45 protein-coding genes and 1 tRNA gene (1 of these 46 running past the window's edge) are annotated in these 57,671 nt (G+C 44.1%); 30 read left to right on the top strand and 16 right to left on the bottom strand.

From position 1 onward, the window contains the following. Positions 1-142: 142 nt before the first annotated feature. From HYN43_RS16670 to HYN43_RS16640, 7 genes are all read left to right on the top strand, one after another. Positions 143-2,005, top strand: coding sequence for a glycoside hydrolase family 13 protein (locus tag HYN43_RS16670; protein WP_119410423.1), 1,863 nt, complete (start codon positions 143-145; stop codon positions 2,003-2,005). Between the two features lie 43 nt (positions 2,006-2,048). Then, the gene (gene pgmB, locus HYN43_RS16665) at positions 2,049-2,699 is read left to right on the top strand and encodes a beta-phosphoglucomutase (protein WP_119410422.1); all 651 of its coding nucleotides are present in this window, start codon (positions 2,049-2,051) and stop codon (positions 2,697-2,699) included. 139 nt (positions 2,700-2,838) lie between these two features. After that, a complete protein-coding gene (locus HYN43_RS16660; RefSeq protein WP_119410421.1) occupies positions 2,839-5,148 on the top strand; it encodes a glycoside hydrolase family 65 protein in 2,310 nt (769 codons plus the stop codon). Between the two features lie 2 nt (positions 5,149-5,150). Further along, entirely contained in the window at positions 5,151-5,522 is a 372-nt protein-coding gene (locus HYN43_RS16655) for a hypothetical protein (protein ID WP_119410420.1), read from the top strand. Continuing rightward, the gene (locus tag HYN43_RS16650; RefSeq protein WP_119410419.1) at positions 5,519-7,321 is read left to right on the top strand and encodes an alpha-amylase family glycosyl hydrolase; all 1,803 of its coding nucleotides are present in this window, start codon (positions 5,519-5,521) and stop codon (positions 7,319-7,321) included. Before HYN43_RS16655 ends, HYN43_RS16650 begins: the two co-directional genes overlap by 4 nt. A gap of 307 nt (positions 7,322-7,628) precedes the next feature. Further along, positions 7,629-9,005: an MFS transporter gene (locus HYN43_RS16645; RefSeq protein ID WP_119410418.1), complete on the top strand. Its 1,377-nt coding sequence runs from the start codon at positions 7,629-7,631 to the stop codon at positions 9,003-9,005. A 112-nt stretch (positions 9,006-9,117) separates the two neighbouring features. Further along, positions 9,118-11,598 (top strand): glycoside hydrolase family 31 protein, encoded by a 2,481-nt coding sequence (locus HYN43_RS16640; RefSeq protein WP_119410417.1) that lies wholly within the window; start codon positions 9,118-9,120, stop codon positions 11,596-11,598. 396 nt (positions 11,599-11,994) lie between these two features. Here HYN43_RS16640 and HYN43_RS16635 read toward each other — a convergent pair whose 3' ends face one another. Beyond that, complete coding sequence (locus tag HYN43_RS16635; RefSeq protein WP_245446932.1) at positions 11,995-12,300, bottom strand: GIY-YIG nuclease family protein; 306 nt, start codon at positions 12,298-12,300, stop codon at positions 11,995-11,997. 289 nt (positions 12,301-12,589) lie between these two features. On the opposite strand from HYN43_RS16635, the gene glgB reads away from it, so the two are divergent. After that, on the top strand, positions 12,590-14,845 hold the full coding sequence (gene glgB / locus HYN43_RS16630; protein ID WP_119410416.1) for a 1,4-alpha-glucan branching protein GlgB: 2,256 nt from the start codon (positions 12,590-12,592) through the stop codon (positions 14,843-14,845). A gap of 211 nt (positions 14,846-15,056) precedes the next feature. After that, positions 15,057-15,248, top strand: a complete 192-nt coding sequence (locus HYN43_RS16625; RefSeq protein ID WP_119410415.1) for a hypothetical protein — start codon at positions 15,057-15,059, stop codon at positions 15,246-15,248. Positions 15,249-15,424: 176 nt separating this feature from the next. On the opposite strand, the gene HYN43_RS16620 is transcribed toward HYN43_RS16625, so the two are convergent. Then, on the bottom strand, positions 15,425-15,970 hold the full coding sequence (locus tag HYN43_RS16620; RefSeq protein ID WP_119410414.1) for an STM3941 family protein: 546 nt from the start codon (positions 15,968-15,970) through the stop codon (positions 15,425-15,427). Positions 15,971-16,057: 87 nt separating this feature from the next. Further along, positions 16,058-16,810, bottom strand: coding sequence for a DUF6348 family protein (locus HYN43_RS16615; protein ID WP_119410413.1), 753 nt, complete (start codon positions 16,808-16,810; stop codon positions 16,058-16,060). Positions 16,811-17,100: 290 nt separating this feature from the next. Here HYN43_RS16615 and HYN43_RS16610 point away from each other — a divergent pair, with 290 nt between their 5' ends. The 4 genes from HYN43_RS16610 (at position 17,101) to HYN43_RS16595 (ending at position 22,285) form a co-directional block, all read left to right on the top strand. Next, the gene (locus HYN43_RS16610) at positions 17,101-19,518 is read left to right on the top strand and encodes an ABC transporter permease (protein ID WP_119410412.1); all 2,418 of its coding nucleotides are present in this window, start codon (positions 17,101-17,103) and stop codon (positions 19,516-19,518) included. Positions 19,519-20,602: 1,084 nt separating this feature from the next. Then, positions 20,603-21,352, top strand: a complete 750-nt coding sequence (locus HYN43_RS16605) for an AraC family ligand binding domain-containing protein (protein WP_119410411.1) — start codon at positions 20,603-20,605, stop codon at positions 21,350-21,352. 12 nt (positions 21,353-21,364) lie between these two features. Beyond that, a complete protein-coding gene (locus HYN43_RS16600; protein WP_119410410.1) occupies positions 21,365-21,508 on the top strand; it encodes a helix-turn-helix domain-containing protein in 144 nt (47 codons plus the stop codon). A 51-nt stretch (positions 21,509-21,559) separates the two neighbouring features. Further along, on the top strand, positions 21,560-22,285 hold the full coding sequence (locus HYN43_RS16595) for an SDR family NAD(P)-dependent oxidoreductase (RefSeq protein WP_119410409.1): 726 nt from the start codon (positions 21,560-21,562) through the stop codon (positions 22,283-22,285). A gap of 141 nt (positions 22,286-22,426) precedes the next feature. On the opposite strand, the gene gap is transcribed toward HYN43_RS16595, so the two are convergent. Genes gap through pfkA form a run of 3 tightly spaced genes read right to left on the bottom strand, consistent with a single transcriptional unit; the run spans position 22,427 to position 25,268 of the window. After that, positions 22,427-23,422 carry a type I glyceraldehyde-3-phosphate dehydrogenase gene (gap, locus tag HYN43_RS16590; RefSeq protein WP_112567527.1) on the bottom strand — a complete coding sequence of 332 codons (996 nt, stop codon included), beginning with the start codon at positions 23,420-23,422 and terminating at the stop codon, positions 22,427-22,429. A gap of 6 nt (positions 23,423-23,428) precedes the next feature. Further along, complete coding sequence (locus HYN43_RS16585) at positions 23,429-24,277, bottom strand: hypothetical protein (protein WP_119410408.1); 849 nt, start codon at positions 24,275-24,277, stop codon at positions 23,429-23,431. A 7-nt stretch (positions 24,278-24,284) separates the two neighbouring features. Continuing rightward, positions 24,285-25,268 carry a 6-phosphofructokinase gene (pfkA, locus tag HYN43_RS16580; protein WP_119410407.1) on the bottom strand — a complete coding sequence of 328 codons (984 nt, stop codon included), beginning with the start codon at positions 25,266-25,268 and terminating at the stop codon, positions 24,285-24,287. A gap of 129 nt (positions 25,269-25,397) precedes the next feature. Here pfkA and HYN43_RS16575 point away from each other — a divergent pair, with 129 nt between their 5' ends. Further along, the gene (locus HYN43_RS16575; protein WP_083879067.1) at positions 25,398-26,090 is read left to right on the top strand and encodes an NUDIX hydrolase; all 693 of its coding nucleotides are present in this window, start codon (positions 25,398-25,400) and stop codon (positions 26,088-26,090) included. A 181-nt stretch (positions 26,091-26,271) separates the two neighbouring features. Here the strand turns inward: HYN43_RS16575 and HYN43_RS16570 are convergent, their stop codons facing one another. Beyond that, complete coding sequence (locus tag HYN43_RS16570) at positions 26,272-27,132, bottom strand: N-acetylglucosamine kinase (RefSeq protein WP_119410406.1); 861 nt, start codon at positions 27,130-27,132, stop codon at positions 26,272-26,274. Positions 27,133-27,697: 565 nt separating this feature from the next. Then, positions 27,698-28,633: a Nif3-like dinuclear metal center hexameric protein gene (locus HYN43_RS16565; RefSeq protein ID WP_119411259.1), complete on the bottom strand. Its 936-nt coding sequence runs from the start codon at positions 28,631-28,633 to the stop codon at positions 27,698-27,700. 155 nt (positions 28,634-28,788) lie between these two features. Between HYN43_RS16565 and HYN43_RS16560 the strand changes: the two genes are divergently transcribed. From HYN43_RS16560 to HYN43_RS16540, 4 genes are all read left to right on the top strand, one after another. Next, on the top strand, positions 28,789-29,967 hold the full coding sequence (locus tag HYN43_RS16560) for a glycosyltransferase family 87 protein (protein WP_119410405.1): 1,179 nt from the start codon (positions 28,789-28,791) through the stop codon (positions 29,965-29,967). Between the two features lie 286 nt (positions 29,968-30,253). Next, positions 30,254-31,222, top strand: a complete 969-nt coding sequence (locus tag HYN43_RS16550; protein ID WP_119410403.1) for a glycosyltransferase family 2 protein — start codon at positions 30,254-30,256, stop codon at positions 31,220-31,222. Further along, on the top strand, positions 31,203-32,024 hold the full coding sequence (locus HYN43_RS16545) for a polysaccharide deacetylase family protein (protein ID WP_119410402.1): 822 nt from the start codon (positions 31,203-31,205) through the stop codon (positions 32,022-32,024). The genes HYN43_RS16550 and HYN43_RS16545 overlap by 20 nt, the downstream gene beginning before the upstream one ends. 127 nt (positions 32,025-32,151) lie before the next feature. After that, a tRNA-Arg gene (locus tag HYN43_RS16540) sits at positions 32,152-32,225 on the top strand. A 148-nt stretch (positions 32,226-32,373) separates the two neighbouring features. Here the strand turns inward: HYN43_RS16540 and HYN43_RS30430 are convergent. Together HYN43_RS30430 and HYN43_RS16535 are read right to left on the bottom strand one after the other, a co-directional pair. Continuing rightward, complete coding sequence (locus HYN43_RS30430) at positions 32,374-32,646, bottom strand: hypothetical protein (RefSeq protein WP_162996525.1); 273 nt, start codon at positions 32,644-32,646, stop codon at positions 32,374-32,376. A 57-nt stretch (positions 32,647-32,703) separates the two neighbouring features. Next, positions 32,704-33,777: a toll/interleukin-1 receptor domain-containing protein gene (locus HYN43_RS16535; protein WP_119410401.1), complete on the bottom strand. Its 1,074-nt coding sequence runs from the start codon at positions 33,775-33,777 to the stop codon at positions 32,704-32,706. A 523-nt stretch (positions 33,778-34,300) separates the two neighbouring features. Between HYN43_RS16535 and HYN43_RS16530 the strand changes: the two genes are divergently transcribed. From HYN43_RS16530 to HYN43_RS16505, 6 genes are all read left to right on the top strand, one after another. After that, positions 34,301-35,428 (top strand): TlpA disulfide reductase family protein, encoded by a 1,128-nt coding sequence (locus HYN43_RS16530; RefSeq protein WP_119410400.1) that lies wholly within the window; start codon positions 34,301-34,303, stop codon positions 35,426-35,428. A 362-nt stretch (positions 35,429-35,790) separates the two neighbouring features. Next, complete coding sequence (locus HYN43_RS16525; protein ID WP_119410399.1) at positions 35,791-38,304, top strand: phosphocholine-specific phospholipase C; 2,514 nt, start codon at positions 35,791-35,793, stop codon at positions 38,302-38,304. Between the two features lie 45 nt (positions 38,305-38,349). Further along, entirely contained in the window at positions 38,350-38,931 is a 582-nt protein-coding gene (locus HYN43_RS16520; protein WP_119410398.1) for an RNA polymerase sigma factor, read from the top strand. Positions 38,932-39,116: 185 nt separating this feature from the next. Then, a complete protein-coding gene (locus HYN43_RS16515) occupies positions 39,117-40,121 on the top strand; it encodes a FecR family protein (protein WP_119410397.1) in 1,005 nt (334 codons plus the stop codon). A 192-nt stretch (positions 40,122-40,313) separates the two neighbouring features. Next, complete coding sequence (locus HYN43_RS16510) at positions 40,314-43,451, top strand: TonB-dependent receptor (RefSeq protein WP_245446931.1); 3,138 nt, start codon at positions 40,314-40,316, stop codon at positions 43,449-43,451. Between the two features lie 159 nt (positions 43,452-43,610). Then, positions 43,611-46,907, top strand: coding sequence for a TonB-dependent receptor (locus tag HYN43_RS16505; RefSeq protein WP_119410395.1), 3,297 nt, complete (start codon positions 43,611-43,613; stop codon positions 46,905-46,907). Positions 46,908-46,973: 66 nt separating this feature from the next. On the opposite strand, the gene HYN43_RS16500 is transcribed toward HYN43_RS16505, so the two are convergent. Next, the gene (locus tag HYN43_RS16500) at positions 46,974-48,461 is read right to left on the bottom strand and encodes a hypothetical protein (protein WP_119410394.1); all 1,488 of its coding nucleotides are present in this window, start codon (positions 48,459-48,461) and stop codon (positions 46,974-46,976) included. 133 nt (positions 48,462-48,594) lie between these two features. Here HYN43_RS16500 and yiaA point away from each other — a divergent pair, with 133 nt between their 5' ends. Together yiaA and HYN43_RS16490 are read left to right on the top strand one after the other, a co-directional pair. Continuing rightward, positions 48,595-49,062, top strand: coding sequence for an inner membrane protein YiaA (gene yiaA, locus HYN43_RS16495; RefSeq protein ID WP_119410393.1), 468 nt, complete (start codon positions 48,595-48,597; stop codon positions 49,060-49,062). Positions 49,063-49,322: 260 nt separating this feature from the next. Next, complete coding sequence (locus tag HYN43_RS16490) at positions 49,323-49,658, top strand: hypothetical protein (RefSeq protein WP_119410392.1); 336 nt, start codon at positions 49,323-49,325, stop codon at positions 49,656-49,658. 48 nt (positions 49,659-49,706) lie between these two features. On the opposite strand, the gene HYN43_RS16485 is transcribed toward HYN43_RS16490, so the two are convergent. The 3 genes from HYN43_RS16485 to HYN43_RS16475 are packed head-to-tail and all read right to left on the bottom strand — an operon-like array spanning position 49,707 to position 51,255. Then, on the bottom strand, positions 49,707-50,084 hold the full coding sequence (locus HYN43_RS16485; RefSeq protein ID WP_119410391.1) for a DoxX family protein: 378 nt from the start codon (positions 50,082-50,084) through the stop codon (positions 49,707-49,709). A 15-nt stretch (positions 50,085-50,099) separates the two neighbouring features. Beyond that, positions 50,100-50,771 (bottom strand): NAD(P)-dependent oxidoreductase, encoded by a 672-nt coding sequence (locus HYN43_RS16480; protein WP_119410390.1) that lies wholly within the window; start codon positions 50,769-50,771, stop codon positions 50,100-50,102. Between the two features lie 7 nt (positions 50,772-50,778). Further along, positions 50,779-51,255 carry a DUF2214 family protein gene (locus tag HYN43_RS16475; protein ID WP_119410389.1) on the bottom strand — a complete coding sequence of 159 codons (477 nt, stop codon included), beginning with the start codon at positions 51,253-51,255 and terminating at the stop codon, positions 50,779-50,781. A 128-nt stretch (positions 51,256-51,383) separates the two neighbouring features. Here HYN43_RS16475 and HYN43_RS16470 point away from each other — a divergent pair, with 128 nt between their 5' ends. Together HYN43_RS16470 and HYN43_RS16465 are read left to right on the top strand one after the other, a co-directional pair. After that, positions 51,384-52,010, top strand: a complete 627-nt coding sequence (locus tag HYN43_RS16470) for a MarR family winged helix-turn-helix transcriptional regulator (RefSeq protein WP_119410388.1) — start codon at positions 51,384-51,386, stop codon at positions 52,008-52,010. Positions 52,011-52,142: 132 nt separating this feature from the next. Further along, entirely contained in the window at positions 52,143-52,928 is a 786-nt protein-coding gene (locus HYN43_RS16465; RefSeq protein ID WP_119410387.1) for a carboxypeptidase-like regulatory domain-containing protein, read from the top strand. 123 nt (positions 52,929-53,051) lie between these two features. On the opposite strand, the gene HYN43_RS16460 is transcribed toward HYN43_RS16465, so the two are convergent. Further along, the gene (locus HYN43_RS16460) at positions 53,052-53,279 is read right to left on the bottom strand and encodes a hypothetical protein (protein ID WP_119410386.1); all 228 of its coding nucleotides are present in this window, start codon (positions 53,277-53,279) and stop codon (positions 53,052-53,054) included. 279 nt (positions 53,280-53,558) lie between these two features. Between HYN43_RS16460 and HYN43_RS16455 the strand changes: the two genes are divergently transcribed. Beyond that, positions 53,559-55,709: an alpha-L-fucosidase gene (locus tag HYN43_RS16455; RefSeq protein WP_119410385.1), complete on the top strand. Its 2,151-nt coding sequence runs from the start codon at positions 53,559-53,561 to the stop codon at positions 55,707-55,709. Between the two features lie 67 nt (positions 55,710-55,776). Then, positions 55,777-57,441 carry an alpha-L-fucosidase gene (locus HYN43_RS16450; protein WP_119410384.1) on the top strand — a complete coding sequence of 555 codons (1,665 nt, stop codon included), beginning with the start codon at positions 55,777-55,779 and terminating at the stop codon, positions 57,439-57,441. 50 nt (positions 57,442-57,491) lie between these two features. On the opposite strand, the gene HYN43_RS16445 is transcribed toward HYN43_RS16450, so the two are convergent. Next, positions 57,492-57,671: the end of a Smr/MutS family protein gene (locus HYN43_RS16445; protein WP_119410383.1), read on the bottom strand. The gene runs 774 nt beyond the window's last position; 180 of the gene's 954 nt are visible here — the last part of the coding sequence; its start codon lies beyond the right edge, outside the window; its stop codon occupies positions 57,492-57,494.

Raw genomic sequence — 57,671 nt, 5'->3', positions numbered from 1 at the left:
TAAATTCGTGTAATTCGTTTCCATTCGAAAAAATTAGTGTCAATTATTTTTTTTCCATACAAGCAATTAATTTTATTATAAATTTGGAACGTGGTTATAGGCATCCTACAACCCAACCAATTATCCCATTATCATTTTTTATATGAGAAAAACCTTACTATCCGCCTTTTGCTGCTTGCTGGCTGCTTTGGGTGTAAAGGCACAAACGCCTGCTTTGGAGCGCGTTGAGCCTATGTCGTGGTGGGTTGGCATGAGTAACCCTAACCTGCAGTTGGTGGTTCATGGCAGCAATATCGCCTCGCGCAATGTATCTTTAAGCTACCCCGGCGTAAAGCTTAAAGCAGTGCATAAAGTTGAAAATCCGAATTATTTATTCATTGATCTTCAAATTTTTTCATCAGCAGTTCCGGGAACGTTCCCGATAAAGTTTAAAAAAGCAGGCGAAAAAGATCTGAGCTATAGCTACACGCTCAATAAACGCGATAAATCGGCAGGCCGCATCCAGGGCGTAACCAATAAAGATGTGATCTATTTGATTATGCCTGACAGGTTTAGCAATGGCGATGCTTCGAACGACTCGTTCGATAACCTGCGCGAACGCGGCGTTCACCGCGATTCGATGTACAGCCGCCACGGGGGCGATCTGCAAGGCATCATCAACCACCTTGATTACATCAAAAGCTTAGGCGTAACAGCCATCTGGCTCACACCCGAAATTGAGAACGACGAGCCTCACGCTTCATACCACGGCTACGCCGTAACAGACTACTATAAGATAGATCCACGCTACGGCACTAACGATCTGTATAAAAAGTTTGTAGAGAAATGCCACGCTGTGGGTATCAAAGTAATTAAAGACCTGGTACACAACCACGCAGGTACTGAGGGCTACCTGATACAGGATATGCCGATGAAAAGCTGGGTACACCAATGGCCAACCTACACCAAATCAAACTTCCGCGACGCCACGGTGATGGACCCACACGCCTCGCCCATGGATCGTAAGCTGATGCAGGATGGCTGGTTTGACCACCGCATGGCCGATATGAACCAGAACAATGTGTACGTGCAAAACTACCTCACTCAAAACCATATCTGGTGGGTGGAGTATGCCGGTATTGATGGGTTCAGGCTGGATACCTATCCGTATAACGAACCGGTTTACATGGCCAAATGGGCAAAGGATGTAAAGGCCGAATTTCCGAAGCTCTCCATATTTGGCGAAACGCTGGTTTGGTCGGCAGCTAACCAGGCTTATTTTACGCAGGGCAATACCGTTAACCGCGGTTTTGATACCCAATTGCCCGGCGTAACCGATGGTGTTTTAAAAGATGCTATTTACGAAGCCATTAACGGCAAAGATGGATGGACGGATGGTGTAGGCCGTTTATACTCGGTTGTAGCGCAGGACTTTTTATACCAGGATGCCACCCGCAACACCATCTTTATGGATAATCATGATATGAGCCGCCTTTTATCGATGGTGGGTGAGGATGTGGTGAAATACAAATCGGCCATCGCTATGCTGCTCACCATGCGTGGCGTACCGCAGTTATATTATGGCGATGAGATCCTGATGAAAAATTACTCTAACCCGGATGGCCTTGTTCGCGAAGATTTTCCGGGTGGTTGGGCTGGTGATAAGGATAACAAGTTTACCGCCGAAGGCCGCAGCAAAAAAGAGAAAGACGCTTTTAACTATGTAAGCAAGCTGGCCAATTACCGCAAAGGTACAACCGCCCTGCAAACCGGTAAACTGATGCAGTATGTGCCCGAAAACGGTATCTACGTGTATTTCAGGTACGATGCACAGAAAACGGTGATGATCCTGTTCAACAGTAATGAAAAAGATCAGGAAACCACCACATCGCGCTATTTTGAGCGTACCGGCGATGCCAAAAAAGCAAGGAACGTGCTTACAGATGAAGTGATTAGTCTGGATAAAGTAAGCATCCCTGCTAAAACAACATTGGTGTTAGAATTAATACCGGGGGTAACACATTAAGTAATATCTTTAGGGCGTAACAACCAGCCTTTTAACAAATTAAATGAACACGATTAAAGCTTGCATTTTCGATCTCGACGGGGTGATTGTTGACACCGCCATTTACCACTATAAAGCCTGGAAAAGGCTGGCCAACTCGCTTGGTTTTGATTTTACCGAACACCAGAACGAACAACTGAAAGGCGTAAGCCGCGTACGTTCCCTGCAACTGATATTAGGTTGGGGCAACGTAACCAAAACCGAAGCCGAGCAGGAAGTACTCGCCACCCAAAAAAACACCTGGTACATGGAAATGGTAAACCAGATGACACCGGCCGAGATCCTGCCCGGAGCCAAAGAGTTTTTAGAAACCTGTCGTGCCGTAGGCCTTAAAATAGCTTTAGGCTCAGCCAGTAAAAATTCGATGACCATTTTGGATAAGCTGAACCTCACCGATATGTTTGATGCCGTGATAGATGGCAACAAAGTAAGCAAAGCCAAACCCGATCCCGAAGTTTTCCTTGCCGGTGCGCAAGCCTTAGGCATGCAGCCTGATGAGTGCGTGGTATTTGAAGATGCCATTGCAGGCGTTGAAGCCGCCCTTGCCGGAGATATGAAGGTAGTAGGCATCGGCTCGCCGGATGTGCTGGTGGGAGCTAACCTGGTAATAAAAGGTTTGGATGAGATGACCTTGGACAAATTGTATAAATTATAAAAGGCGGAGTATTGAATGTAACGTCATTGCGAGGAACGAAGCAAACGCACGGAAGCCGAGGGGCTATGCAGATTCGCCCTGTACCGTTCGCGCTTGCTTCGTACCTTATAATGACGGCCTAACTAAATAGAACGATTTGATGAAAAACTACATAAAAGCAGATGAGTGGAGGATTATTGAAGAAGGCTTCGATCCTCATTACAATAAAATTTCTGAAAGTATTTTCAGTTTGGGCAATGGCCGGATGGGCCAGCGCGCCAATTTTGAAGAGGCTTACAGTGGCGATACCCTGTTGGGTAACTACGTGGCAGGCGTTTACTACCCGGATAAAACCCGCGTAGGCTGGTGGAAAAACGGCTACCCCGAATACTTTGCCAAAGTACTGAACGCCGCCAACTGGGTAATTATAGATGTACTGTTAGATGGCGAGCAACTCGACCTGGCTAAATGCGAAGTAAGCAGCTTTCGCAGGGAGTTGAATATGCAGGAAGGCTACTTGAAAAGAGATTTCCGTGCTAAAACAGCATCCGGTAAAGAAGTTAAAGTTGAAGCTATCCGCTTTTGCAGCATGGCCGATGATGAAACCGGTGCTATCAAATACACCATCACTCCGCTAAACTTCAGCGGCGAGATCACTTTAACGCCTGCTATTGATGGCGATGTGGTTAACAAAGATTCCAACTACGATGAAAAGTTTTGGGACGAGGTAAGTAAAGCCACCCAACCCAAAGGCGGTTACGTGGTAATGCGTACCAAAAAAACAGGTTTCGAGGTGGCAACAGGCATGCAATACAGCATCCTGCAAAGCGGTAAGGTTATTGAACCGGCTGCTGAAGCCATCGAAAAAGAAAAATACGTAGCCTCAAAAGTTACTTTAAACGCTAAGGAGGGCGAAGCGATCACGGTTATTAAATATGCCGCCAACCTTTCATCTCAAAACTACAAACCCGAAGAACTGGTTGAGCAGCTAAACGCTACTCTATCCCGCATCAGCGCCAAAGGTTTTGATACCATGCTGGCCGAACAAGCCGCTGCCTGGGCCGAAAAATGGAAGCATAACGATATCATTATTGATGGCGATATTTCTGCTCAGCAGGCTATCCGCTTCAATATTTACCAGCTTAACCAAACTTACACCGGCGAGGATGACCGCCTTAATATCGGTCCTAAAGGCTTTACCGGCGAAAAATACGGGGGTTCAACCTATTGGGATACGGAGGCTTATTGCGTGCCGTTTTACCTGTCTACAGCACCGCAAAAAGTTACCCGCAACCTGCTGTTGTATCGCTACAAGCAGTTAGGCAAGGCTATCGAAAACGCGCAACTGCTTGGTTTTAAAAATGGCGCGGCTTTATACCCGATGGTTACTATGGATGGTACTGAATGCCATAACGAGTGGGAGATCACTTTCGAAGAGATTCACCGTAACGGGGCTATCGCTTTTGCTATTTATAATTATGTGCGATATACCGGCGATGAGGCTTACCTGGGCGATTATGGTTTGGAAGTATTGTTGGGGATAGCAAGGTTCTGGTCGCAGAGGGTTACCTGGTCTGAGGATAGGGAGCAGTATGTAATGCTGGGCGTTACCGGGCCTAACGAGTACGAGAATAACGTAAATAACAACTGGTACACCAGCACCATTGCAACCTGGTGTATGCAATATACTGTTGAAGTTGCCGAAAAGGTAAAAGCCGAAAACCCGGAAAAATATGCCGCCTTGGTAAGCAAAACCAATCTCGACGAAGCAACCGAGTTCGGCAGGTTTAAGCACATCATCGAAAAGATGTACTATCCTTATGATGAAAAACGCCAGATCTTTTTACAGCAGGATGGATACCTCGATAAAGAACAGATCCTGGTTAAAGATCTCCCGGCATCCGAGCGCCCTATCAACCAAAAGTGGAGCTGGGACAGGATCCTGCGCTCATGCTACATTAAACAAGCCGACGTACTACAGGGGATTTACTTTTTTGAAGATCAGTACGATATAGATACCATTCGCCGTAACTATGACTTTTATGAGCCCCGTACCGTTCACGAATCGTCGCTTTCGCCATGTGTTCATGCTATTATAGCCGCCAAATTGGGCGACGAGGCCCGTGCTTACGAGTTTTACCTGCGCACAGCCCGTTTGGATCTGGACGATTATAACAACGATACCGAAGATGGCTGCCATATCACCTCGATGGCTGGTACCTGGATGGCTGTTGTTGAAGGTTTTGCCGGTATGCGTGTTCATGATGGTAAGCTGTCGTTCCAGCCGTTTATTCCGGGCAAATGGTCGTCGTTCTCGTTCCATATCGGTTTCCGCGGGGCTTTGCTGAATATTAAAGTAAGCAAGGAAGGTGTGCAGATCAAAAACTCATCGGATGTAGAAACTACCGTATTGGTTTACGGCAAGGAGCAGGTAGTAAAAGCCAACGATGATTTATTAGTTGAAGCATAAATATGAAATGGCTGATCAGTGGAATAATAATAGGCACCGGAATTATGACAGGTGGCTTCTTTTTGCTGATAAATCTGCTTAATACGCCACCGATAACGTTATTTGTAACCTGGCTGTTATTAAGTATTTGGGTAGCCATATTAATAGGATTAGGGTATCTGTTTATTTATCTGCTCGGGCGTAAACGCTTGTATAATATGCATATCGCCATTTTGGTGCCCTGGTTGTGGATGCCGTTGATTTTATTCACGCCACTTTTTATACATGTTGAAAACCCCGTTAGCATAGCGGTTGAAATACCTGCTATTTTAGTTTTACTGAGCATTGGTGGGGCATGGGCCCATCACCACCGTTTACAAAAAGTGGCCTTATGAAATTAAAAACCTTATATCTTGCGGTCGCCGTGTTGTTAGCTAATACAACCTACGCGCAAAAACATCATACAAAGAAACGCATGGAACAAACTACCAACCATAAGCTCATTATATACCAATTGTTGCCGCGCCTGTTTGGCAATACACAAACGCTTAACAAAACCAACGGCTCGATAGAAGAAAATGGCGTAGGCAAGCTGAACGATATTAACGATAAAGCCCTGCAGCAGATCAAAAAGATGGGTTTTACCCATGTTTGGTACACCGGCGTAATTGAACACGCCACCATGACCGATTATTCGCAATACGGCATCAAAGCTGATGATCCGGATATTGTGAAGGGTAGGGCTGGTTCACCTTATGCCATTAAGGATTATTACGATATCGACCCCGATCTGGCGGTTGATGTGAAGAACCGCGTTGGCGAGTACGAAGCACTCATTAAACGTACCCATGCCAACGGTTTAAAGGTGTTGATGGATCTGGTGCCTAACCACGTGGCCCGTACCTACGGATCGGATGTAAAACCTGCCGGTGTGCGCGATTTTGGCGAGGATGATGATAAAAGTAAAGGCTTTAGCCCGAAGAATGATTTTTACTATATCCCCGGTCAGCAGTTTGTGGTACCGCAAGGTTACAACCCTGGAGGTGATGAGTTTAAAAGCCCGTTGAAGGATGGTCATTTTGACGAGAACCCTGCTAAAGCAACCGGCAACGATGTTTTCAGCGCAACTCCATCAATTAATGATTGGTTTGAAACTATGAAGCTGAACTACGGTGTTGATTACATGGATCATCGCCGTAACCATTTCGATCCTATCGCTCCACTGTGGAACAAGGTTTATGATATCCTGCATTACTGGAGCGAGAAAGGTGTAGATGGTTTCCGCTGCGATATGGTGGAGATGGTACCTATCGAGTTTTGGGGTTGGGTGATCCCGAAACTGAAAGCCGAACATCCCGGCCTGGTATTCATCGGTGAAGCTTATGATAAAGGCAAATACAACGATTATATTTTTAAAGGCAAGTTCGATTACCTGTACGATAAAGTAGGCCTGTATGATGCCATCAAACGCCTCACCCGTGATGAACACCACTCATCAACCTGGGAAATCAATGCCGTTTGGAACCATGACAGCAAAGGCATCGACGAGCACATGCTCCGCTTTATGGAAAACCACGATGAGCAGCGCATTGCCTGTAATGATTTCGCGGGCAATCCATGGCTGGCTGTTCCGGGCATGATCATAACGGCTACATTAAACACCGGACCGGTGATGGTTTATTTCGGTCAGGAAGTAGGGGAACCTGCCCACGGCACCGAGGGTTTTAGCGGAAACGATGGTCGTACATCGATATTTGATTATTGGGGAGTTCCAGAGCACCAGAAATGGGTAAACAACCACGAGTATGACGGTGCCAACCTATCTGCCGATCAGCAAAAGCTGCGTGGCTTTTATCATAACCTGCTTACTGCGGTGCATAACAGCGAAGCCCTAAAATCAGGCGCGTTTTATGAGTTGATGATGGCTAACGAGCGTCAGCCGGGTTTTGATACCCGCCTGTACATTTATGCCCGTTATACCCATAACCACCGTATATTAGTAATAACCAATTTTAACCGGAGCGACCGTAAATTAACCGTGAAACTTCCGGAAGACCTGTTAACGAAATTAAACCAAAGCGGCCATAAACAATTCACCGACCTGCTAAGCGGAGCCAAATTCAATACCGACGATATAAGTAAAGGTGTTGAAGTAAGCCTGCCTGCCATGAGCGGCTTGTTGCTGGAGTTTTAGAAGATGCTACACGCCCTTCTCCGCGCCGTCATTGCGAGGTACGAAGCAATCCCCAATTAGCAGAGCAGCTAAGCATGTTCGCACTGTATAGTTTGGGATTGCTTCGTACCTCGCAATGACGTGGTGGTTAGAACGGTTGAGACTTACGAAGTTTTTAAAACCCGAACCGTCATTGCGAGGAACGAAGCAATCGCACGGAAGCAGAGCTGCTATGCAAAGCCGCCCTGTACAGTTAGGGATTGCTTCGTACCTCGCAATTACGTGGGAGAGAATGTGACGGAGACAATACTATTGAACCAATTAACCAATGAACCAAAACAAACCAACCATCGCGCAAAAGCCACGATTAAGCTTTTGGCAGATCTTTAACATGAGCTTCGGCTTTTTGGGCATCCAGTTTGGCTTTGCCTTGCAAACAGGTAATGCCAGCAGAATTCTACAAACCTTTGGGGCCGATGTGGAGCATCTGTCGTGGTTTTGGTTGGCTGCACCAATTACGGGGATGGTTGTTCAGCCTATTATTGGGCATTATAGTGACAGAACGTGGAATAAGCTTGGTCGTCGTCGTCCGTATTTTTTAACGGGGGCAATCCTGTCCGGGTTGGCGCTGTTCTTTATGCCAAACTCATCTATGCTGGCGGCTATCATCCCGCCTATTGTTGTAGGGGCGGGAATGCTCATGATCATGGATGCATCGTTCAATGTGGCTATGGAACCGTTCAGGGCGTTGGTGGCCGATAACCTGCCCGATAGCCAGCACACTACCGGCTTTTCGATGCAAACCTGCCTGATAGGCGTGGGCGCTGTAATAGGCTCGTGGTTGCCATATGTATTTGCCGAATGGTTTGGAATCGCTAAAACGGCTGCTCCCGGTATCGTGCCCGATAACGTGTTGTACTCCTTTTATATCGGCGCCGCGGTATTGATAGGGGCTATATTATGGACCGTTATCCGTACCAAAGAATATCCGCCCGAAGTTTATGCTACCTTCCACGAAAAAGACGAATCGGCATCAGGCCATAAAAGCGGCTTAACCGAGATATTTTCCGATCTGGTTAATATGCCCAAAACCATGAAACAGCTGGGTTTGGTACAGTTTTTCTCCTGGTTCGCCTTGTTTTCAATGTGGGTATTTACCACCCCGGCTGTGGCTGCACATGTGTATCATATTCCCGCAGGCGACACTTCATCTGTTGCTTATAACGATGCCGCCAACTGGGTAAACGTTTTATTTGGTGTTTATAATTTTGTTTCGGCTATTTATGCCTTGTTGCTGCCGCGCATCGTAAAAAATACAAGTCGGAAGGCGGCGCATGCTTTTTCGCTGGCCATGGGCGGTTTAGGCCTCATTTCAGTTTTCTTTATTACAGATCCTAAATTGCTTGTCCTCTCCATGATAGGTATCGGCCTGGCCTGGGGCAGTATCCTTGCTATGCCTTACGCTATCCTATCAAGCTCAATACCAGCTAAAAAGATAGGTGTGTATATGGGTATTTTCAATTTCTTCATCACTTTTCCGCAAATTGTTAACGGCATCGTAGGCGGCCCTATCGTAAAATATCTTTACCATAATCAGGCTATCTATGCTTTGGTAATGGCTGGCGTTTTTATGTTTTTGGCTGCCATATCAGTACTATTTGTTAGCGATGGCAAAAAAATCCAGATTATTGAGCCGGTAAATTGATTAAAAGTTAAGGAATTGGCACGGTAAATGGTTTTTTGGTTAACAACAATGTTGTATATTGCGTAGTAAGTACACTTTATACATATTTGCAGAACCCAACTAATTTGTTTTAATGGAAAGTAATACCCCAAATCCAAACCCGGAGCTGATTACCAGCAAATTGACCGAGATTGAGAATCTGATTGAAGAAGAAGAGGAGTTTCACCACCTTAATAACCCTGCCGATGGTATTAAGCCTGTAGTTAAAAAATATCTTGGTGTGCCAAATCACGCCGATCAGGTGGGCAATAAGTTTTACTTTACCGATGGCGACGCCAAAGTTGAAGTTGTAGTGGTTACCGACGAGATAATCCGTGTAAGGCTTGCACCACACAGCGTTTTTTTAGAAGATTTTTCGTACGGTGTGCCTAAACTGCCAACCAGGCAGGTAAGCTTTAGCCTTCACGAAGATGAGAACGAGTTTCGCGTATCAACCTACAAGGTAAACTGCCATATCCGTAAAAAAGATTTCTTTATCTCCTTTTCGGATAGCAACAACCATGTAACCAGCATGGATGCCACCCCAATGCACTGGGAAGAGAACGTGCAGGCCGGTGGTTACTATGTATTTTGCACCAAAACATGTGCGCCCGACGAAAGCTTTTTCGGTTTAGGTGATAAACCAACAGAGTTAAACTTACGCGGCAAACGCTTAAAAAACTGGAATACGGATGCCTACTCGTTCCAATGGAACCAGGATCCGCTTTACCGCAGCATTCCTTTTTACATCAGCGTAAACGAGGGTATAGCACACGGTATTTTCTTTGATAATACTTTTAAAGCCCAGTTTGATTTTGGCTCGGAAGATCGTACTAAAACGAGTTTCTGGGCTGATGGGGGCGAATTACAATATTACTATATCCACGGTCCGCATATGATGGATGTGGTAAAAAGCTACCACACCCTTACCGGTACGCACCCTATGCCACCACTTTGGGCCCTGGGTTACCACCAATGCCGCTGGAGTTATTATCCAGAAGCCAAAGTGCGCAAAATTGCCCGTGGCTTCCGCGAAAATAAAATTCCTTGCGACGGTATCTATTTAGATATCGATTACATGGATGGCTACCGTTGCTTTACCTGGAACCGCAAGTACTTCCCCGATCCTAAAAAGATGATCAGCGAACTGGCTGCCGATGGTTTTAAAACTGTGGTAATTATTGATCCTGGTATTCGTGTGGATGATAACTATTCGGTGTTTAAGGAAGGTAAAGAGAAGAAATACTTCTGCCGCCGAAGCGACGATTACTTTATGGAAGGCCACGTATGGCCGGGCCGTTGCCAGTTCCCCGATTTTACCAACCCTGAAGTGCGTGAGTGGTGGGGTGGTTTGTTTGATGAACTGGTGCAAATGGGCGTTGCCGGTGTTTGGAATGATATGAACGAACCTGCCGTATTTGGCGCGGGTACTTTCCCGGATGATGTTCGGCACCAGTATGATGGTTACCGTGGTTCGCACCGTAAGGCTCACAACGTTTATGGTATGCAGATGGTGCGTTCAACCTACGAAGGTTTGCGCAAAATCATGAAAAATAAACGCCCTTTTACCATTACCAGGGCAGGTTACTCGGGCGTGCAACGCTTTTCGTCGGTGTGGACCGGCGATAACGTGGCCAGCTGGGAACACCTTAAAATAGGTAATATCCAATGCCAGCGCCTTTCTATTTCTGGTATCCCTTTCTGCGGAACTGATATAGGCGGCTTCAGCGGCGAGCCTGATGGCGAATTGTTTACCCGCTGGATTCAGATGGGAACCTTCTCGCCATTTATGCGTGCGCACTCGGCAGGTGATACCAAAGAGCGCGAACCATGGAGCTTCGGCGAGCCGTTTACCGCTATTAACCGTAAATTTATCGAACTACGTTACCGTTTGATCCCTTACCTGTACTCAACCTTCTGGGAGCATCACCGTTACGGTTTTCCTATTTTGAGGCCGATAGTAATGCACGAGCAGGATACGGTGATGAACCACTTCCGCCAGGATGAGTTTACTTATGGCGATAAGATATTGGTTTGCCCGGTAATGGAGCCTGGTCAGCGTAAACGTAACGTTTACCTGCCAAAAGGAAAATGGTACAACTTCTGGACTTATGAGGTTGTAGAGGGTGGCAAAGAAGTATCGGTAGAAACTCCGCTTGAAACCATGCCATTGTTTGTAAAAGCAGGCTCGGTAATTCCCGAATACCCGGTAATGCAATACGTTGGGCAGCAGGAAATTGAAGAGGTTAAGCTGAATATTTATTATACCGATTATGAGGTTAACTCCTTCCTGTTTGAAGATTACGGCGAAACTTTCGCCTACGAGCAGGATATTTACCTCGAGAAAAAATTCGTAGTAAACGGTGATGCCAAAACGGTAACCATTGATCAAAGCCTGGAAGGTTTGTACACCCCGCGCTATGATGGCTACCATTTTAACCTGATCGGTTTCCCATTCAAACCATCAAAAATTACTGTTGATGGCAAGGATGTGAAAGAGTTTCAGTTAAATGATGATAACACGATAGAGTTTAAATATACCAAGACGTTTAAGCATATTGAGATAAGTAAGTAAGAATAGAGAGAACCCTTAACTCCACCTCGTCATTGCGAGGCACGAAGCAATCCCCGATAGGCAGGTCCACCCTGTAATCGGGGATTGTTTGTTTATAAATGTGCCGCAGCTCTCTCCACCACGTCATTGTTAATACGAAACAATCCGTAACTATACAGAACAATCACGCAAATCTCTTCACCACGTCATTGCGAGGAACGAAGCAATCCCCAAGCGGCAGAGAGGCTATGCAAATCCGCCCTGTAAAGTAGGGGATTGCTTCGTTCCTCGCAATGACGATTTGTTGAGTATGTTCGTTACTTGTGCGTCCGTCCAAATACCTGAGTCACTATCCTAACAGACGGATAGTGGACACTTATCTTTCCACCGCATCATTGCGAGATGGTTTAAGTGTGATTACTCCTTTATCAAATCGTCATACAAATCTGCCCAAGCAGGATTTAATCCGTTAACAAGATTTATTTTAGCTTGCCTGCTACTTCCTTTCAGCGCTTTTTCACCAGCAATAGCCTCTTCTATGCGTGGGTAAAAGAGATAATAAACCAGCTTATTGCATTTGTACTTAGCTGTAAAGCTTTGTGGATACGTTTTATTTTTATGATCGGATATTCTGCCGATGATATCAGATGTTATCCCCGTATATAATACCGAATGTGTTTGATTGGTAACGATATAAACACATCCACCTCGTTGCATAACCATGCAGTTAAGATAATCATATTGCCGATATCTTACATGGTGTCTCTGTAAGTAGGGGATTGCTTCGTGCCTCGCAATGACGTGGTGGAGAGATTTGCGTGATTGCTTAGCAAGTAGGGGATTGCTTCGTGCCTCGCAATGACGTGGTGGAGAGTGTTTCCTCTAAAGGAAAAATAAATTCCCAAATCCCCTCATAGTATTTTAATCCTGTTATATTTGATTGTATATAAACCAAACTCAATCCTGTGTTTTGGGTTATCATACGGTACCCAAATAGGTTATTTCATATATCATGGCCAAGAAAACTACTAAAACCGAAACACCGCTACCCGACGCGAAGCCTGTAAAAGAGAAAAAAGCAGTAAGCAAGGCCAAAACAGAAAAAGTTACGCCGCCTGCTGAGGCCGAACCTGCTAAAAAAGCAAGTAAAGCCAAAGCTGCTGCCCCTGCCGATAAACCCGCTACAGCGAAGAAACCAGTTGCCACTAAAGCTGCTAAGCCTGCCGCTGCCGATAAGTCCGCACCTGCTAAAAAAGCTGCCGCGGCAAAACCGAAAGCCGTTAAAGCCGAAGCCGCCGAGGTTGCCGACCCTCAACAGCCTGTGCAATTACAAGCCGTTGAACCTTACAGCCGCTTTAGCGATTTTGATATCAGTTTGTTTAAATCGGGCAAGCATTATAAGCTGTACGAGAAACTGGGATCGCACGTGGTGGAGCATTTGGGTGTGGTGGGTACTTACTTTGCGGTTTGGGCGCCTAATGCGCAGTATGTAGCGGTTATTGGTAATTTTAATGGCTGGAACCGTGGTTCGCATAGCCTGAATGCCCGCTGGGATTCGTCGGGTATTTGGGAAGGTTTTATTCCGAATATTGGCAATGGCGAAACCTATAAATATTATATAAAATCATCTACCGGGGAAGATCTGGAAAAGAGCGACCCTTTCGCTTTGCGTTGGGAACTGCCTCCGCGCACAGCATCGATAGTGGCCGATACCTACTACGAGTGGCAGGATGCGGCCTGGATGCAGAGCCGCCATGAATATAACGCTTTGGATAAACCTTACTCGGTTTACGAGGTGCATTTGGGTTCGTGGGCGCGCAATCCCGAAAGCCCTGATGAGTTTTTAACTTATACCCAACTGGCCGCCAAACTGGTGCCCTACGTTAAGGAAATGGGCTTTACGCATGTAGAGTTTATGCCGATAATGGAGCACCCTTTTTACCCAAGTTGGGGCTACCAGGTGAGCGGCTATTTCGCAGCCGCATCGCGCTACGGCACTCCGCAGGAGTTGATGTTGCTGATAGAGGAGTTTCACAAAGCCGGTATTGGTGTGATATTGGATTGGGTACCATCGCACTTCCCAGGTGATGCGCACGCGCTGTACAACTTTGATGGTACACATTTATACGAGCATGCCGACGCACGCAAGGGTTTCCACCCGGATTGGAAATCGTACATATTTAATTATGGCCGTAACGAGGTTAGGGCTTTCCTGATCAGTAACGCTATTTTTTGGCTGGACAGGTACCACGCCGATGGTTTGCGTGTTGATGCCGTGGCCTCGATGTTGTACCTCGATTACTCGCGCAAGCATGGCGAGTGGGAAGCCAACATATACGGCGGGAACGAAAACCTGGAGGCTATTTCATTTTTGAAAGAGTTTAATGAGGCGGTTTACGCTAACTTCCCGTCTACGCAAACCATTGCCGAGGAGTCCACTTCGTTTACAGGCGTTAGTCGCCCGGTTTATTTGGGGGGATTGGGCTTTGGCATGAAATGGATGATGGGCTGGATGCACGATACCATTGATTATTTTAAAAACGACCCGATACACCGCAAGTATCACCATAACGAGATAACTTTTAGTACCATATACGCCTTTACCGAAAACTTTATGCTGCCTTTCTCGCACGATGAGGTGGTGTACGGCAAAGGATCAATGCTGCGCAAAATGCCTGGCGATGAGTGGCAGCAATTTGCCAACCTGCGCCTGATGTACGGCTATATGTTTACTCACCCCGGCTCAAAACTGTTGTTTATGGGGGCCGAGTTTGGGCAGGGCGATGAGTGGAACTTCAGCCAGTCGTTACAATGGCACGTGCTGCAATACCCTAACCATATGGGCATCAGCGAAACCATTAAAGCCCTTAACCAGCTGTACCGCGATGAGCCGGCACTGTATGAAAAAGCGTTCTCGCACCAGGGTTTTGAATGGGTTGATGGCGGCAATGCCAACGATTCGATACTGGTATACCGCCGCATGGGCCACGAAAGCAAAAACGACCTGATGATAGTGTTGAACATGACCCCGGTTGTACGCCGCGATTACCGCATTGGCGTACCTGCAGCCGGTAAATGGAAAGAGCTGTTTAACTCGGATAACGAAAAATACTGGGGCAGCGGCATCATCAACTACGATGCTGTACAAAGCGATGCCGTTAGCTGGCATGGCAAAGCGCAATCAATCAGCATAAGCATCCCGCCGCTGGGAGCTATGGTGTTTAAAAGGTTGCCGGATGTGCCTGCTAAGTATGAGTTGAAGAAGTGAAGAAGAGAGACTTACGCAGTTTTTAAAACTTCGTAAGTCTGATAAGAAAATCTCCCACCTCGTCATTATAAGGCACGAAGCAATCGCACGGAAGCAGAGGGGCTATACAATGCCGCCCTGTAAAGTTCGCGATTGCTTTGTGCCTCGCAATGACGTGGTTTTATAAAGTTTGCTATTTAAACAAGCACGGCAATTATTTGTTAATTAATTCATGAACCCCAAATTCAAATTACTTTACCTTACAGGCGGCATTGTAGCAACCATACTGCTCATTGTGCAAATTGTGGCTACCTATCCAAATATGAATGCCACGGGTGTTGTACTGGGTGCTTTGCCTGCGCTGGCTTTGTTTTATCTATCGTACAAAGCCTATCATGTTAAAAAGGATAATGAGTTGATGTGAGATAATCGCAACCACCTGGTTAGATAGTTCCTGCTTCTTAACTCTTGCGGTCTCGCCTTTGGCATTCCGTCCGTCCGTCTCCCTGTCTCCAACCCTTTTTTAGTAGTCGGACTAAACAATAACTGCTATTGCAACTGCAACTGCCACCGCCACTGCCACTGCTACTGCCACCGCCACTACACCTCCCCGTCGTCGCTGTTTAATCTTCCATTAAGTTCGGCAGCAAGCAGGCCAAGGTTATAGTTTATGGTGTTGGCACTGATAGCAATAGGCGAGCCGTAGTTTTTATAATTAAAGCCGAAACTTTTTTTCCTGAGCAGATTGGTTTGCGCTTCAATATATTGTTCCGGGTTTTTGACACCGATGATGAGGAACTGCTGATTCATAAGACTCGAGATACCAACTCCGCTGATATCCTGCCAGGGGATTAAACCCACCGAAGTAGCGCCGGTATTATCAAAAATGCCTTCATCATCAATAACCAATCCAGGCTTTTTGTCGCCCATTTTTTTAAGGAAAAAGAAAGCAGTAAAACCGAAGAAAACAATACCTAAACTGGTTACGCCATATTTAACCAGCACATTATCAAACATAGGGTTGCCAATGTGCGGCTGCTTGATCAGGATCCATGCGCTGATGGCAACAAAAGCTACCGAACCTAAAAGGCCTTTGGTTATTTTGGTTTTGTTTAATGGGATTTGGATAGGGGGATGGGCTGTCATGATTGGGTAAAGTACCTGGGGTTAAATGGTTTATATCTTAGGCTAAGATACTGTTTACCGTTAATGATTTAAATAAAATCTCTACAGTTAAACCAGCGGTAGCGGATCGTATTTATCGCATCGCCTAAACATAACAAATTGCTTCAAAGCCATAAAGTCCCCCTTAACTTCCCATAATTCGGCGTCTGCTATAACAGCTTCGGTACCCTCTGGCCATAGTTGGTTGTTGAAAACACATTCGCCAATAATGGTTCCTTCGGCACTCTTTGAAACGTAAATTTTCAACCAGTTGAATTTGTTGTCGGTAAGCAGTGGTTTAACTTTTTCTTTTATAAGATTGAAGAGATGATCCCCCGGAGGCAAATTTTCCCGTTGTCCTTGAACTTCCAAATCGCTCAGTTTGGGGTGCCAGAGAATTTCGTTTTTGTAAAAGTCAAATTCCGGATCATGAGTATCGGTAAATCCATCCATTACGGTTGGAAAGATGGCGGTAAGGTAGTTATCAACAGCAGCTTCCATTTTTTCGCCAAGGCTTTCGCCAATCCCAGCCAGGTTTTCAATTACCCCTTTCGGAAAATATACCGGATGAGCGGTAAGAAACATAACCTCCATAACGTAAGGATGAGCGCCGGGATTATCGACGATAGCTGTAGCGATCTCTAATTCGGAATTGATTATCAGCGCGAGGTATTGCGGATGCAACTCAACTTCGTAGCCCAATTCAATTAGCCGGGCTTTTAAAATTTGAACGAGAAATTCGTTATCAGAAATAGGCTGAATTGCGTTGTTTTTTTGATTCCGTTCGGTTTGTTTTCTCTTGAAAAAATTAAATAAGCCCATGTTGCGATTGATGGTTTGGTTTATGCCTCGAAAATAGGGATTCTTATTTAATAACGGTATCCCGCATTGATGCGAAGGAGGCCGCAGGTTGGCTCCGCTAACTATTGATAACGGATAGTTTTTTGCCTAACCTCTAATCTCCAACCACTAATCTCTAACACATAACCGCACAACCACCGTACGAAAACGAACACTTTCGTAGATATCAAATTCAATAAATATCTGATAATCAATAAAATAAAAACCAGGCACGTAATTAGCTCATCATCAGGCATAAACCGTAAACAATTATGCTTAAAAATTACCTGCTGGTTGCTTTTAGAAACTTATCTAAAAACAAAGCTTTCTCCACTATTAATATAGTGGGCCTGGCTATTGGCATGGCTGCATGCCTGCTCATATTGCAATACGTTAGTTTTGAATTGAGCTATGATGATTTTCATGCCAATAAAACCCGCGTTTACCGCATTAACCAGGATAGGTACAATAACGGCAAGCTAAGCACCAGCTGGGCAGGCGGAGCCTTTGCCCCCGGTACGGCTTTTAAAGCCGTACTGCCCGAAATTGAGGATTACGTAAAAATGGTAGGCGCAGGCCAAACCATTGCCAATTATAAAGATCAGAAAATGGTTTTAAAGGATGTATACTACGTAAGCACAGCCTTTTTTAAAGCCTTCTCCTTCCCCCTCATCAGCGGCGACCCGGCTACAGCGCTTAAAGAACCCAACACGGCCGTACTAACCGAAGATGTGGCTAACAAGCTTTTTCACGGTGTAAACCCGGTAGGGCAAACGCTGTACATCAATACCGATAAGCCCCTTAAAATAACCGGGGTAATGAAAAACCTGCCGGCCAATACCCACATGAAGTTCGATTTTATCCAATCGTACGCTACGCTGCTTAAAGAAAATCCGCCTAATAAAGACTATAACCTTGATGATGCCTGGCTTAATGATGGCTGTACAACTTACCTGCTGCTTAAACCGGGTGTTGACCCGCGCCGGCTCGAGGCTAAATTTATCCCCATCGTAAAAAAAGCTTATGATAAATTTCCGGGTAGTGGCGAAGGTGGTATTTATACGCTGATGCCCGTGCAGAATATCCACCTGTACTCAAACCTGATGCTGGAGTTTCAGCCTAATGGTGATGGCAAATCGGTATATGTACTTTTGGGAATAGCCATTTTTGTAATGATCATCGCATGGATCAATTATATAAACCTCGCTACTGCCCGCGGTATTGGCCGTGCTAAAGAGGTAGGCGTACGCAAAACATTAGGCTCGGCAAAGGCCCAGCTGATAACACAGTTTATGTTAGAGGCTATGCTGCTTAACGGTATGGCCATAGCTCTGGCTTTGCTTATTATTATGGCCTGCCTGCCGGCATTTGCCAATATATCAGGTGTGCAGATAGGCTTTACGCTGTTTGCTAAACCTGTTTTCTGGCTGGCGGTATTGGGCATCTTCTTTTTGGGGTCGTTCTTCAGCGGTTTTTACCCGGCTATCGTGTTATCCGGATTCAGACCGGTTGAGGTAATGAAGGGCAAGATCCTGGCATCGCCCAAGGGTGTAATGTTACGCAAAGGTATGGTGGTTTTTCAGTTTTTTGCTTCCATATTCCTCCTTGTTTTTTCGCTTTCGGTATTCAGGCAGCTTAAGTATATGCAAACGCAAAAGCTGGGCGTAAAAATTGACCAGACGCTGGTAATCAAAGCCCCGCTGGTAAAGGTAGATTCGTTTTACCGCAGCATGAGCTCGTTTAAGCACGAATGCCTGGCCCAATCGGCAGTAAAAAGCGTAACCGTATCAACCTCCATCCCCGGCGAACCGGTGGGCTGGAATGCAGGCGGCATTAAACTGGTAGGCTCGGATCAAAGCACCAGCAAGCAATACCGCGTTATAGGCGCCGATTATGATTACCTTGATGCCTATGATATTAAGCTGGTTGCCGGCAGGAAATTTTCAAAAACTTTTGGCGATGAAGTGCACAGCGTAGTATTCAACAAAAAAGCCGTTGAACAACTGGGCTTTAGCAAACCTGCCGATGCCCTGGGTAAACGCATTGATTTTTGGGGACAGGTATATACCATAGTTGGCGTGGCCGATAACTTCCATCAGCAATCGCTAAGGGATGCTTACGATGCCATGATCTTCCGCTGCATACCCGATGTGCGGGGCCAGGTATCAGTAAAAGTAAGCACCACCAACATCCAGCAAACCATTGCCGATCTGAAACGCACCTGGGCCAGCTTCTTCCCCGGCGACCAGTTTGACTATTTCTTTTTAGATCAGCATTTTAACGAACAATATAAACGCGATCAGCGCTTTGGCCAGGTGTTTGGCATATTTACAGGCATAGCCATTTTTGTGGCCTGTTTAGGGTTATTTGGCCTGGTATCGTACACCATTGTGCAGCGCACCAAAGAGATTGGCATCCGCAAGGTGCTGGGCGCATCGGTAAACAATATTTTGAGGCTATTGTATCAGGATTTTGCATTGCTTATCCTCATTTCGTTTGTGATAGCAGTACCGGTAGGCTGGTACTTTGTTCACCAATGGCTGCAAACTTATGCTTTCAGGATGGATATTAACGTGCTGCTGTTCATCGTTCCGTTTTTTGTAGTGATGGTGGTGGCTTTTGCAACGGTATCATTCATGAGCGTAAAAGCCGCGCTGATGAACCCGGTGAAGAGTTTGAAAACGGAGTAGGGGGAGAGTTTTAGGCTCGCAAAGGCGCTAAGCCGCAAAGGTTTTTAAGAGTGCATAGTTTGAGATTTTTAAGTGCGCAAGGTTGTTTAAGACGCAAATGTTTTTTGTGTTTGTTGTGGAGTTTTAGGCTCGCAAAGGCGCTAAGCCGCAAAGGTTTTTAAGGGTGCATAGTTTGAGATTTTTAAGTGCGCAAAGGTGTTTAAGACGCAAATGTTTTTTGTGTTTGTTGTGGAGTTTTAGGCTCGCAAAGGCGCTAAGCCGCAAAGGTTTTTAAGGGTGCATAGTTTGAGATTTTTAAGTGCGCAAAGGTGTTTAAGACGCAAATGTTTTTTGTGTTTGTTGTGGAGTTTTAGGCTCGCAAAGGCGCTAAGCCGCAAAGGTTTTTAAGGGTGCATAGTTTGAGATTTTTAAGTGCGCAAAGGTGTTTAAGACGCAAATGTTTTTTGTGTTTGTTGTGGAGTTTTAGGCTCGCAAAGGCGCTAAGCCGCAAAGGTTTTTAAGGGTGCATAGTTTGAGATTTTTAAGTGCGCAAAGGTGTTTAAGACGCAAATGTTTTTTGTGTTTGTTGTGGAGTTTTAGGCTCGCAAAGACGCTAAGCCGCAAAGTTTTTTAAGGGTGCATGGTTTGAGATTTTTAAGTGCGCAAAGATGGGTACTTTTGTGTCAAGACAAAAGTACCTGGCCCCGCCCGGCCAAGAGGGCGACCGTGTTAGTTTATTAGCAAAATGCTTGTTGCGAACCCTCTCGCCAATATATAAGTACTTCTTTGCAAAGGGCTTTCGTTATTTTCGTTGGGCAGCGGGCTTTAGTGCTAACATAACAGCATTGGCCCCTCATTTGCCGCGGAGGCTGTTACTTTTGTCTTGACACAAAATTAACCAAAAAGTCAAGACAGAAAAAAGCTTCCGCCCCGCTTTTCTGTCGGGCCACCGCTCGTTTGTTCGCGATTAATAACAATCTCTGTCTTTTTCCTTACTTCCTGGCTCTTACCCCGCCTGCCTCTCATCCCCTCTTCCCCAAAAACATTTACAATCCCCTGTTAATAGGCCTTTTAAACAATGCCCACTAATTGCGTTATTTGTACCATGCCCGTATTAACAGCACCCGAAAAACCGATAATCCCCACCTACACCCTTGCGCAAAACAATGGCGATAGCAATGCCATGATCTACGTGCGCAATGCAGGCGGCGAATGCGGCGAGTACAAGCTCGACCCTGCTTTTCTGCAACCTCACCGTAAAGATTATTACCTGTTTGTGCTGATAAAAAGCGGCGCTAACCGCCACTGGATTGATTTTATGCCCTACACCGTAAAGGCCGATACGTTCTATTTTACCGTACCCCAACAGGTGCACCTAAAAGAACATGCCGGCCCTACCAATGGCCTGATGGTTAGTTTTACCGACGAGTTTTTGCAGCTGGAAGATAACCACATGCTGCGCGCCCTGCCCATTATCCAAAACCCCGCCGCCGCGCACGAAATACAGCTTAAGCCCGAAGATGTAGCTTTTATTAACGATACCATGAGCAAAATGCTGGCCGAGTTTAATACCGATAGCACCTGGCGCAACCAAATGCTGGCCTCCTGGCTGCGGGTGCTGGTAATTTACATGAGCAGGCTATACACCGAGCAGTATAACGAAACCTGCATCACCCTAAATTATTGCCTGCTTAAAAGCTACCAGGCGCTTATAGGCGAGCATTACCAAACCCTGCATGATGTTGCCGCTTATGCCGAAAAGCTTAACCTCACGCCCGGTCACTTCAGTGAGGTGATAAAACAGCAAAGCGGCAAAACCGCCATCACCCACATTCACGAGCGGCTGATTGTTTAGGCCAAACGTCGCCTGTTGCACACCGAACTATCGGTAAAGCAAATTGCCGATGAGCTTGGTTTTGAGGATGCTGCCTACTTTAACCGCTTTTTTAAACGCCTTACCGATACCACGCCCATAGCCTACCGGCAGCAAATCCGTGAAATGTACAGTTAATGCCCTGCTAAGTGCAGTGTTGCCAAACGCGCCCCGCCATAGCTTTGCATTATGGAAAAACAAACAGTATTAATAACCGGCGCCAATAAAGGAATTGGCCTGGAAGCCGCCCGCCAGCTTGCTACCGCGGGTTACTATATTTACCTGGGCAGTCGTGATCAGCAACGGGGCGAAAAGGCCGTTGCCCAGCTTAAAGCCGAAGGTTTAAACGATGTTGAACTATTGCTGATAGATGTTACCAACGAGGCATCGGTACAAAAAGCCCACGATGAATTGGCCGCTAAGATCAGTCACCTGGATGTGCTGATCAATAATGCCGGCATCCCCGGTTCGTTCCCACAGGTAAGTTACAACACCAGCGATGCCACCATGAAGGAGGTATTTGAAGTGAACCTCTTCGGCGTGATCCGCACGGTGCGCATTTTTATCAATCTGGTTAAAAAATCGCCAAACCCACGCATAGTTAATGTTACTTCTGATCTGGGTTCGCTCACTTATCAAAACGATCCTGGTTATGAACATTACCACTTCAAATCGGCAGCTTACGGCCCGTCGAAAACAGCGCTGAACGCTTACACCGTTGCCCTGGCTTTTGATTTGAAAGATCAGGTAAAGGTAAACATGGTAAACCCAGGCTACACCAATACCGAGTTTAACGGCAACCAGGGCCCTAAACCGGTTGAAGATGGTGCCGCGCCAATTGTTGAGTATGCTATGCTTGGTGCCGATGGGCCAACGGGTAAGTATGTGAGCGATTATGGCGAAACGCCCTGGTAAGAAAGAGACAGGAGGTTAGCGGCAGGGAATAAGTAAAATATCAATTGCACTCACCTCCACGTCATTGACGTGGGGGGCAACAAAAAAAAACGCCCTCCGGCTAACCGGAGGGCGTTTTTATATAACCTGAAAAAGCAGCAATTATAATTTGCCAATTTCCTGAACAAGGTCGATCAGTTTGTTTGAGTAACCCCATTCGTTATCGTACCATGATACAACTTTAACAAAGTTATCATTCAGACCGATACCGGCTTTGGCATCAAAAATTGAAGTGCGTACATCGCCTTTAAAGTCTTCAGATACTACTTCGTCTTCGGTGTAGCCAAGGATGCCTTTCAATTCGCCTTCAGAAGCTTCTTTCATTGCAGCTTTGATAGTTTCGTATGAAGCACCGTTTTTCAGGCGTACAGTTAAGTCAACTACAGATACGTCGGCAACTGGTACGCGGAAGCTCATGCCGGTTAATTTACCTTTTAATTGAGGTAATACTAAACCTACAGCTTTAGCAGCACCGGTTGATGAAGGGATGATGTTTTGGTAAGCACCACGACCGCCTCTCCAATCTTTTGCAGATGGGCCGTCAACTGTTTTTTGAGTTGCGGTTACAGCGTGTACTGTAGTCATCAAACCTTCTTCAATACCAAATTTATCATCTAACACTTTAGCGATAGGCGCTAAACAGTTGGTAGTACATGAAGCGTTTGAAACGATGTTTTGATCGGCTTTTAACGCTTTGTGGTTAACACCCATTACAAATGTAGGGGTATCATCTTTTGCAGGGGCGCTCATTACTACTTTTTTAGCACCGGCGTCGATGTGTTTCTGAGCAGTTTCCTGGGTTAAGAATAAGCCTGTAGATTCGATTACTACTTCAGCACCTACTTCGTTCCATTTAAGGTTAGCAGGGTCTTTCTCGGCAGTAACACGGATGGTTTTACCGTTAACAACCAAATGACCACCTTCTACAGCAATAGTGCCTTTGAACTGACCATGAGTTGAATCGTATTTTAACATGTAAGCCATGTAATCTGGCTCAACAAGGTCATTAATACCAACAACTTCAATGTCTGGTCTTTCAATTGCAGCCCTGAATGCCAGGCGGCCAATACGGCCGAAACCGTTAATTCCTATTTTCATGATTTTTTAATTTTTACTTGAATAGTAGGTTAATAGATTATTTATGGGTTCTTTAATAATGTTAGTGATCTGCAACCCGGCCTCGGCGGCGGCCTCATGTAAATGCTCCTGAAAATTAAAGGCAACCGACCCGGCGAAGTATATTCCCGCCTCGGGATGTTGCTGGTATAAAGGTAGCAAATATGTAGAAATTAGCTTACTAAATCCTTTTTTTATGACGCTTTGCAGATGATGGTCTGCCTTGTTATCGAGATAAAAATCGGTAAATGAACTAAGGAATAATGCCGGTTGTTTTTGCCTGTAAACCTTTTCGAGCAGGTTTTTACGGTCGGCCTCGTACTTGTGTATAAACTTTTTGCGCAGGGCCGGCGGCAGGGTATCGTTCATGAAACCTTTTATCAGCTGGCGGCCCAGCCAGTTACCGCTACCCTCATCGGCAAGGATATAGCCTAAGCCGTAGTTGTTGGTGGCAACCTTTTTACCATCGTACCAGGCGGCGTTGGTTCCGCTGCCGCAAATGCTGATAATGCCCGGCTCGTTTTTACAACAGGCAATGGCGGCACCTGCAATATCATGCTCAACAGTTATTTTACCGAATTTAAAAAACCGGGCGAAGGCGTTGTGAACTATCTGGCGGCGCTCGTCGGAAGAGGCACCCGCGCCGAAGAAGTAAATGCGTTTTATCTCTTCGGCGTGGTGTATGAGGTTAATGTTTTTGTTTAGCAGCTGGAGGATGTGCTTCTCGTCGTTAAAATAGGGGTTGATGCCATTGGTTTTGAAGGAAGCCACGGTTCTCCCTTTGTCAGTAAGCCGCCAATGTGCAAAGTACGATCCGCTATAAACAACTGCAATCATCAATTTTCTATATCGATAAAATATCCATCATTTGTAAAAGATCATCTTCTAACTTAAACTCGTGATGGTTAAGTGCTTGTTCCAGATCTGTCATCAAGATCTGGTTGGCCTGCAAACCTACCATTTTTTGCGATTCGCCGGCTATTAAAGCGTTAACCGCCGCGAAGCCCAAACGGCTACCCAAAATACGGTCGAAACTTGATGGGCTGCCGCCGCGTTGCAAGTGGCCTAATATAGTAACTTTTATATCGTAATTTTTAACTTCCTGCTGTACAGCCTTTGCCACATCCCAAACGCCGTTTTTATCACCTTCGGCAACAATTACAATGCTTGATGATTTTTTGTTCATGTGGCCCTCTTTCAGGTTCTGGATCAGATCATCAATAGCGGTAGTACGCTCGGGCAATAAAATAGCCTCCGCACCGCATGAAATCCCCGCACGCAAAGCAATAGCGCCCGAATCGCGCCCCATTACCTCGATAAAAAACAAACGATCGTGCGCATCGGCAGTATCACGGATCTTATCGATAGCCTCGATAACCGTGTTGGTAGCGGTATCAAAGCCAAGGGTATAGGTTGAACCGCAAAGGTCGTTATCAATAGTGCCCGGTACGCCCATTACGGCGATATCAGGGTATTTACGAGAGAAACGGAGCGCACCTGTAAAAGTACCGTCGCCGCCAATAACCACCAGGGCATCAATGCCGCGTTCTTTGGCGTTTTGGTAAGCTATCTCCATCCCCTCATCAGTTTTGAAGGGCAGGCAGCGCGCTGTTTTTAAAATGGTGCCGCCTAAGTTAAGGATGTTACTTACCGAGCGTTTGTTCATCTCGTACATGTCGTTATCAATAAGGCCTTTATAACCTTGCCTTATCCCTACAACTTCCAGCCCGTTATACAGGGCTGTTCTAACAACAGCTCGTATACAAGGGTTCATTCCGGGTGCATCGCCGCCCGAGGTTAAAACCCCTATTTTTGATATTTTACGCATCTTTCGCTCCTTGGTTTATCGCCACGAAGATACTGTGTGTAATTTACACCATTAAATTTTATTTATTTTTTTTTGGATTAGCAATTAAGGCTATATATTTAAACTTATTAACTAAATCTCACCAACAGTTTGGAATTAATGTTACCCAAGTTTGACTCCGTATTCTCGATAGACTGCGTGATATTCGGCTTTGAAGCCGGCGAGCTTAAAATTTTGCTCATTGAGCGAAACGAAGAGCCATATAAAGACTGGCTGGCGCTGCCCGGCTACATTGTTGAGCAGGACGAGAGTATTGACGATGCTGCCGAGCGCATCCTGTATGAGCTTACAGGCCTGCGCGATATGCACATGCAGCAGTTCCACACCTTTGGCGAGGTAAACCGTCACCCGCAGGGCCGCGTAATTACGGTAGCCTACTATGCGCTTATCCGCATAAACGGCCAAAAGGAGCTACGCCCGGTAACCCAGTACGCCAAAAAAGCCTTCTGGCACCCGGTAAGCGAGCTGCCTAAACTGGCTTTTGACCATAGTGAGATTTTCAAAACCGGCTTTAACAAAATTAAACGCCGCCTGCACTATCAACCCATAGCTTTTGAGCTGTTGCCCGAGAAATTTACACTTACCCAACTGCAATCGCTTTACGAGGCTGTACTGGATAAAAAATTGGATAAACGCAACTTCCGCAAAAAAATGCTGAGTTATGGCTTTTTAAAAGAGCTGGATGAAAAGCAAAAAGGGGTATCATACCGCGCCGCCAAGCTGTACAAATTTGATAAACGTAAGTACGGGAAGATTTTTCAGGGAGAGATGAATTTGGTTTGAGTGGGAAGTCTTTAGCCAGAAGTACTAAGTCGGAAGTCTTTAGTCTTAAGTCAGAAGTACTAAGTTTTAGTTAGATAAATAAAAAAGCCGGAAATTAATTCCGGCTTTTTTATTTCTATGAGTGAGCCTAACTTAAGACTCTTGACTAAAGACTTAGTACTTCTGACTAAAGACTTATGACTTACAACGAGCTCGGTGCCAGCTCCAAATGGAATTTCACCAGGTTATCTATAGGCGAGCGGATGATGTTGCCTACAACCATGCCGTTTTCGGTAACAACCTCTTCCAGTACGTTACGGAAGTTGTAACCTACCGAACCGATACAGTTAAAAGTGTATTTCTGATAATCAGGGTAGTGAGTTACCAGGTTACGGAAAAAATCTTCGAACGAGGTGCGAACCAGGTTGCGTGAGTATTCGATATGTACGTTGTTATCGTAAACAAATTTGCTGAAGCTTGCGCAAAAACGGTTGGCACGTGGTTGGGTGTAAACCTGCTCGTTGATATCATCAGGAGTAAGTTTGTAAGTTTCCCAAAACAGGTTACGCACAGGCTCGGGCATGTAACCACGTAAATAATCCGTTAACAGCTTTTTGCCGATGTAGCAACCGCTGCCTTCATCACCTAAAATATAAGCACCCGAGTCGATATTTTGCACAACTTCTTTACCATCATAAATGCAGGTGTTGGTGCCCGTGCCTAAAATAGCAGCAAAGCCTTCGGTGTTACCTAACAAAGCACGTGCTGCAGCCAATAAATCATGACCGATGTAAACTTTCGATTTTGAGAAAACCACCTTCATGGCTTCTTCAACAATCTTACGCATCTCGGGCGTTGAGCAGCCGGCACCGTAGTAATTTACTTCGGTAATCTGGTCTTTTTCAAGATCGGTAGGCAGGCTTTCATTAAGCGATTGTATGATATACTCTGTACCTGAAAAGTAGGGGTTATAACCCTCTGTATTAAAGTAAACTTTTTTTCCCTCTTCGGTAACCAGGCACCAATTGGTTTTGGTTGAGCCACCGTCAGCAATTATGATCATAAATTATGTTTTTTTTAAAAATCGGTTAAAAGTAGGATTAACTTATTGTAAAAAAAACACTTTGTATTTCAAAAAATAAAAAATGCGATTTTTACTTAAATAAAGCCCTTTTTTCTGTGTAAATTAAAATTAAAATGCCCCTTTCCTGTAAATTTTATCAACAAATAATCATGTAAATTATGCTGTTTTTTTAAATGTAAAGTTTACAGATAAGGGTATACGCTTACAACTAATAACAGAGTAATTTACAATTGTACACAATTGCACCATATTTAGCAAAATATTGGTTTTTTTTAATGCTAAATCGAGCGTTTTGGTGGGATGATGCTTACCGGGTTTTGAGGTGTCCACATAGGCAAAATAAAGATTGGGCACGGGGTGACGGACGGACGACAGCAGAGGGAGGAGAAAGATGCAAGACTGCAAGAGGCAGGAAGCAAGAAAGCTTTCACCTCTTACGTCATTGCGAGGAACGAAGCAATCGCGAACTTTACAAGGCGGATTTGCATAGCCACTCGACTTCCGTGCGATTGCTTCGTGCCTCGCAATGACGTGGTGGTGGGGCTTACATAAACTGCAACGAATTACCCGGATGTACATGCGTAGCCTTCACATCCGGCACATTCTGCTTAAGCCAGCCTATCATAAATTCAGACCCCGGTTCTTCGCTGGCAATGTGGCCCAGCACAATCAGCGAGAGCTTATCGCCTTTAGCCTGGGCATCGCGCACGTATTCGGCAGTTTCCCATTCCGAGATTTCGCCGCAAATTACTACATCGGGCTTTTTGGCCATTATCTCGCTAATTTGCCTGCGGCCACCCGCTGCTCCCGGCAGCAGCAAAACTTTTTGGCAGCTTTGGGCGGTGTTGCCAATGTAGCGTACCTTTTCGATGCTTAGTTTTTTCTTCAGCGTATCAACCAAAGCGCTTAACGATGTAGGAGGGAGGGTAAGCAGGTTGCCTGTTTCGGGCCTGTAATAGCTCACCCAATCAAGCTGTTTTAACAGGCCAATGCCTACGCCATCGGGTTTAATGCTGTGGATGGTATCGTGGTTACGCCAAACGGCTATATTGTGCTTATCAAGCAGTTGTTTTTTGTATTGGTACACATCATCGTTGGCCAACCAGGCGGTTTCGTCGGCATGGTTATAAAATGTGGGCTCGTGGGCGATGATGAAGTTGGCACCAAGGCTGATGGCTTTTTCAATAACGCCGATAGTGGCAAACATGGTGGTTACTATACCGGTAACTACCGTATCCCTATTTCCCGATTTTAAAGTATCAACCGTGTTGGGGAAAGGCGCACCGGGCACCTGCTTCATAAACAGATCAATGATCTGGCCTACGGTGAAACTTTCGACCGGTTTTATGATAGATGCGGCATTGCCTGTTAAAGGGCCTGACAGCAGGGCGACCGAGCCGGCCAGCGTACCCAACTGGGCTATAAACTTACGGCGGTTAACATGATCATTAAAAGGCGGCGGATTTTGCGGTTGGTTCATCAGGTTGATAATTATGTTTAACCAAATATATAAATTAAGACCGGGGAGTACGCCCCGGTTAACATGTATCAAATGTTAAGCGTTAAGAATTGTTAAAAAAGTAACAGGTTTGTTACCTGATGTTATATCTTCGCAAAAAATTAACCCCTTATTAAGTGCAAAAACTGGCTAAGCTCGTTTACAACAAACCTTTTGTGTACACACTGTGGTTTGGTTTAAGTTTATTTTTGGTTGTTAAAGGTGTGTTAACCCACCAGGGTTTTAACAATTACACCATTTTTAAATACAACTTTTTAAATACCATTCATCAGCATAACCTATACGCTTACCAGCCCGAGCATTATTACGATCTGAATCATTATGGCCCTGTGTTTTCTATCATTATGGCGCCATTTGCTATACTGCCCGATAGTATTGGTGTTATTTTATGGGTGCTGTTTAATGCGTTCATCCTGCTTAAAGCTATCCAAACGCTGCCGATAAAAAAAGATCAATATGTGGTGATTCTGTTGATCTGTGCGCACGAGTTGATGACAGCCTCGGCCAATGTACAAAGCAACCCTATGATAGCGGCATTGATCATCCTCGGTTTCAATTTTATAAAACGCAAACAAGATTTTTGGGCCGCGCTGATGATTGCCCTTGGAGCATTTATAAAGCTTTATGGGATAGTGGGTCTGGCATTCTTTTTCTTTTCGGATAACAAGCTGAAGTTTGCACTCAGCTTTGTATTTTGGTCGGCAGTGTTGTTTGTGCTGCCGATGGCTATCTCGTCGCCTTCGTTTATTGTACAAACCTATCATGATTGGTATGCCGATCTGGTGGTTAAAAACAATGATAACCAGCATTCGTCCATGCAGGAAATTTGTATTACCGGTCTCATCCGTAAGGTATTTAATTACCAGGATTTGAAGAATATGTATGTGATAGGCCCGGCTTTGGTATTGTTTGGATTGTCGTATTTAAGAATTAAACAGTACAAAACGCTTCAATACCAGTTGCTTATTCTGTGTTCGGTATTGATTTTCGCGGTTATTTTCAGCAGCTCGGCCGAGTCATCTACCTATATCATCGCTTTTGCCGGCGTAGCCATCTGGTTTATGAACCTTGACAGGCCTGTTACCGGTTTCGAGATTTTTTTACTGGTATTCGCGCTCATCATCACCAGCTTATCGCCATCCGATCTTTTTCCTGATTATATCCGGACGCATTACATCGTGCCCTATAAATTAAAATCGCTGCCTTGTTTTTTAATCTGGCTAAAAATTGTTTACGAAACGCTGCTGAGAGATTTTAAAGCCGAAAAGCCTGCGCAGGCAATCGTAGTTGAGTAGCGAATTAAATTATCGTAACAAGTTAAAGTGTGCTGTTATGATTTTCATAAAAAAAGCGCAGAATACTTGCAGATAAATAACAATTTATTATTTATGTTTGTAACGGGAAAGTTACGATTTGAGAACTTTTGCCATCCCCTGATTAAAAAATTGATGAGCGCTGTAGCGTTTTATCTATATTATCGTAATAGATATGTTACACAGGGTAAGCAAAGGCATGTCAAATATATGATTTTTTACCTGTTACAACCTGTTGCAATTAAAAATTCTATAGCGATAAAATAAAATGACATACCCTGTCGATAAAAAGCTCTCTATTGTTATCCCCTCGCACAATGAGGAAAAAAATATCAGCTATCTGATAGATCAGATCCGTGAAACCCTTACACCTACCGGGTATGCCTACGAATTGATTTTTGTTGATGATGGCAGCCGTGATAATACGCTGAATGAACTTAAAATAAACGCCGAAGTATATCCAAACGTTTTTTATGTAGAGCTTTCGCGCAATTTTGGTAAAGATTATGCCCTGAAAGCCGGGATAGCCATGGCCAAAGGCAATGCCGTTATAACCATGGATGCCGATTTGCAGCACCCCCCGCAAATGATTTTAAAAATGCTGCACCATTGGGAAGAGGGCTACGATATTGTTTACACCTACCGCGAAGGCGAAAATCCGCACGGTAAAAGCTACCAAAAAGTTACTTCAAAACTGTTTTATAAAGGCCTAAACATGCTCTCAGACATCAAAATGGAAAACGGCACTGCCGATTTCAGGTTGATTGACGAAAAGGTAGTTAAGCAATTAAAACTGATTGACGAGTACGAAATCTTTTTCAGGGGGATTATCAAATGGGCCGGTTACAAGCAGATCGGCATCCCATATGTACCCTCAAAACGCCACACCGGCGAGGCAAGCTATTCTTTTTTTAAACTGGTTAAGCTTGCAGTAACCAGCATAGTGGCATTCAGCGCCCGCCCGCTTTATATTATTTCGATGATAGGTTTGCTGTTTTCAACAGCGGCTATTTTGTATATCCCTTATGTACTGGTAAGTTATTTTTTGGGATACGCTGTATCAGGCTGGGCATCTATCATTGCTACCATTGCCTTTTTTGGCGGATTACAGTTGATGGTGATGAGTGTGATTGGCGTGTATGTAGGCAAAATCTTTATGCAATCAAAACACAGGCCGCATTATATTATCCGTTCATCAAATGTTGTTATTGTAAATAATGATCTTATTAGGATTTGATGTAGAGGAGTTTGATTTGCCGCTGGAGTATGGCAAGTCGATCTCTTTTGATGAGCAGCTTGAAATTTCAACCCGGGGTACCCAAACTATACTGAACCTGCTGAAGCAGAAAAACGTAAAGGCTACGTTTTTTTGCACGGCAAACTATGCCGTTAACCGCCCGGACATTATTGGGCAGATAGTGACGGACGGACACGAGATAGCATCGCACGGCTATTTTCATTCAGATTTTAAATCCGAACACCTGCTGCAATCAAAACTGGTACTTCAACAAATTTCGCGAACCGAAGTAACCGGCTTCCGCATGGCGCGGATGATGCCTGTTGACGAGGCCGAAATAGCAGAGGCCGGTTACGAATACAATTCATCGTTAAACCCTACATGGCTGCCGGGGAGATACAACAACCTGAAAAAACCGCGTACATGGTTTTATGATCGTAATGTATTACAGCTTCCTGCCTCGGTATCGGCACGGTTGCGTTTCCCGCTTTTTTGGTTAAGCTTTCATAACCTGCCATTGTTTTTGTTAAAAAGGATGAGCGGGGGAGCTTATAAAAAAGATGGCTACCTGAACCTGTATTTCCACCCCTGGGAATTCACCGATCTGCATGATAAGGATAGCATAGGTATTCCGGGCTATGTTGCCAGGAACTCGGGAGATGCCTTAACCCGGCGTTTGGCTGATTTTATTGATTGGGCGCAAGCTAAAGGATATCCCTTTGCCCGCACTACAGACTTTTGCAACACCATCAAAAACAAATACCAGGAAGCCATAGTTTTACCTTTATGGGCGGCCAAATAACGCTTAGCAAATCAATTGATAAAATTGATTGCTATTTTGAGCATAATTTAGCATATTTGCACCGCAAAAAAACAATACAAACACTGTAGGTTCAAAACCGGGTTGATGATTGTATTTTTAATGTGATGGTCCTATAGCTCAGCTGGATAGAGCAACAGATTTCTAATCTGTAGGTCTTAGGTTCGAATCCTAATGGGATCACATCTTGTATAGCCTCTTAGATTTATCTAAGGGGCTTTTTGTTGGCTAAGTCTTTTCGGGGTTTATTTCTTCGGATTGCATCGAATATTATTATTTAAGGGCTGTTATATGTTATGATCTGCCTTACAGATAATTAGATGAGAAATGGTTAAACTAATGCTCTTAGGGTACTGCGGTATTTTGAATCTTCTACTAAATCAATGAATCTTATTAAGCTATCATGACTCATGTTTGATGTGGCAAAAACAATCCTCGAACCTCCGCTTGAAGCAATCACGCAAACATGCTTTCTGGTTAAGAAGTATATTGAAACTAAGATAATCGCTAAGACAACGGTAAAGGAAACAGCATAAGACGAATTGTTTTGATTGCCAACAATAAAACCACCAATCCCAATTATAGCTGCTATAACTAAGAGCATTGGATAGCTATTGTAAGTTGTTTTGATTGATTATTTATAAAGATGAAAGTTCTAAAATCATATTTCGAAAACGGGCGCCTCTTCCACAATGACCCCAGAATTTAAAAGCATTGAGATTAGAGGCTCAATATAAATATTTCCTAAATCTGCTACATTATACATTATGCGCAATTCGGCCGCGCTATTGCCTCGTCCTGAAGAGAGAATTGTAAATTCCAGATTTTCAAATTTGAACACGTTTTTCTTGTCAGAGAAAGTTATCCCAAAAGGATGTAATCTTGAAGAAATTTTGAATGTTTCAGTAAGTAGGTTGTAATTTTTGTTTAGTTTTATTATAAAGTAAAATGTGTTTAATGGAACATCATATATCTTGTTTATTAAACTTTTTAAGTGCTTTAAGTGTACTTTGTAAAGAAAAGGATCAATCTTTATTTCAAACCAAAATTTGTTAGGCATGGAAATTACCTTTGATATAGATAGTCCATGGGATTCCATACCTTGATTGTAGAAATTACCAACATCACCATCGTTTGAAAAATAATCTTTGATTTTATCGAACGCCGATTCATCAAGTGAATGTTTGGTTTCGTTGCTTTCTACACTACTAAGGCGGAGATGTAGATAGTCGATTGTGTCGATAACGGCCGAGTTATCTCTAATAAGCTTATCCGCTTGCGATTCCAATAACAAGAGGTCGGTTGAGTGAAAAGACAAAGGATAGCTATAACTGAATTTCGTGTTAATTATTTTCAATAAATTATTCAACCCCTCAAACGAAGCTACATTAAAGCCTTGTAATAGGCTTAATGGAGGTTGAATTGTTGACAAATCCACCCCTAAAAGTCCAACAGGAATTACCTCAATAGCTTTTGAATAGGAATACCCTGCTTCAAAGTATATCCAATTTGAATGAATAGAATTTGGGGTAACGAAAACGAACATTATAGACGAGTTAGTTAAAGCTTCTTCTACGGTATGAATCCAATTTTTACCAAAGGGAATACTTTGGCCATCACTTGAACAGAATATATCAACAGTTTGCGATGTTTTTGTCATCAACATATTCTTTAATTGATTTATCACCAATTTGTCTTTCGCCGAATGACTTAAAAAAATGGTAGGCTTTTTCATCTATTAAATATAATATCACATTGTTGAAGATAAATAAATCTTAATTGAATCTTGAATTATAAAAACCTATTTCAAATATTTTCAGATAATATAAAGTAACAAGTATAGCGTCGTGAATTATTAGTGTTTGACTTTAATGTTTATTTATATGTCGCGAACCGTCATGCAAACAGAGCACATTGTCTTTCAAAAGAAGCTCGATAGAGCGATTGAAAGAATGCTTCATGAGATACCGGCGCTGCATTTGACAACCAGGATAAGAGCGACGGCCTTAAATCAAATGCTGTGACGGTATCGAAGCAATGTGCGAAAAAGCAGTTGAGCAAAATTATAATGAGCAATTGGAGTTTGATTAAGGCATCTTCTCTAAATATTTTTACTCCGCATGGGCTGTTTTCATTTTCGGCGCTCATGTAAGAATACGGCCATCATCCGGGGGCGTTGAAATTAATTTAAACAAGGCCTGCCTGCACTATTTGAGTAAACAAATTTGAAAGAACATATATTGTTGAGTATCCAAAAAATGAAAAAACTATTAAGCATTATTTTAAGTACGGTTGCATTGAATGTTGCCGCCCAAACGCCTCACTTTAACATTAACGGGCAGGTTGGTAACCTAAACGGTAAAAAAGTTTATTTAAGTTTTATGACTGATGGCAAAGGGCATGAAGATTCAACCACGTTGGCCAACGGAGCTTTCCATTTTACCGGTCAGATGAATCCTTACAGCTCAGTACGGCTGGCAATTGACCATAAAGGTGCCGGACGTGAGATTGCTACCCACGGCGGGGACGTTATCTATTTTAACTTCTCCAACGAGACGTTGAATATCGCTTCTAAAGACTCGTTGGCAAATGCTCAATTCAGCGGTTCTAAAACCTATGATGAATATTCAGCTTATGTAAAGGCAGTAGGGCCGATGCCATGGGATATTGACCGCATTTCAAATGCCGAGATTGCCGCCGCGCCCGAACTTGCTCAGGATACCTCATTCCTGAACGCGGTAGCCCGCCGTCACTATAAAATGATTGCCGACCTGGGGACTAAAAACCTGGAGTTTGCTAAAACCCATCCGGATTCTTTCTTTGCGCCTGTAGCATTGTTCGGTACGGCAGCTAATGATAAAACTGCTGCATTAGCCGAACAGATCTACAAAACCTTTAGCCCTGCAATTCAGGCAACGGATAATGGCAAGACCATCAAGGAGCTTATTGATGCGCATTATCGTTTGAAAATTGGAGGCGTTGCGCCAACGTTTACACAAGTAAACCCGGCCGGTAAAGCCGTGTCATTAGCTGATTACAAAGGCAAAATAGTGTTGGTTGATTTCTGGGCCAGCTGGTGTTCGCCTTGCCGCCAGGAAATTCCCAATCTGTTAAGCCAGTATAAAATGTATAAAGATAAAGGATTTGAGATCCTGTCTGTATCACTTGACAGCAGCCGTGAAAAATGGTTAAAGGCTGTGCAGCAGGAAGGGATGGGATGGCCCCAGGTTAGTGATCTTAAAGGCAACAACAATAGTGCTGCCCGCCTGTACGGCGTAACGGGTATCCCGGCCACTTTCCTGGTAGATCGGGACGGAAAACTCATTAGCACAACGCTTCGTGGAGAAGAGCTAAATAAAAAGCTTGCCGAGGTTTTTAAGAATTAGAATCCACCCCCCACTCTTTTTCGATCCTCGCTGCCGCATAACTACCTGTTTTGCGGCAGCGTTGGCTTTTAAGCCTTTGTATAAAGGCGATGCCCAAAGATAACCGGCACAAGTACCGGCTTTCTAACTATTAAAATAAAACCAGTCTCATCAATTGCATGTTTACGTATCATTATTGATATGTTACGATAATTAATTTCTTCCTAACATAAAATTTACTTGCTTGCAGGATATTCGCCGCGGATAAATATGGCAGCGGGATATGCCGTTTATCCTCAAATCTCCATGGTACAAAAGCATGGCTTACTCAGCCTTTGCCGTATCTAATTAAAAACATTAAGCAATTAAACAGAATTTGTAAGATGAATTCAAGAAGAGACTTTTTAAAAAAGGCAGCTTTATTATCCGGCAGCGCCGCGGCAATAAATATGCTGCCACCCGTTATACAAAAAGCCCTGGCTGTTAATCCCGAGCCGGGCAGTACTTTTTATGATGCTGAGCATATTGTGTTCCTGATGCAGGAAAACCGCTCGTTCGATCACCAGTTAGGTACCCTTAAAGGTGTACGTGGTTATAACGATCCCCGCGCTATCAACCTTCCCGATAAAAATAAAGTTTGGCTGCAAACCAACAATAAAGGCGATACTTACGGCCCTTTCCATTTAGATGTAAAGGATACCAAAATTGCCTGGATGGGGTCATTACCCCACGGCTGGAGCGACCAAACCGATGCCATGAACAATGGAAAATACGATAAATGGCTGGATGTAAAAAAAGCACGCAATAAAAACTTTGCCGATATGCCCCTAACCATGGGCTACTGCAACCGTGCCGATTTTCCGTTCTATTATTCGCTTGCTGATGCCTTTACCGTATGCGATCAAAACTTTTGCTCAAGCATAACCGGTACCCATCCCAACCGCTATTACTGGATGACCGGCACCGTGCGCGAGGCCAACAAATCCGAAGGCATTGCCCACCTATGGAACATCGACAACTATAACTACCCGGTACTGAACTGGACAACCTTCCCCGAGCGATTGGAAGAACATGGTGTAAGCTGGAAAGTTTATCAAAATGAACTTACCATGGGCCTTGATTTTGGTAACGAGGAGGAAGCCTGGTTAGGTAATTTCGGTACCAACGTATTGGAGTACTTTGAACAATACAATGTGCGGATGCACGAGGGGGGTATTGCCGGTTTGCAATCGAAAAAAGAGAATACGCTGAAGCAGATTGCCGAAATGGAAAAGCAGCCCCAGGAGGGCAGGGTAGTAACCCGCCTTGCTGCCGCTAAAAAGTTATTGGCTAATATTGAGCTGGCACAGGCAAAATACACTAAAGAGAATTTTAACAATCTGCCTAAAACACAGCAGTCGTTAAATAACAAGGCTTTCACTACTAATATCAGCAATCCAGATTACCATAGCCTGGAAACATTGGAATATAATGATAATGGAACCAGCCGTAAGGTAAATGTACCTAAAGGTGATGTGTTCCACCAGTTTAGGGAGGATGTAAAGAATGGTACGCTACCAACGGTATCATGGCTGATGCCACCCGCCAATTTCTCAGATCACCCGGGTGAACCATGGTTTGGTCCGTGGTATGTGAGTGAGGCGATGGAGATATTGCTTCAAAACCCGGAGGTGTGGAAGAAAACCATTTTTGTGATCACCTATGATGAAAACGATGGTTATTTTGACCATGTACCTCCGTATGTAGTTCCTAACCCGTATAAAGAACATACTGGCAAAGTATCGGCAGGAATAGATCCAAAACTTGATTTCGTTACTAAAGAACAGCAAACCAACCCATCTGCAACAGATACCAATATCCGTGAGGCTGCCATAGGCTTAGGCTACCGTGTACCAATGATCATCGCCTCGCCATGGACGCGTGGTGGTTATGTATGTTCGGAAGTGTTTGACCATACTTCGTCGATACAATTTGTTGAAACATTTTTGGCTAAGAAACTCAATAAAAAAGTTCAGGAAGAAAATATCACCCAATGGCGCCGTACCATTTGCGGGGATTTGACATCGGCTTTCCGTCCTTATAATGGCGAGAAAATAGATGGCCCTGTATTCCTGGAGAAGAAACAATTTATTGAAGATATCCATCAGGCACAGTTCAAGGAGATCCCGGCCAACTTTAAAAAGCTGTCCGCTGCCGAAATTGAGCAGATCAATACAGATCATACCCAATCGCCATATTTTCCTAAACAGGAAAAAGGTGTTAAGCCATCATGCGCGTTGCCTTACGAGTTGTACACCAACGGGTATTTTAATAAAGCCAGCAATACTTTTGAGATAGCTTTTAAAGCTGGTAATAAAGTTTATGGTCAGCGTTCGGCAGGTTCACCGTTCAGAGTGTATGCAGTTAATCCGTATGAGAAAGAGCAGTTACGTGCATGGGATTACAGTGCCGCTGCGGGTGATACTTTAACCGATGAATGGAAAATCAGCAATTTTGAAAACAGTGCTTATCATTTAAAAGTTTATGGCCCTAACGGTTTTTACCGTGAGTTTACCGGTAGCAATAACAACCCACAGATTAAAATTACCTGCGATTATGAAGCCAGCCGTTTAAACGCCGCTAAGCTTACCGGTAATGTGGTTATAAATATTACCAACCACGATAAAAAAGCGCATACTGCGGTGATCAGTGATAAAAGTTATAAGGCACAGGCTCAAACCCTGGCCATACCTGCCGGTGGCGGTACAAGGGTTGTTTTAAACCTTGCTAAAAACCACAACTGGTACGATTTGGGCGTAACACTAAAAGGCTACGATGCTTTTGAAGAACGCTTTGCAGGTCGTGTTGAAACAGGCGCACCAACTAAAACCGATCCGTTAATGGGCGGTGTTGTTTAATTATTTTGACGAAGGGCTAATTACTAATGTTCTCCGATCTGTTTTATGGTCAATCAGTCTGACAAAGAATTACTGCAGGATATCGCCCTCGGAAATGAACAGGCTTTCCAGATGCTTTTTAACCGGCACTGGAAAAGCCTGTTTTCATTTGTTTACCGCCTAACCCGCGATGAAGACCATACCAAAGATGTTTTGCAGGATGTTTTTTTACACCTCTGGAAAAACAGAGAAAACCTGTACGTTGGCGATTCTTTTCTGCCTTACCTGAACACGGTTGCCCGCAGCAATGTAATGTCGGCTTTCAGGAAAGATAAAGTGCGCTTACAAGGTGTGGAGGTACTGTCCGAAGCTGTTAAATTATCCGATGCCAGCGATGAGCAGTTACTGTTGAAGGAAGTAACGCAAACTGTTGATGTTGAGCTTTCAAAAATGCCGTTCAATATGCGGCAATGCTTCAGGTTAAGCCGTTATGAAGATAAATCCATCCGTGAGATTGCTGCTGAGCTGAAGCTTTCTGAGCAAACTGTGAAGAACAATATCTCTGAGGCTTTGCGCAGGTTAAGGATTTCTGTGGAGCAGGGCTCGTTGATTTATTTAACGGTTTTGGTGGTGAACGCAGTATTGTAATTATCAAAAAAAAGCGGGGGAATCGCACAATTCCCCCGCTTTTTTATTTCTTCCGAACACCTATGGTGACAACACCAACAAAGGCACGGAGATTATAATGAATCATAATATCGTGTTGCAATTATTAATAAAAGCTTAACTATTTATTAAAGTACTTTTTGGCTTTTCATGCGCTATGCTATGGAATGAAGAGTAAAAAGTACGAGGCACTAAAAAATCTGTTTGAGCAATACGAAGAAGGATCGATCCATCAATCGCAAAAAGAAATAATTGACGATTGGTTTGATCAACACCAGGATGAAGAGATAGTTGACCTGCTCAAAGATCCTGAACAGGAAGCACGGATCTATAAAGAATTACACCAACGCGTTATGCAGCCGATAAAGCCGGTTGGCGTGGTTCGTAAACTTAGCCAGGCTACATGGTTGCGCGCCGCCTGTATCATTTTATTAGCAGGTATAGCCGTTGGTTTATATTACAAAAAACACAACACCACAATAGATAACCCCGCGCTGGTATTCCAAACATACCAAACCGGCAATGGCCAGGTTCAAAAAGTTGAACTGGCAGATGGTTCAACCATCTGGCTAAACGCAGCGACTACTCTAAGGGTACCCACACCATTCAAACAACGCTCAATTTATTTAGATAAAGGCGAGGCCTTTTTTGAAGTAAAGCACGATGCCAATAACCCTTTCACTGTTACAACCGGTAGTATCATTACCCGCGATATCGGCACATCTTTCAATATCAGAGCTTATCATCCGGAAACTGAATACAGGGTTGAAGTAGCCTCGGGCAAAGTAGCTGTTGAGCGCTTAAGTAACTCAGGAAAATCGGAGATTTTAAACCGGTCAATCAGCCAGGGGCAGGGCTTGGTTTACAATGTGACCGATCAAAAAAGCCAGCTAATAGCCAAATCTCCTGAACTGATACAAGGCTGGAAAACAAACGGAACACTTTATTTAGACAAACTCACCCTACCACAAATAGCAGAAGAACTTTCACGCCATTTCAAAATCCGGGCAATCGTCAAACACCCGGAATTGGACAGGCATCAGTATACCATCAATCTTGGCACCATGGATCTCAATACATCCCTACCTGAGTTAACCCTGCGTACCGGGATGAGTTATGAACTTACCCCTGATAAATTAACCATTAACCCTTCAGCAAACGGCATGAAATAAAGCAACATCAGTAAACAAAAAAAGCCGGAGGTGATCCCGCACTTCCGGCTGCAAAAGCGGGCGCTGTAGCAGCACCGGCCCATTTAATTAACTCGTCAAAATTAATTATCGCAACTAAATATGCACCTTTTTATCCAAATAGGAAAAAAAATCCTGGAAAGAAAAATTTTTATTCAGATCCCATTATCACTTATGGTGATACTTTTTTTAACAACAGGCAACGCAGCCTTCGCCCAATCAACAGATGCATCCATTTCCGGCCAGGTAAAGGATGCTAAAGGCGCGGCTATGCCCGGCGTAACCATCTTAATTCAAAATACTTCAAACGGTTTCCGTTCATCAAGCGTAACTAATAATGAGGGTAAATACACTTTCCGCCAGTTACCTTTGGGCAAACAGTATGTAGTTAAAGCATCTTTTGTAGGCTACGATTCGCAGGTTAAAAACGAAATTTCGGTTAACCAGGGCGATAGGGTAGTGGTAGACTTTTTAATGTCGAACAATACTCTCGGTTTGAAAGAAGTTGTAGTTAAAGCCAACACGCTAAGCAGCCGTAATGATCGTTTGGGCGGCAGTACCTCTATCAACGCCCGTACCATTCAGCAGATCCCTGCGCTGAACCGTAATTTTACTAACTTATTATCGCTTGCGCCAACCTCAAACGGCGGTTCGGTGAGCGGCCAGCTGCCATCATCAACCAACTACGTGATTGATGGTACCAGTGCCCGTAGCAATTTAACATCAGGCGCGGTAGGTAGCGGTCCGTACTCGTTATCGTTAGAGGCCATCCGCGAATTTGAGGTATCAACCAATATTTATGATGTTTCGCAAGGTCGTGCAGGTGGCGGCACGGTTAGCGCGGTTACCAAATCGGGTACCAACACGCTTACCGGTTCGGCTTTTGATTATTACCGTTCAGATGCTTTGGCCAGTTCTTATGATATCCGCGGTAACAAACGCGAGCAAAACTTTACTACTAACCAGTATGGTTTTAGTTTAGGCGGCGCTATCGTAAAGGATAAATTGTTCTTCTTTACCGCGCTCGACCGCCAGGAGCAATCGGCACCGTTTTATATTGCCGATATCAAATCGGATGCTGATGCTATATCCCTGCGCATCAGTAAAGGTATGCTGGATAGCGTGATCAATATCGGCCGTGCAAAATACGGCTTAGGTAGCGGTCCGCAGGTGGGTGAGTTTCCGAGAAAAACTACGGCTAACACGTTTTTTGCCCGTATCGATTGGCAGATCAACGATAAAAACCGTTTAACCATCCGCAACAACTACAGCGATTGGAACAACCCGAACAGTACCGATGATAACTCGAACATCAACCTGTTTGAAACTTACGGTAACTTCAAATCGCGCGAGAACACCACGCTGGCATCCTTACGTACCCAGTTCAGCTCAAGCTTTTTGAACGAGTTGAAATTACAATGGCAAAGTGCTAAGCGTGATTATACGCCGAACAACCAGCTCCCGGCGGCAAATATCCCGCGCGCTATTGTTACCGTGCGCTCAACCCTGCCAAACGGAACTATCGGCAGTACTTCGGTACAATTGGGCGGTCAGCGTTTTACACCGGAGAGCGATCTGGAAAACCAGTTGCAATTGGTGAACACCAGTTACCTAACCAAAGGCAAATACAACTTTACATTTGGTACTGATAACACGTTAACTTACCTGAATACTTACATCTCGAACGAGCAAAACGGCAGGTTCATTTTCAACAACATTAAAGAGTTTGATGACCTTAACCCAACCCGTTTTGTGCGCGAAGTGCCTATCGATGGTATCCCATCGGTACAGCAATATGTGTTAAACCTGTCGGCTTTTGGCCAGGTGCAATTCGAGCCGGTAAAAAATGTGAGCGCTACCTTCGGTTTACGTTGGGATTTAACCAGCTATTTAACCAAAGGCGATTACAACCCGGTTGTTGACAAAGCTTTGGGCTTGAGAACAGATGCCAACCCAACCGATTGGAACAACTTCCAGCCAAGGATGCAATTATCATGGGATGTGAAAGGCAAAAAGACTGATATTATCCGTTTAGGCGGTGGTATCTTCTCGGCCAATCCTATCAACTACGCGCAGGTAAATAACATCCAGAACAGCGGTACCAAAGTTGCCTCTATCGATATTACCAGGCCAAACACAGGCACCAACCTGGTGCCTAAGCCAAACTTCCCGGCTTACCGTAACGATCCGTCTACAGCTCCCGGTTTAATCCCGGGTGCACCAACGGTATCAACCATCAACCTTAACGATCCGCATTTGCAGATCCCTACCATTTACAAAGCTAACTTAAGCTATAACCACCTGTTTGGCGATTACCTGCGTTTAGGCGTGAATTTGCTGATAAGTCGTACTACCAATAACTATGTTTATCTGGATAGGAATTTGGTTGATCAGCCTTACTTCACCCTATCTAACGAGGCTAACCGCGGTGTGTTTGTACCGGCCAATACCATTTCATCGTCAGGTGTTACCGATAACGTTCAGGGCCGCAAAACTCAATTAGTGGGTCGTACACTTGAACTGACCAACGGTGCAAAGCTTAACCAACAAGCGTTTGTATTTGATGGCGATTTCCGTTATTACAAAGATGGTTTCCTGTCGTTCAGCTATACCTGGAACAATACAAAGGATAATACCTCATACAACGGTAACGTAGCCAATACTTCTACCTTCCGCCCTATAAAATCTGATCCGCGCGATTTGAGCGAGATGGATTATTCAGACAACCAGTTCAGGAGCAAGATCGTAGTTTACGGTTCAACCCCAACCTGGAAAGGTTTCTCTTTCAGTGGCAGATTTACCGGCAGCGGTGGTACCCGTTATTCATTAACTGTTGATTCGGACATTAACGGCGACTTTGTGGGCGGACCGGGAACGGATAACGACTTAGCCTTCGTATTTGATCCAAACAATCCGAATACCCCGGCAGCTGTAAAAGCCTCGATGGAAAAAGTGTTGAACAACCCTGATAACCGCGCTAAAGATTACATCAAAAAAAGCATCGGTAAAATTGCCAACAGGAATGGTGGCAGCAACCCATTTTCGGGCACGTTTGATGTTAGGTTATCTAAAAGTTTCCACACTTTTAAAACCCAACAACTTACGCTAACTGCCGATGTGTTCAACTTTGCCAACCTGTTAAATAAAAACAAAGGTGTTAACTATAACCTTGGTCAGCAAACGTTGTACACCGTTACGGGCTTTAACCAGGCAACAAAACAATACAGCTACCGAGTAAACGAAAACGTGGGCGTAACAACTGCCAATGGTACACCATACCAAATTCAGTTGGGCGCGCGCTATTCATTTTAATAATGTAGTGTAAACAAACAATTAACAATAACATCAAAAACGGGCGGGTTTTACCAGTCCGTTTTTGATGTTTAAATTAAAGCTTATGATGCAAAATTTACTTAGCATTTGTCCTCCTCAAAATACATCGATACGTAACAACCTGTAATACCAAACAGCATGTTTAAGTTGAGGTGTTTTTTATTTGGGGCGATGATGCTGATCCCTTACCTGCTTTTGGCGCAAACCACCAAAAGCAATTTATCGGGCATTGTTTGCGACCAGAATAAAGTGTTTATCGAGGGGGCCGTGATTCGTGTGGTTTACCAGCCCGCATCAACCCAATATGGCTGCTCAAGCAATAAAGCAGGCCGTTTTTATCTGCCCGATCTGAAGCCCGGCGGCCCATATCAAATTGAGATCTCTTACACAGGTTACGAACCGTTCATTCAGCAAGACGTTTATTTAGGACTTGATGAGCCTGAAGTATTAAACGTAACCTTAAAAAACAAACAAACCCAACTTCAGGAAGTGCGGGTAAGTGCATCGCCAATAACAAGGCCTGTGTTAACAACTACCCAAACCGGCCCATCGGTAAAAAATAACAGACAAAATCTTAATAGCCTGCCTACCATAAAACGAAGCGTTAATGATTTTATCAGGCTCACCCCGCAGTCATTCGGGCCGGCAATAGCGGGTGGCAATTACCGGCAAAATTTTATTACTATTGATGGCTCGGAATTTAATAACAATTTTGGCGTAGGTGATAATTTGCCGGGTAACGGTGCGCAGCCGGTATCGTTGGATGCTATCGACAGGCTTTCGGTAAATGTGGCACCATTTAATGCCATTTGGGAATCGGGATTTATTGGCAGTACCATCAACATCACCACTCGTGCAGGCTCTAACCTTACTGAGGCTTCTGTTTATCGCTTTTACCGCAACCAAAACAGTTACGGTTACCACACGGGTAATGCTTCGTTTGATAAAAGAAACCTGTCTTATCACCAGGATGGCATTAGGATAGGCGGCCCCATCATCGCCAATAAGCTTTTTTATTTTTTTAGCGCTGAAGGCGAAAATGAAAAGTATAATCCTCAACAACTGATTCCCGCGACTGCGGATATGCCCTACGGCAGCGGCCCCAACACAGCCCGCCCCACGGTAACCGAACTGAACCAGATTGGCAATTACCTGCGCGATACCTATCGCTATGATCCGGGCGGTTACGGTAATTACGAGTTTGAAAACAAAAGTTACAAGATATTGGGGCGGATAGATTGGAATATAGGCGATAACAATACCTTCAGCATCCGGTATAATCAATTAGTTAGTACCCGGCCCGAGTTGGTTAACGGGTCACGCAGCCCTTTAACCGCCTTCCCGGCAGGGGCGGGGCGGCGTAGTATCAATGCCCTGCCGTTCAGCAATTCAAACTTCAGCACCAAATCCAATTTTTATTCATTGGCTGCCGAGTGGAATGCTAAACTAAACTCCGGCGTTTATAATACGCTGAGGGCATCATACACCCGCCAGTACGAACCGCGGCAATCAGACAGTAAACCTTTTCCTTTTGTTGATATTTTGAAGGATGGTATCCCGTTTACATCATTCGGCTACGAGCCTTTTACTTACGGAAACAGCCGCAATGTAACCCTGGCCTCACTGATTGATTACATTAACTGGAACCATGGTAAAAACAACTGGTTGGCCGGTGCGCAGGTTGATTACAGCCGCACCAGCAACACTTACATTCCTTTTGGTACCGGATATTACACTTTTGCATCATGGGATGATTTTGTATCCGGCAAATCACCGGTTGATTATGCCATTACTTATTCAACCGTTCCGGGTACCGCGCAGCCATCTTATAATTTTAAATACGCTAACCTGGCCTTGTTTGCACAGAACACCATTATACTCGGCAAGCGCTCGAGCATTACGGCCGGGTTTAGGTTTGATATCCCATGGTTCCCTGAGGGTTTGGCCGAGAATGAGGGTATTGCCAAACTTAGTTTTGCCAACGGGCTGCATCTGCATACCTCACAACTACCTTTTGTTTCGCTGCTACTATCGCCGCGTATAGGGTTCTCTACCTATCTTGGCCGGGAAGAAAAGCTTCGCCTGCGGGGCGGTACAGGTGTATTTACCGGGCGTATTCCATTTGTATGGATCATAAGCCAGGCCCGGTACTCGGGTTTGCAGCAGGTAACCCAAACCTGGCAGGGCAGGCAAAATACGCCCGGCCCATTCAGTCCAGATCCGCAAAAATATATCCCGGATATCGCTACCCAGCAACCCGGTTTGCCCGCCATAACCAGCGTACTATCAAAAGAGTTTAAAATGCCCCAAACCTGGAAAAGCAGCGTTGGCCTTGATGTGCGCTTACCGGCAGGTTTTACCGGAACTGCCGAGGTGCTTTATAATAAAGATATTAACGCCATTGTTTTTAACGATGCCAACCTGGTAACGCCAAAGCACCTCGATATTGCCGGTTACCCGGATAACCGGCTGGTATATCCGGCAACTAATAACCAACGTTTTATTAATCCGTTAAATGCCGCCGGGATGCCCGATGCTAAAGGTAATTCGCCGTTTAACGCGGTGGTGGTGAGCAATTCATCGAGAGGTTATTATTGGTCGGCCACGTTTCAGTTAGAGCGGAAAATTTGGGGCGGTTTCTCGATGTCTGCAGCGTATATTAAAAGCATGGCTAAGAATTTAAACGATGGTGATGGTGATCAAACTTTATCGGCGCTATACGCCAAACCAACTGTTAACGGCATCAATACGCCCGAATTGGGTTATGCAGGCTATGTAAGCCCCAACCGGGTAGTGGCTTCATTTATTTACCGCAAAAATTATCTTAAAAAATTTGCTTTAAGCGCTGGTTTGGTTTACCAGGGCGCTGTTGACGGCCGGTTTTCCTATACCTATGCACAGGATTTTAACCATGACGGTACCAATAAATCGCTCATCTACGTTTCGCGCGATCCTTCGGAAATTACTTTTGTGCCTTTGACTGTAAATCAGCCTGCAAAAGTTACCTATACCGCTTTGCAACAAAGCGATGCCTTTTTTAAATACATCGATCAGGATGCCTACCTACGCACCCGCAAAGGACGGTATGCTGAACGAAACGGGGCCACCCTACCATGGCGTAATCAATGGGATTTTAAACTTACGCACGATTTTGTTTTGAGCGATAAAGCTGTTAAACACACCCTCCAGTTATCATGGGACGTTTTTAACGTAGGCAACCTCCTCAACAAAAACTGGGGACTGAAAAAACTGGTGAACGCCAACTCCATTTTAGTGCCCGCAAATCTGCCCGATGTAAGGGCCGGCGGTAATATCAAGCCAACATTTCAACTGGCTACAGTGGGTGGAAGGTTAATAACCGATACCTTTAAAAATGATGTGAGTTTAAATTCCACCTATTCTATGCAGGTGGGGTTGCGGTATTTGTTTAATTAATGCTGTGTGTGTATTGCTTATCTTGCTTGCAGAAAAACATCCGATTAATAATTATCGTGTATTATTTCAACTCTGCACCAACCTTAAAACCACCTCATACCCCGTTGTTTTCTCCCACCTCGCTATCAACCAGGCAATAAAACTTAACGTAAAAATGTCGTTATTCCCCACTTCATCAAGCAGGGTTAAAACTGCTTTTTTATATGAAGGTTCAAAAGCAACATCTGGCTTTATGAGGTATTTTTCAACCTGCTTAACAAAAACCAACACCCGCTCTTCCGAGGTTTTTAGCAAGTATTTTTTGTATCTCCGCCGGAAACTGTTTAACCGCGATGTAGCCAGCTCGATGTTGCCAAATTGTGCCTGTACCAAAATTTCCATCAGGTTTTTCCGGATGGTCCATAACATGCCCATTTTCTTTTCGTACCAGGCATCGGTGCGGGTTAATAAACTAAGCTGTTTCAAACTTCTCTGGTCATTGCACAAGGCTAAAAACATAACCATGCAGATCCGTAGGTCTTCGATATCTTCCGGTTTCGACCGGTTATTGGTATTGGAGAGTGATTTTTGTAGTAACTGTATGGCATCTTCAGCCCGGCCCGTAAAAAACAGGTTGAGCCCGGAAAGCAACTGATGGCGTAAATAAAATACAATATAATATCGACTATCTGTCGCCATTAAATCCATCATTTCATTAAGGTAAGATGTGCTCCTGGTAAAATCCTTTTGCCGCAGGTGAAAGTTGGCTAAATAATACAGGATGGAGATATGGTAAAAAAGGTAAGTATGCTTTTGAAGCGGTTGTGCTTGTATAAATTGATTTGTCCGGTTAATGTAGCGCTCTATCAATCCATAATTCTGCTGTATGTCGGCATATTCGCTCGCAATAAAAAGAATTTGATAGATGGATTTGTAGGTCATCAGGTCGAGTACCGAAATTTTGTATTTCCGGATGGTTGTTATCATCAGGCTGGTCAGGTTAACTATCTTCCCTTTCAGATGAATCTGCTGTAATTCCTGCCGCAAAAAGGCATAAGCTATATTGAGTTTAGCCTCGCGCTGCATAAGCTGCTGGTTATGCATAAAACGCGTGGTGAGGACATCGAGATCTTCGGCTTCCGGAAGATGAGCATATTGCAGTTTCAGCAACAAGAGCTCATTCAATAAGTTGAATTGCTCTAACTGTTCGGCTAACTGTTCTGCCTTATCCAGGCATTTAAAGGCTATTTTGGGTACATCGTTTTCTAACAAAAAGCGCCCCACCACAACCAGTCGCAACGCATCGTAGGTATCCGAATGGGAGCTTTCAAAAGTTTTCTGAGATAAGAAAAGCAGCAGGCTATCCTGTAGTCTTTTACGCAGGGCGTGGTACGCATCATTATTTTTCTCTACATTATAAAGCTTATTTAATCCGCTGATATCGTCAGTTTCTATCAAATCAAGTAATTGCAGATTTTTTACATCATTCCGTTTATTTCTTCGCTCTAAAAATTGTCTGAAATGCTTTTTATCACTACTGTTTAACAAATTAACTAACTCCGAAAGTGAATCCATAGAGATATGTTGAGGTATATAAAGTTACGGTAATTGTAAATATATATCATCAGTAATTTGCCTGTTTTGATTTTTTTAAGTTGCCTTTACACCTCACATTTGCTTCCATATTAATCAAACAAACAAAACAAACATGGAACCGCTACAACACAAAACAGAAGAAAATTCAACCATTGTAAAACATGGCGAAAAGGGCAGAAGCCCGTTTAAACCCACCGGCGCATTTATAGGTGCATCATGGTTTGCTTTATTAGCCGGGGTGGTAGGCTATTGCATCGGCTTATGGAATGCAGATATGCAATTAAACGAAAAAGGTTATTATTTCACCATTTTATTATTTGGCCTGTTCGCCGTGATCTCGGTACAAAAAAGTGTAAGAGACAGGGCCGAAGGACTTGCCGTTACCGATCTTTACTACGGCCTGAGCTGGTTTGCCACTATCGCCGCAATGATCCTGCTAACCATAGGCCTTTGGAATGCCGACCTGGCCCGAAGCGAGAAAGGTTTTTACGCCATGGCATTTTGCCTGAGCATGTTCTCGGCCATAGCCGTACAAAAAAATACCCGCGACGCAAAAATGTTTGAGGATAAAGAGCTGTAACGTAGCGGTTGCCGCCCCGCAGTGTTTTGCATTGCAAGCCTGCGGGGTTAATTACTTGTTTAAGTTTACTTAAGTTATTCGTTTTTAGGCCTTGCTGTTAGATGTATTTTTGTTTAGGTTGAAGTTATCCCCAACTGATTAAACACAGAAATATTTTTAACCTATTGTTGGAAATTGGTTTTTGAATAAAAACAAGGATTTTTTAACTTTGATAACTCACTAAACGAGGAAACAACAAACAATCAAATCCAAACCTTATCATGTCAGAAAACACCCAAACAGCAGCAGTTGATATCAACGAAATGTATCACTACGCCGCCAACCTGCAAATCAGCGGTAAAAACGTTCGCGAAATTAAAGCAGCGTTACTTGAGCGGGGGCTCGACGAAGCAAACACCAATATTGTGATAGGATGGCTTAGCGAGGATACCAGCAATGAAGTTAAGGAACGTGCAAAAAAGGATATGCTTTACGGTGCCCTGTGGTGCGTGGGTGGCCTGGTTTTAACCTTTGCCCATATCGGTTTTATATTTTGGGGGGCAATACTTTTTGGCGGCATTCAGTTTTTTAAAGGAGTTATCAACTACAATAGCTAAACAGTATGTTCAAAATAGCAGGATAGGTGGCTTGATAATATTGCCCACCTATTCAATACTATTTGCCTGTTGATGTTTATTGATCCGGTTAAGAGATCTGATGGCTATCAGCATCAGCAACAAAACCAGCAAAGGTTCCATCGAAGATAAAACGCTGTAACCGCTATTTAACTTGGCAATAGCCGCCGAGACAAGGTTAATACTAAAGGCTACATAAATCCACTCCTTTACTCTTAAAGAAACCTGTGGGATCAGCAGTAAAATAGCGCCGAATATTTTAGCCGAGGTAAGTTCAATTCTGAAATACTCCGGGAAACCTAATTGCTTAAAGGCAGCCGGGTTTGTACCCGAGTAAAAAGCGCTGAAAAACATAAAAAAGGTGATGCATCCGGTTAATGCCCAATAGGCTGATTTATTTTGTTTCATTTGATTGCGGTTTGATTAGTATCCAATTTCGACGGTGGCTTTGTGGGTGGCCTCGTTAACTATATTATCAAGCATAAAATGCGCAACATCGGCTCTTGATATTTTAAGGCAGTTTTTCAGAAAGGTATTGATGGCTATGCGATAGTTGCCGGTTTGGGCTTTATCGGTAAGTTGGGGAGGGCGGATGATAGTCCAGTGGGTGTCGCTGGTTTTTACTGTTTGCTCCATTCGGTACAGGTCGGCATACATGTGTTTTAACAGTTTTTGGATGATATACTTTTCAATCAGCCTGATATAAAATGGAAGTGCCGGGCTTATTTCAATTGCGCTGGCCGAAATCACGAAAATCCGCTGGGTGCCTTTTTGCCTCATCGCCTTTAAAATATTGGCGTTTCCCTGCGAGTATAGCGTGGTAGGTTTATCTGCCCCGAAACCGCCTGCCACGCCAATCGCCGAAATTACAGCGTCCTGGTTTTCAAGATATGTTTCAAATGAGCCGGGTTTCATCACATCACCGCTTACCTTTTTCAGGTTTGGATGTTCGGTTGCCAGTTTAGCTGGGTTGCGCAGCAGGGCAGTAACCCGGTGCCCGGCCTGCAGAGCCTGCGCAACACATTGCCTGCCTATGCCGCCATTGGCACCTATAATCAGTAGGTTGTAAACCGGAAGTTCTGGTTGTATTTTCATATGATGATTAATTGAACTTAAAAACGCTTAAAAAAACTATGCTGAAAAACAGCAGCAGCTGTAATGCAAAAAAGATGTTGAGCCTGGTCCTGATCTGGTTTACCGTTTCGGTTAAGTAGGCACTGTCGGCGTTGATAATTTTTCTTAGTTTTTCGGCCTGCCTGCGGCCAAACAAAATATCGTTCAGTAGCAGCACCACTACAATTGCTATTTTAATCCTAAACCAAAGTTGCTCGCCAAAAACGCCGTTGGTTAAAGCCATCATACCAATACCGGTTATCACCAGCAAGGCAGCACCTATGCCAATAAGCCGGGAAGACATTGAGGTAGTTACCAGGATATCTTTTGATTTTCCGGGGCTTTCATCAAAATGCTTCCAAAAGGTTTTAAATGTGGTAAAATCAACTATGGTAGTGCCCGCCATGATAACCAATCCGGATAAATGCAGCACTAAAATGCTTTGTAAGAAGGTTGCTGTGTTCATGTTTGATCTTTGAGAATAATGTTACTGATACCAAAAGGTAGTATTTTATACAATATTATACCAAAAGGTAGTAAATTGCAAATTTAAAAGCGACATTTTTTAAATTTGCTACCAAAAGGAAGTAAAAGGTGAATAAAACGGTTGAATTGGTTAAGCTCTGGGGAGAATATGAAGCACAAAACCCCGGTGGTGCGCTGGAAGATTTTTTCAGGCATCAGTTATTACAATCAGCAAATGGTGAAAAAAAAGCAGTTCCCGATTGGCAACTGAGGCCTGGCATTAACGGTAAACTCATGATCCTCATCAGGCGGATTGGGAAGTACCATATGGTGTATTCCAATAAAGCGCTCGAAGGCACCGGGCTTGATCAGATAGAAGAATTTGGCATTCTCGTTACCATTTTTAACCAGGTTAATCCCATTAAATCAGAAGCTATTTACAACAACATCATCGAGTTATCCAGCGGCACCAATATGCTTAACAGGCTCAAAAAACGCGGATTGATAACCGAATATGATGACGATGAGGACAAACGCATAAAACGGCTTAAACTAACCACAAAGGGCGAAGAAACCCTTGGTAAAGCCAAAGTACGGGTGCTTGAAGCAGCCCAAATGATGGTAAATGTACTAAGTGAAGAAGATAAGCATTTTTGCTTTCAACTGCTTAACCCGGTTAGCGAAAAGTTTGATGGTACCTTTCAGAAATTCCGGAACAAAAATTTTGATGAAATTTTCAAAACAATGATGAAATAGTGTTCCTGATTTCCTTTTTTCTAACTGATTAGGGCCTTGGTTACAATGATGTTAATTTCGGTTAAAAGTGTACAGGTAGTTATTTAAACTGTTATATTTATTATAACCTACCAAACTCTAAACTGAACCGTCATGAAAGCATTGAAAAACATCCTCGTATTGGCATTAATGCTATGGTCATCAAATCTTTTTGCGCAGCGCACCGCAGGCGTTGTGCTTGATAAAAACACTTATTTACCTGTTGCCAATGCTTTTGTTGGTACCCGCTCATCAAAAGGCATCAGTAACCTGCAGGGTAAATTTATGCTGGGCAGCATTAAACCCGGCGATACCCTCAGGATAACCTGTGTGGGCTATAAGCCTTACCAAATAGTGATAGGTTTTTTAAAAACCGATACCTTAAGGTGTTATATAGCCCCCGCGCCAACAGTTTTAAATGAGGTTAAGGTAAGGGCAAAACGTAATGCCAAAGCCGACTCATTGCGCAACCGCCGCGAGTATGCATCTATTTTTAACTACCGCGGGGCCTCTGTTAAAGATGCTTTAATTACCCGCTCTACAAAATACGTTCCTGCCAATTATATTAATGCCGATAAAAGCACGGCTACTATTTTAAGCGTAAACGTGCTTTCGGTTATCGATGCGCTGGGTAAGCACAAAACCCCGCAATCAAAACTGCAAAAGGTTTTAATAAAGGATGAGGAAATTGAATATGTTGATCGCTTTTTTTCGCCCGAAAAGGTTTCGGCGTTAACCAGCCTCAAAGGCGATTCACTGCAAAACTTTATGAACCAATATCACCCCGACATCAAAACGGTAAAAAAGATGAACGATTATGATATGGTAGCGTACATTAAAGATAGCTACGCCCAGTTTGTAAAAACCGGCAGCAAGCAGGCAAAGCTTCCGTTTAAATAGGAGGAGATTAGAGATTAGTTGGCCTAAGTGTTTGGCAAAAAGAATAAAATATTACAAGATACATTGCAAGTACCGGTATAATAAATTTTCCTAATCTCCAACCACTAATCTCCGATCTCTTAACTACGACGCCTTATTTTTATACTGCGGAGCATTCAATACAGGCGACTTTTTGTTTGCCCTGTTCCATTCGTCAATATTCACCAGGCCTGGTTTAGTTGTAAAGTGTTTTTTATCGGTTGGGCATACTACCACAAAGCCCTTACGGGTTTGTTCAATTACCGGGCGTGCGCCGCATTCTTTACAAGGTTCGCAGTGGATATTGGGCTGAATAGAAATACTTTCGGACATGTTTTAAATAAAAAATTATGCGCCTGTACTACAACAGGTTGATGTAATTGTAATTAAGAATAGGGGAATGCGTTACAAAGATGCAAAAAAGATTTTAATAACAGATGTCTTATTTATATAGCAAATTATCAACAGGATTTGGTTATTGTTAAAAATAATTAAAAAATGCGCTGCTTTAGCCAGAAAAGCCTATTCTGCTTTAAAATGAATATAGCCACAGGTTGTAAGTGATTGATCTAATAACAACTTTTTTACATTTGTATATATCCATACAAAGTCATGACCAGGTATAAACTTATTTTAATTGTTTTTTTGGTGGCTGCCGTGCAAGTACTAAAAGCTCAACCCGCCGCAACATCGGTAAAGCAATGGCAGGATCAGAAGTTTTCGATGTTTATTCATTTCGGAGGAATTTACTCTGTTTTGGGGGGCGTGTGGGATGGCAAACAGATCAGCCGTGGCTTAAGCGAACAGATCCAGGCACATGCCGGTATTTACAGCGACACTTATGCCAACCTTGCTAAAAACTTTAATCCCGTAAACTGGAATGCAGATAGTATTGCCTTACTGGCTAAAGCTGCCGGTATGCGGTCAATAGTACTTACCTCCAAACATCATGATGGTTTTTGCATGTTTAAAACCGCCACAACTGATTTTAATGTGGTGGATGCCACACCCTTTAAGCACGATGTGGTTAAAGAACTGGCCGAAGCCTGTAAGCGACATGGTTTAAGGTTTGGCTTATATTTTTCTTTGATAGACTGGCACTACCCGCAGGCCTCGCCTATATCGAGCCATAACTCAGATTATATCACTCCCGAACATCACGAATACAATAAAAAGCAGGTAACCGAACTGCTTACTAATTACGGCACCATATCCGAACTTTGGTTTGACATGGGGTCGCAGAGCCCCGAACAAAGCCGCGAATTATACGCACTGGTGCACCGCCTGCAGCCCGATTGTATGGTAAGCAGCAGGCTGGGGAATGATCAGGGCGATTTCGCAGTGATGGGCGATAATCAATATCCGGACTATGCGATAGGTACGCCATGGCAGTCGCCGGCTTCATTTTTTGATGAAACCTGGGGCTACCGCTCATGGCAGGTGCGCGGCAGCGAGGATGATAAATATAAGGAGAAACTGGAAAGCCTGATCAGGGTGATAAGCAGGGGCGGGAATTACCTGCTCAACATCGGTCCCAAAGGTGATGGAAGCGTGGTAGGCTTTGAAAAAGATGTTTTACTGCGCATAGGCACATGGTTGCACAAAAATGCAGAGGCTGTTTACGGCACCAATGCCGATCCGTTTTTTACTTCGTTTAAATGGGGAAACGTTACCAGTAAGTCTGATAAGTTATATCTGTTTGTAACCTCGGTACCTGCCGATGGTGTAATTACTTTACCGGGACTGGAAGGTAAAATTAAAAGTGTTTCGGTTTTGGGAGAGGATTTACCGATCACTTTTAAACAAACAACGGATACCGCCAGGCTAAATTTACCGGCGAATTTTGATAGTGAAAAGCAAATAAAAGTGATAGCCGTTGATATTGCAGAAGGTTACAAAGTGCGCCCGGTTCATATCATCAGCAGCAGTTACGACCACATCAATCTGGATGAGCATAATGCCTACAACTACTACAGTTCATCGGGTATTGATTACAACAGTAATTACCAAAGCACGGTAAAACAAGCCTGGACAATAAAAGCCAAACACAAAGGCAAATATCTGCCTACCATACAGTATACTGATGAAGAGCGTGGGAATGTAGTTGATTTTTCGGTTGATGGAGTAACCACTACACTTAAACTTGATAGTGACAGGCTGATGAAATATAAACCGGATACCTCCAAAATAAAATGGGGGCCGCTATACATTACCGGACCGTATTACTCCGGCCTGGGTGGCCTTAATGGCAGTGCTGATAAAATTGATATCACAAAACCTTATACCAAAGATGCCGGTATGCCATGGCAACGCATGGATAGCTACAAAAACGGACAGCAGGTTGATTTGCCCGCAGGTATGGATAATGCCTATTATGTGCTGCAAAACATTAATGCAGGACCGGGAATAATTTATGCCCAGGTTAAAATTACAAGCGGCGATGGCTTAATAGTATTGCTTAACGGCAGGCAGCTATTAATCAACAATAACCCTGATAAGGCCACATTTGTAAATCATGTAATTGGTTTAACGCTGATGCCGGGTAACAACCAGTTGCTGATAAAAGTGTTCAATAACTTTAAAAAAACAATACCGTTTGCAATTACGCACAGCATTCCGCAACGCATCTATATCAAGGATCTTGATCCGCTAATGTTTGATGTGAATAAGTTGTACCCCGTAAGTCTAAAGCTGCATAACCCGGTATCGCCGCATCAAACCATGAAATTGCCTAACCTCGGGATTTGGTTTGCAAAAAAATAGGGAAATGAAATTTTATCTTCTAAATTGCATGTAATTAAGTGTGTAAAAAACAATTAATTATAAACCTATGAAAAGAAGAAATTTATTAAAGGGGATAGCTGCGGCTATTCCTGCATTTTACCTGCAAAAAGCATTTGGCGGTATTGAATCGCTTACTGCAAATCACATCCATATTGCTGCTGATGGCCCGTTTAAACCCGATTGGGAATCTCTTAAACAATACCAGGTGCCCGATTGGTTCAGAGATGCCAAGTTTGGGTTATGGGCGCACTGGGGGCCGCAATGCCAACCCGAACGGGGCGATTGGTATGCCCGCGGCATGTACCAGGAAGGGAGCGACCAGTATAAATACCACATCGAAAAATACGGAGATCCTTCAAAATTTGGCTTTAAAGATGTTATTAACGAATGGAAAGCCGAAAACTGGCAACCCGACGAATTGCTTGGGCTTTATAAACAGGCGGGTGCAAAATATTTTATGGCACTGGCCAACCATCATGATGGTTTTGATTTATATAACAGCACTTATCAATCGTGGAACTCCACCCGCTTAGGGCCAAAAAAGGATTTGGTAGGCGGCTGGGCCAAAGCAGCAAAAGCGCAGGGAATACCGTTTGGGGTAACCGTACACGCAGCCCATACCTGGAGCTGGATGGAGGTAGCACAACGGGCTGATAAAACAGGCCCCATGGCAGGTATTGCCTATGATGGAAAGCTTACCAAAGCCGATGGAAAAGGCAAATGGTGGGATGGGTACGATCCGCAGGAGCTTTATGCGCAAAATCATTCCTTAAGTGAGGATAGTTTAAATAATAATGCCATTCACCGGCAATGGGCATGGGGCAATGGCGTGGCTATGCCCGATAAGGCTTACTGCGATAAATTTTTAAACCGAACTATCGAGCTAATTGATAAATATGGTCCGGATCTTATCTACTTCGACGATACGGTGTTGCCTTTATGGCTGGTTAGCGATGCCGGTTTAAAAATTGCGGCGCACATGTACAACGTAAGCATAAAAAAACACGGAAAGCTGCAGGCGGCCCTTTTTGGTAAAATATTGGACGAGCAGCAGCGTAAATGCATGATATGGGATATTGAGCGCGGCCAAAGCAACCAGATTGAACCCGAACCATGGCAAACCGATACCTGTATAGGAGCCTGGCATTACGACAGGCGGATTTTTGATGATAAAGGATATAAAACAGCCAAAACGGTGATCCATACCCTTGCCGATGTGGTAAGCAAAAACGGCAACCTGCTATTGAATATCCCGCTTCGCGGGGATGGCAGTATTGATGCCGAAGAGCGTAAAGTGGTTGAAGGCATTGCCGCCTGGATGCAGGTTAACAGCGAAGCCATATACGCAACCCGCCCATGGACGGTATTTGGCGAAGGCCCGGCTATTGAATCGGCAGCGCCTTTAAGCGCTCAGGGCTTTAACGAGGGCAAAGGAAAACCTTTTACCGCCGATGATTTCAGGTTTACTAAAAAGCAAAATATGCTTTACGCCATAGCCCTTGGCTGGCCCGGCGAGAAAGGCAGCATGATAAAAGCATTGGCAAGCTCGTCGGCCCAATTGGGCGCGCGGAAAATTACCGGCGTAAGTATGGTAGGTTATCCGGGCAAACTAAACTGGCAGCAAACAGCAGAGGGACTTAAAATACAAACGCCCGCCGTTAAGCCTGATGATATAGCTGTTGTTTATAAAATTGAAGGAGCGATAGGGTAGGTAAGAAATGAAACAGGGGTGTAGTTGGCAACCCTGTTTCATTATCCTGGTTACTTCAAAATCACTTTAGTGGCCCCGTACCCAAATTTCTCTTTCCAGGCGTCCATAAAGGTTTGCACTTTTTTATTTTTGCCTAACTGCCGGTGCAGTTCGTTACGCAGGGTACCATTGCCTGCACCGTGGATAAAAGTAATATCCGGTAGCTGATGAACAATGGCTGCATCCAGCGC

The sequence above is a fragment of the Mucilaginibacter celer genome, from assembly GCF_003576455.2.
GTDB classification, from domain to species: Bacteria; Bacteroidota; Bacteroidia; order Sphingobacteriales; family Sphingobacteriaceae; genus Mucilaginibacter; species Mucilaginibacter celer.
Note: the sequence above shows the minus strand (reverse complement) of the source record. Positions and strands in the feature narration are given on the sequence as shown.

Bases quoted from the DNA above. Each gene is read 5' to 3' on its own strand.
- HYN43_RS16525 (WP_119410399.1), top strand. From the start codon at position 35,791: ATGAATTCAAGAAGAGACTTTTTAAAAAAGGCAGCTTTATTATCCGGC.
- HYN43_RS16520 (WP_119410398.1), top strand. From the start codon at position 38,350: ATGGTCAATCAGTCTGACAAAGAATTACTGCAGGATATCGCCCTCGGA.
- HYN43_RS16595 (WP_119410409.1), top strand. From the start codon at position 21,560: ATGGAAAAACAAACAGTATTAATAACCGGCGCCAATAAAGGAATTGGC.
- HYN43_RS16660 (WP_119410421.1), top strand. From the start codon at position 2,839: ATGAAAAACTACATAAAAGCAGATGAGTGGAGGATTATTGAAGAAGGC.
- HYN43_RS16570 (WP_119410406.1), bottom strand. From the start codon at position 27,132: ATGATCATAATTGCTGACGGTGGCTCAACCAAAACCAATTGGTGCCTG.
- HYN43_RS16475 (WP_119410389.1), bottom strand. From the start codon at position 51,255: ATGAACACAGCAACCTTCTTACAAAGCATTTTAGTGCTGCATTTATCC.
- HYN43_RS16500 (WP_119410394.1), bottom strand. From the start codon at position 48,461: ATGGATTCACTTTCGGAGTTAGTTAATTTGTTAAACAGTAGTGATAAA.
- HYN43_RS16455 (WP_119410385.1), top strand. From the start codon at position 53,559: ATGACCAGGTATAAACTTATTTTAATTGTTTTTTTGGTGGCTGCCGTG.
- HYN43_RS16465 (WP_119410387.1), top strand. From the start codon at position 52,143: ATGAAAGCATTGAAAAACATCCTCGTATTGGCATTAATGCTATGGTCA.
- HYN43_RS16460 (WP_119410386.1), bottom strand. From the start codon at position 53,279: ATGTCCGAAAGTATTTCTATTCAGCCCAATATCCACTGCGAACCTTGT.
- pfkA (WP_119410407.1), bottom strand. From the start codon at position 25,268: ATGCGTAAAATATCAAAAATAGGGGTTTTAACCTCGGGCGGCGATGCA.
- HYN43_RS16615 (WP_119410413.1), bottom strand. From the start codon at position 16,810: ATGGGCTTATTTAATTTTTTCAAGAGAAAACAAACCGAACGGAATCAA.
- pgmB (WP_119410422.1), top strand. From the start codon at position 2,049: ATGAACACGATTAAAGCTTGCATTTTCGATCTCGACGGGGTGATTGTT.
- yiaA (WP_119410393.1), top strand. From the start codon at position 48,595: ATGGAACCGCTACAACACAAAACAGAAGAAAATTCAACCATTGTAAAA.
- HYN43_RS16490 (WP_119410392.1), top strand. From the start codon at position 49,323: ATGTCAGAAAACACCCAAACAGCAGCAGTTGATATCAACGAAATGTAT.
- HYN43_RS16485 (WP_119410391.1), bottom strand. From the start codon at position 50,084: ATGAAACAAAATAAATCAGCCTATTGGGCATTAACCGGATGCATCACC.
- HYN43_RS16510 (WP_245446931.1), top strand. From the start codon at position 40,314: ATGGTGATACTTTTTTTAACAACAGGCAACGCAGCCTTCGCCCAATCA.
- HYN43_RS16515 (WP_119410397.1), top strand. From the start codon at position 39,117: ATGAAGAGTAAAAAGTACGAGGCACTAAAAAATCTGTTTGAGCAATAC.
- HYN43_RS16670 (WP_119410423.1), top strand. From the start codon at position 143: ATGAGAAAAACCTTACTATCCGCCTTTTGCTGCTTGCTGGCTGCTTTG.
- HYN43_RS16585 (WP_119410408.1), bottom strand. From the start codon at position 24,277: ATGATTGCAGTTGTTTATAGCGGATCGTACTTTGCACATTGGCGGCTT.
- HYN43_RS16640 (WP_119410417.1), top strand. From the start codon at position 9,118: ATGGAAAGTAATACCCCAAATCCAAACCCGGAGCTGATTACCAGCAAA.
- HYN43_RS16480 (WP_119410390.1), bottom strand. From the start codon at position 50,771: ATGAAAATACAACCAGAACTTCCGGTTTACAACCTACTGATTATAGGT.
- HYN43_RS16550 (WP_119410403.1), top strand. From the start codon at position 30,254: ATGACATACCCTGTCGATAAAAAGCTCTCTATTGTTATCCCCTCGCAC.
- glgB (WP_119410416.1), top strand. From the start codon at position 12,590: ATGGCCAAGAAAACTACTAAAACCGAAACACCGCTACCCGACGCGAAG.
- gap (WP_112567527.1), bottom strand. From the start codon at position 23,422: ATGAAAATAGGAATTAACGGTTTCGGCCGTATTGGCCGCCTGGCATTC.
- HYN43_RS16605 (WP_119410411.1), top strand. From the start codon at position 20,603: ATGCCCGTATTAACAGCACCCGAAAAACCGATAATCCCCACCTACACC.
- HYN43_RS16530 (WP_119410400.1), top strand. From the start codon at position 34,301: ATGAAAAAACTATTAAGCATTATTTTAAGTACGGTTGCATTGAATGTT.
- HYN43_RS16625 (WP_119410415.1), top strand. From the start codon at position 15,057: ATGAACCCCAAATTCAAATTACTTTACCTTACAGGCGGCATTGTAGCA.
- HYN43_RS16535 (WP_119410401.1), bottom strand. From the start codon at position 33,777: ATGAAAAAGCCTACCATTTTTTTAAGTCATTCGGCGAAAGACAAATTG.
- HYN43_RS16450 (WP_119410384.1), top strand. From the start codon at position 55,777: ATGAAAAGAAGAAATTTATTAAAGGGGATAGCTGCGGCTATTCCTGCA.
- HYN43_RS16620 (WP_119410414.1), bottom strand. From the start codon at position 15,970: ATGACAGCCCATCCCCCTATCCAAATCCCATTAAACAAAACCAAAATA.
- HYN43_RS16545 (WP_119410402.1), top strand. From the start codon at position 31,203: ATGATCTTATTAGGATTTGATGTAGAGGAGTTTGATTTGCCGCTGGAG.
- HYN43_RS16655 (WP_119410420.1), top strand. From the start codon at position 5,151: ATGAAATGGCTGATCAGTGGAATAATAATAGGCACCGGAATTATGACA.
- HYN43_RS16505 (WP_119410395.1), top strand. From the start codon at position 43,611: ATGTTTAAGTTGAGGTGTTTTTTATTTGGGGCGATGATGCTGATCCCT.
- HYN43_RS16635 (WP_245446932.1), bottom strand. From the start codon at position 12,300: ATGGTTATGCAACGAGGTGGATGTGTTTATATCGTTACCAATCAAACA.
- HYN43_RS16650 (WP_119410419.1), top strand. From the start codon at position 5,519: ATGAAATTAAAAACCTTATATCTTGCGGTCGCCGTGTTGTTAGCTAAT.
- HYN43_RS16565 (WP_119411259.1), bottom strand. From the start codon at position 28,633: ATGAACCAACCGCAAAATCCGCCGCCTTTTAATGATCATGTTAACCGC.
- HYN43_RS16610 (WP_119410412.1), top strand. From the start codon at position 17,101: ATGCTTAAAAATTACCTGCTGGTTGCTTTTAGAAACTTATCTAAAAAC.
- HYN43_RS16645 (WP_119410418.1), top strand. From the start codon at position 7,629: ATGAACCAAAACAAACCAACCATCGCGCAAAAGCCACGATTAAGCTTT.
- HYN43_RS30430 (WP_162996525.1), bottom strand. From the start codon at position 32,646: ATGCTCTTAGTTATAGCAGCTATAATTGGGATTGGTGGTTTTATTGTT.